This is a genomic window from Vibrio sp. 1978 (assembly GCF_033344345.1).
In genome coordinates this window covers 57,672-115,342 of sequence record NZ_JAWPOP010000010.1, presented here as the reverse complement: position 1 = coordinate 115,342, position 57,671 = coordinate 57,672, and the positions used below count along the sequence as shown (strand labels likewise).

45 protein-coding genes and 1 other annotated feature (2 of these 46 cut by a window edge) are annotated in these 57,671 nt (G+C 45.2%); of the genes, 16 read left to right on the top strand and 29 right to left on the bottom strand.

Annotated elements, in window-relative coordinates:
• The 3 genes from R8N49_RS12055 to nfo all read right to left on the bottom strand — a co-directional run.
• Positions 1-221: the 5' portion of a hemerythrin domain-containing protein gene (locus tag R8N49_RS12055; protein WP_318189989.1), read on the bottom strand. The gene continues 331 nt to the left of window position 1, outside the view; only the first 221 of its 552 coding nucleotides appear in the window; its start codon is at positions 219-221; its stop codon lies off the left edge, out of view.
• A gap of 113 nt (positions 222-334) precedes the next feature.
• On the bottom strand, positions 335-1,015 hold the full coding sequence (gene ung / locus R8N49_RS12050; protein ID WP_318189988.1) for a uracil-DNA glycosylase: 681 nt from the start codon (positions 1,013-1,015) through the stop codon (positions 335-337).
• Between the two features lie 289 nt (positions 1,016-1,304).
• Positions 1,305-2,189, bottom strand: coding sequence for a deoxyribonuclease IV (nfo, locus tag R8N49_RS12045; RefSeq protein ID WP_017821508.1), 885 nt, complete (start codon positions 2,187-2,189; stop codon positions 1,305-1,307).
• Between the two features lie 326 nt (positions 2,190-2,515).
• Between nfo and grcA the strand changes: the two genes are divergently transcribed.
• On the top strand, positions 2,516-2,893 hold the full coding sequence (gene grcA, locus R8N49_RS12040; protein ID WP_005381814.1) for an autonomous glycyl radical cofactor GrcA: 378 nt from the start codon (positions 2,516-2,518) through the stop codon (positions 2,891-2,893).
• 111 nt (positions 2,894-3,004) lie between these two features.
• Here the strand turns inward: grcA and R8N49_RS12035 are convergent, their stop codons facing one another.
• From R8N49_RS12035 to thrL, 5 genes are all read right to left on the bottom strand, one after another.
• Positions 3,005-3,664, bottom strand: coding sequence for an NADPH-dependent FMN reductase (locus tag R8N49_RS12035; RefSeq protein WP_053350217.1), 660 nt, complete (start codon positions 3,662-3,664; stop codon positions 3,005-3,007).
• A gap of 139 nt (positions 3,665-3,803) precedes the next feature.
• On the bottom strand, positions 3,804-5,084 hold the full coding sequence (gene thrC, locus R8N49_RS12030) for a threonine synthase (protein ID WP_005381818.1): 1,281 nt from the start codon (positions 5,082-5,084) through the stop codon (positions 3,804-3,806).
• On the bottom strand, positions 5,081-6,037 hold the full coding sequence (gene thrB / locus R8N49_RS12025) for a homoserine kinase (RefSeq protein ID WP_115385737.1): 957 nt from the start codon (positions 6,035-6,037) through the stop codon (positions 5,081-5,083). Before thrB ends, thrC begins: the two co-directional genes overlap by 4 nt.
• Positions 6,038-6,057: 20 nt before the next feature.
• The gene (thrA, locus tag R8N49_RS12020) at positions 6,058-8,517 is read right to left on the bottom strand and encodes a bifunctional aspartate kinase/homoserine dehydrogenase I (RefSeq protein WP_005381820.1); all 2,460 of its coding nucleotides are present in this window, start codon (positions 8,515-8,517) and stop codon (positions 6,058-6,060) included.
• Positions 8,518-8,570: 53 nt separating this feature from the next.
• Positions 8,571-8,690: a sequence feature (Thr leader region), on the bottom strand.
• Complete coding sequence (gene thrL / locus R8N49_RS12015) at positions 8,626-8,703, bottom strand: thr operon leader peptide (protein WP_074192076.1); 78 nt, start codon at positions 8,701-8,703, stop codon at positions 8,626-8,628. It overlaps the preceding feature by 65 nt.
• A gap of 423 nt (positions 8,704-9,126) precedes the next feature.
• On the opposite strand from thrL, the gene R8N49_RS12010 reads away from it, so the two are divergent.
• Positions 9,127-9,597 (top strand): hypothetical protein, encoded by a 471-nt coding sequence (locus R8N49_RS12010; RefSeq protein WP_005381821.1) that lies wholly within the window; start codon positions 9,127-9,129, stop codon positions 9,595-9,597.
• Here R8N49_RS12010 and R8N49_RS12005 read toward each other — a convergent pair.
• Together R8N49_RS12005 and R8N49_RS12000 are read right to left on the bottom strand one after the other, a co-directional pair.
• Positions 9,594-10,076, bottom strand: coding sequence for a putative 4-hydroxy-4-methyl-2-oxoglutarate aldolase (locus R8N49_RS12005; protein ID WP_005381822.1), 483 nt, complete (start codon positions 10,074-10,076; stop codon positions 9,594-9,596). The two genes, R8N49_RS12010 and R8N49_RS12005, sit on opposite strands and share 4 nt — an antisense overlap.
• Before the next feature lie 64 nt (positions 10,077-10,140).
• Complete coding sequence (locus R8N49_RS12000) at positions 10,141-10,548, bottom strand: DUF3293 domain-containing protein (RefSeq protein ID WP_005381823.1); 408 nt, start codon at positions 10,546-10,548, stop codon at positions 10,141-10,143.
• A 361-nt stretch (positions 10,549-10,909) separates the two neighbouring features.
• Between R8N49_RS12000 and arcA the strand changes: the two genes are divergently transcribed.
• Positions 10,910-11,626 carry a two-component system response regulator ArcA gene (gene arcA / locus R8N49_RS11995; RefSeq protein WP_005381824.1) on the top strand — a complete coding sequence of 239 codons (717 nt, stop codon included), beginning with the start codon at positions 10,910-10,912 and terminating at the stop codon, positions 11,624-11,626.
• An 85-nt stretch (positions 11,627-11,711) separates the two neighbouring features.
• Here arcA and R8N49_RS11990 read toward each other — a convergent pair whose 3' ends face one another.
• From R8N49_RS11990 to R8N49_RS11975, 4 genes are all read right to left on the bottom strand, one after another.
• Positions 11,712-12,161, bottom strand: a complete 450-nt coding sequence (locus R8N49_RS11990) for a hypothetical protein (RefSeq protein WP_054574283.1) — start codon at positions 12,159-12,161, stop codon at positions 11,712-11,714.
• A gap of 1 nt (position 12,162) precedes the next feature.
• The gene (gene arcB / locus R8N49_RS11985) at positions 12,163-14,517 is read right to left on the bottom strand and encodes an aerobic respiration two-component sensor histidine kinase ArcB (RefSeq protein WP_005381826.1); all 2,355 of its coding nucleotides are present in this window, start codon (positions 14,515-14,517) and stop codon (positions 12,163-12,165) included.
• A 237-nt stretch (positions 14,518-14,754) separates the two neighbouring features.
• A complete protein-coding gene (locus tag R8N49_RS11980; protein WP_213869787.1) occupies positions 14,755-16,500 on the bottom strand; it encodes a GGDEF domain-containing protein in 1,746 nt (581 codons plus the stop codon).
• 35 nt (positions 16,501-16,535) lie between these two features.
• Complete coding sequence (locus tag R8N49_RS11975; RefSeq protein ID WP_132936763.1) at positions 16,536-17,495, bottom strand: TIGR01212 family radical SAM protein; 960 nt, start codon at positions 17,493-17,495, stop codon at positions 16,536-16,538.
• Positions 17,496-18,046: 551 nt separating this feature from the next.
• Here R8N49_RS11975 and gltB (R8N49_RS11970) point away from each other — a divergent pair.
• From gltB (R8N49_RS11970) to R8N49_RS11925, 10 genes are all read left to right on the top strand, one after another.
• Positions 18,047-22,597 carry a glutamate synthase large subunit gene (gene gltB, locus R8N49_RS11970; RefSeq protein WP_318189987.1) on the top strand — a complete coding sequence of 1,517 codons (4,551 nt, stop codon included), beginning with the start codon at positions 18,047-18,049 and terminating at the stop codon, positions 22,595-22,597.
• A complete protein-coding gene (locus tag R8N49_RS11965) occupies positions 22,597-24,066 on the top strand; it encodes a glutamate synthase subunit beta (RefSeq protein WP_064376566.1) in 1,470 nt (489 codons plus the stop codon). The genes gltB (R8N49_RS11970) and R8N49_RS11965 overlap by 1 nt, the downstream gene beginning before the upstream one ends.
• Before the next feature lie 448 nt (positions 24,067-24,514).
• On the top strand, positions 24,515-28,978 hold the full coding sequence (gltB, locus tag R8N49_RS11960) for a glutamate synthase large subunit (protein ID WP_258494433.1): 4,464 nt from the start codon (positions 24,515-24,517) through the stop codon (positions 28,976-28,978).
• A 20-nt stretch (positions 28,979-28,998) separates the two neighbouring features.
• Entirely contained in the window at positions 28,999-30,411 is a 1,413-nt protein-coding gene (locus R8N49_RS11955) for an FAD-dependent oxidoreductase (RefSeq protein ID WP_005381833.1), read from the top strand.
• A gap of 90 nt (positions 30,412-30,501) precedes the next feature.
• Positions 30,502-30,930, top strand: coding sequence for a DUF1499 domain-containing protein (locus tag R8N49_RS11950; RefSeq protein ID WP_065274183.1), 429 nt, complete (start codon positions 30,502-30,504; stop codon positions 30,928-30,930).
• Positions 30,931-30,993: 63 nt separating this feature from the next.
• Positions 30,994-31,689 (top strand): 5'-methylthioadenosine/S-adenosylhomocysteine nucleosidase, encoded by a 696-nt coding sequence (gene mtnN, locus R8N49_RS11945; RefSeq protein WP_005381837.1) that lies wholly within the window; start codon positions 30,994-30,996, stop codon positions 31,687-31,689.
• Between the two features lie 11 nt (positions 31,690-31,700).
• On the top strand, positions 31,701-32,654 hold the full coding sequence (locus R8N49_RS11940; protein WP_065274182.1) for a cobalamin biosynthesis family protein: 954 nt from the start codon (positions 31,701-31,703) through the stop codon (positions 32,652-32,654).
• Positions 32,654-33,475 (top strand): vitamin B12 ABC transporter substrate-binding protein BtuF, encoded by an 822-nt coding sequence (btuF, locus tag R8N49_RS11935; RefSeq protein ID WP_065274181.1) that lies wholly within the window; start codon positions 32,654-32,656, stop codon positions 33,473-33,475. Before R8N49_RS11940 ends, btuF begins: the two co-directional genes overlap by 1 nt.
• A gap of 69 nt (positions 33,476-33,544) precedes the next feature.
• Positions 33,545-34,165: a TRIC cation channel family protein gene (locus R8N49_RS11930; RefSeq protein WP_005387377.1), complete on the top strand. Its 621-nt coding sequence runs from the start codon at positions 33,545-33,547 to the stop codon at positions 34,163-34,165.
• Positions 34,166-34,293: 128 nt separating this feature from the next.
• Entirely contained in the window at positions 34,294-35,148 is an 855-nt protein-coding gene (locus R8N49_RS11925) for a LysR family transcriptional regulator (RefSeq protein ID WP_213869785.1), read from the top strand.
• Here the strand turns inward: R8N49_RS11925 and R8N49_RS11920 are convergent.
• Positions 35,090-35,869, bottom strand: a complete 780-nt coding sequence (locus R8N49_RS11920; protein ID WP_017821480.1) for a TSUP family transporter — start codon at positions 35,867-35,869, stop codon at positions 35,090-35,092. The two genes, R8N49_RS11925 and R8N49_RS11920, sit on opposite strands and share 59 nt — an antisense overlap.
• Positions 35,870-36,173: 304 nt before the next feature.
• On the opposite strand from R8N49_RS11920, the gene R8N49_RS11915 reads away from it, so the two are divergent.
• Together R8N49_RS11915 and R8N49_RS11910 are read left to right on the top strand one after the other, a co-directional pair.
• Positions 36,174-37,043, top strand: coding sequence for a hypothetical protein (locus R8N49_RS11915; RefSeq protein WP_065274179.1), 870 nt, complete (start codon positions 36,174-36,176; stop codon positions 37,041-37,043).
• Entirely contained in the window at positions 37,040-37,465 is a 426-nt protein-coding gene (locus R8N49_RS11910; protein WP_017633621.1) for a hypothetical protein, read from the top strand. The genes R8N49_RS11915 and R8N49_RS11910 overlap by 4 nt, the downstream gene beginning before the upstream one ends.
• Before the next feature lie 323 nt (positions 37,466-37,788).
• Here R8N49_RS11910 and carB read toward each other — a convergent pair whose 3' ends face one another.
• From carB to secA, 5 genes are all read right to left on the bottom strand, one after another.
• On the bottom strand, positions 37,789-41,022 hold the full coding sequence (carB, locus tag R8N49_RS11905; protein WP_005381854.1) for a carbamoyl-phosphate synthase large subunit: 3,234 nt from the start codon (positions 41,020-41,022) through the stop codon (positions 37,789-37,791).
• A 16-nt stretch (positions 41,023-41,038) separates the two neighbouring features.
• Positions 41,039-42,178: a glutamine-hydrolyzing carbamoyl-phosphate synthase small subunit gene (gene carA, locus R8N49_RS11900; protein ID WP_017821483.1), complete on the bottom strand. Its 1,140-nt coding sequence runs from the start codon at positions 42,176-42,178 to the stop codon at positions 41,039-41,041.
• 481 nt (positions 42,179-42,659) lie between these two features.
• Positions 42,660-43,469 carry a 4-hydroxy-tetrahydrodipicolinate reductase gene (dapB, locus tag R8N49_RS11895; RefSeq protein WP_065274178.1) on the bottom strand — a complete coding sequence of 270 codons (810 nt, stop codon included), beginning with the start codon at positions 43,467-43,469 and terminating at the stop codon, positions 42,660-42,662.
• Positions 43,470-43,579: 110 nt separating this feature from the next.
• A complete protein-coding gene (gene mutT, locus R8N49_RS11890; RefSeq protein ID WP_005387387.1) occupies positions 43,580-43,978 on the bottom strand; it encodes an 8-oxo-dGTP diphosphatase MutT in 399 nt (132 codons plus the stop codon).
• A 155-nt stretch (positions 43,979-44,133) separates the two neighbouring features.
• Positions 44,134-46,863 carry a preprotein translocase subunit SecA gene (gene secA, locus R8N49_RS11885; RefSeq protein WP_005387389.1) on the bottom strand — a complete coding sequence of 910 codons (2,730 nt, stop codon included), beginning with the start codon at positions 46,861-46,863 and terminating at the stop codon, positions 44,134-44,136.
• A gap of 407 nt (positions 46,864-47,270) precedes the next feature.
• On the opposite strand from secA, the gene R8N49_RS11880 reads away from it, so the two are divergent.
• Positions 47,271-47,729 carry a DUF721 domain-containing protein gene (locus R8N49_RS11880; RefSeq protein WP_262681347.1) on the top strand — a complete coding sequence of 153 codons (459 nt, stop codon included), beginning with the start codon at positions 47,271-47,273 and terminating at the stop codon, positions 47,727-47,729.
• A gap of 113 nt (positions 47,730-47,842) precedes the next feature.
• Here the strand turns inward: R8N49_RS11880 and lpxC are convergent, their stop codons facing one another.
• From lpxC to mraY, 9 genes are all read right to left on the bottom strand, one after another.
• Entirely contained in the window at positions 47,843-48,760 is a 918-nt protein-coding gene (lpxC, locus tag R8N49_RS11875; RefSeq protein WP_025768410.1) for a UDP-3-O-acyl-N-acetylglucosamine deacetylase, read from the bottom strand.
• A gap of 101 nt (positions 48,761-48,861) precedes the next feature.
• Positions 48,862-50,100 (bottom strand): cell division protein FtsZ, encoded by a 1,239-nt coding sequence (gene ftsZ / locus R8N49_RS11870; RefSeq protein WP_017633617.1) that lies wholly within the window; start codon positions 50,098-50,100, stop codon positions 48,862-48,864.
• A 30-nt stretch (positions 50,101-50,130) separates the two neighbouring features.
• Positions 50,131-51,393 (bottom strand): cell division protein FtsA, encoded by a 1,263-nt coding sequence (gene ftsA / locus R8N49_RS11865; protein ID WP_005372946.1) that lies wholly within the window; start codon positions 51,391-51,393, stop codon positions 50,131-50,133.
• Positions 51,386-52,168, bottom strand: coding sequence for a cell division protein FtsQ/DivIB (locus R8N49_RS11860; RefSeq protein WP_025768409.1), 783 nt, complete (start codon positions 52,166-52,168; stop codon positions 51,386-51,388). Before R8N49_RS11860 ends, ftsA begins: the two co-directional genes overlap by 8 nt.
• Positions 52,169-52,360: 192 nt before the next feature.
• On the bottom strand, positions 52,361-53,818 hold the full coding sequence (murC, locus tag R8N49_RS11855) for a UDP-N-acetylmuramate--L-alanine ligase (protein ID WP_161441153.1): 1,458 nt from the start codon (positions 53,816-53,818) through the stop codon (positions 52,361-52,363).
• Positions 53,819-53,841: 23 nt separating this feature from the next.
• A complete protein-coding gene (gene murG / locus R8N49_RS11850; protein WP_031781122.1) occupies positions 53,842-54,909 on the bottom strand; it encodes an undecaprenyldiphospho-muramoylpentapeptide beta-N-acetylglucosaminyltransferase in 1,068 nt (355 codons plus the stop codon).
• A complete protein-coding gene (gene ftsW, locus R8N49_RS11845; RefSeq protein WP_206959301.1) occupies positions 54,896-56,092 on the bottom strand; it encodes a cell division protein FtsW in 1,197 nt (398 codons plus the stop codon). The genes murG and ftsW overlap by 14 nt, the downstream gene beginning before the upstream one ends.
• Before the next feature lie 18 nt (positions 56,093-56,110).
• Positions 56,111-57,424, bottom strand: coding sequence for a UDP-N-acetylmuramoyl-L-alanine--D-glutamate ligase (gene murD / locus R8N49_RS11840; protein ID WP_318189986.1), 1,314 nt, complete (start codon positions 57,422-57,424; stop codon positions 56,111-56,113).
• A 39-nt stretch (positions 57,425-57,463) separates the two neighbouring features.
• On the bottom strand, positions 57,464-57,671 hold the 3' portion of the coding sequence (gene mraY, locus R8N49_RS11835; protein ID WP_005372931.1) for a phospho-N-acetylmuramoyl-pentapeptide-transferase. 875 nt of this gene lie beyond the right edge of the window; only the last 208 of its 1,083 coding nucleotides appear in the window; its start codon lies off the right edge, out of view — the gene reads right to left on this strand; the stop codon is at positions 57,464-57,466.

Genomic DNA, 57,671 nt, shown 5'->3' with positions numbered 1-57,671 from the left:
ATGGTTTGTTGCTTACCATAGTGTTCAAGAAAGTGGTGATAGAGGATATCTTCTTTCGGGTGGTGTACTTTCTCCGAATGATTAGAGAGGTAATCAACAATCTCGCTTACTAACGCATAGTTGATTACACGTTCTTTTTTTATCTCATTAAGCTTATGGCGCAGTATCGCCAACAGACGAACCATATAACCATGTTCGCGTCGAATTCTTTCGATCATCATAGCGTCTCTCCTTAACACCTACTTTTAGTAAGTGTACATGAGAAATTTACTATCAGCCTCGAGCGTGCTCAAAAAAACAGCGATCATACCATCCATGATCGCTGTCTCTTCATTTATACCGTTAATGGCAAATGCCAGTTAATTGGTGCTTTTTCTTGTGATGTAAGCAACTGGTTTGCTTGAGAGAAATGCTTACAACCGAAAAAGCCTCGATGTGCAGAAAGTGGCGATGGGTGTGGGGCAGCTAACACATGGTGCTTATTGCGATCGATAAAACGACCTTTCTTCTGTGCATGTGAACCCCATAGCAAGAACACTACACCTTCTTGATGCTGATTAATGGCTTCAATCACTCGATCAGTAAACGTTTCCCAACCTGTCTTTGAATGTGAATGCGCTTTACCTTGCTCCACCGTTAATACCGTATTGAGTAACAATACGCCTTGTTCAGCCCAGCTTTGCAAAAAACCATGCTGAGGGATTTGGAAACCTTTAATATCTTGCGCCAGCTCTTTATACATATTAACCAGTGACGGTGGCGTTTTAATGCCAGGAAGTACAGAGAAACACAGGCCATGCGCCTGATTTGGGCCGTGGTATGGGTCTTGTCCTAGAATCACGACCTTAACGTCTTTGAACTCGGTAAAACGAAACGCGTTAAAGACATCTTTTGCGGAAGGAAAAATAGCTTTGCCTGCGGCGCGTTCGGCTTCAACAAAATTCAAGGTGTCTACAAAGTAGCTCTGCTTTTTCTCTTCGCCGATCACATCGTGCCAAGTGGGTGACTGATTCATGGAAAGTTCCTGTCCTAAATTTTGCTTCTATTCTAACGAGCGAAACTCAAACAAACAAAAACTTACCACGAACTTGAGACAAGTAATAAAAGACTAATGCTTCTGTGGCGTTCGAAAATGCCCCTGTCCGGTAATGTGACGATTAGGCATCGGTAAGCGAAGCACACGACGAGTGTAAGTATAAGGAGTAAAAGAGAATGGTCGAGACATGTTGGCATCCTTCTTTGCTAATTCAGAGATTGATGTTCAATGACTAAGAAAGAAAGGTGCCAACTTTGTGGTTACGCCATTAACTGTCAATGGCCGCTAAATGGAATTGACGCAACGTGTTGATCTCTTGCTGCCAAATATCTGGATCAATTGTTTCCAAAATCAGAGGGATACCATCAAAACGAGGGTCTTTCGCGATGTACTCAAAGCAATCCCACCCGATCTCTCCTTTACCTAGAGAATGGTGGCGATCTACTTTGCTGGCAAACTCTACTTTTGAATCATTTAGATGCATTGCTCTTAAATAGTGCATACCTACGATACGGTCGAACTCTGCAAAGGTGCGCTCGCAATCTTCTTTTGTACGTAAGTCATAACCAGCCGTAAAGGTATGGCAGGTATCAATACAAACGCCGACACGATCTTTATCTTCCACTTGCTCGATGATTTCAGCTAGGTGCTCAAACTTCCAGCCTAAGTTAGTGCCTTGACCTGCCGTATTCTCGATAACAGCGATCACATTCGGCACCGCTTTATGCGCAAGATTGATCGACTCGGCGATCGTCGCGAGACACTCCTGTTCAGAGACTTTCTTTAGGTGACTGCCCGGATGGAAGTTAAGCAAAGTCAGCCCCAACTGATTACAACGCTCCATTTCATCAATAAATGCCGCGCGGGATTTATTCAGCTTTTCTTCTTCCGGCGCACCCAAGTTAATCAGATAAGAATCATGGGGAAGAATATGCTCTGCTCCGAAACCCAGCATTTTACAGTTCGCTTTAAACGCACTGATGGTTTTTGCTTCTAAAGGCTTCGCCACCCACTGGCGTTGGTTTTTTGTAAATAGTGCGAAGGCATTCGCGCCAATTTCACGAGCTCTCAACGGAGCTTGATCGACCCCACCAGCAGCAGAGACATGTGCACCAATGAGTTTATTCCCAAGCTTGTTTTTCATGTTTGTCATTTAATCACTTTAGACTTTCAGTATTGCTACCTAAATACAGATAGTTGCGTTAACCAGTTTAAACTTTAATCTCAATTTGTAGTAAATTTACAACAAAACCAGTTATTAAATATTTTTTATATTCTCAAATAAATTGTAATTAGTTTGTTTTCAAAGGTTTTATTGATTTAACTCAATAAAATCACCTTAATAAAAATAATGTTTTTGGTTGTTTTTTGACTTAAATCAATATTAAAATAGTGGATATTAGCTATATAATACTCAGCTCAACGAAAATTCGAAAATTAACACCAATAATCACCACGTAAGTGGTCTAGGAGATAGTGATGATCCAAGGTATCCAAATTACAAAAGCGGCAAACGACGACCTACTAAACTCTATCTGGCTATTAGATAGCGAAAAAAATGAAGCTCGCTGTGTTGCTGCAACTGCTGGCTACGAAGCAGACCAAGTTATCGCAATCAGCGACCTAGGTGAATACGAAAGCCGTGAAGTTGCAATCGAAACTGCTCCTCGTATCGAAGGCGGCCAACACCTAAACGTGAACGTGCTTAAACGCGAAACACTAGAAGATGCAGTTGCACACCCAGAGAAATACCCACAACTAACTATTCGTGTTTCTGGTTACGCAGTACGTTTTAACTCGCTAACTCCAGAGCAACAACGTGATGTAATCGCTCGTACTTTTACTGAGACTCTATAATCTCTCAGTAAACTAGCTCGCTAGAATTTAAAAAGCTTGGTCTGCAATGACCAAGCTTTTTTTGTTTCAGAATCCTTCTAAACCCTTTCTATAATGGAAAGCAACTCGCCTCTAAGGTGCATTTCTTTGCGAAGGATCTTTCTGAAACGCTTGCGCTAAAGAGGTTGGATCACGCCTATCTCTTTGCAGTGACGCCCCTTCAGCCCACCAAATCAATTGATGCATAGTGCGATTCATATAGTTATCCCACTGCGTCTGCTCCGACTCATCCTCAGCAACGCCCTGTTCATCAAACACTTCTTGCGCTTTCGGAATGTGGATCATCGCAGAGACAGGTAGACATCCAAGTTCAGATAAGAAGGTACGCATAGAAACGGCAGCTCTAACACCACCCCATTGTCCGGCAGAATAGGTCACGATAGCACTCGGCTTGTAAGAAAACAGCGAACTGCCGAAATGGTTAAGCGTGTTCGCCAGAGCAGGACTCATCGAATGGTTATATTCCGGGCTAACCATCACATACCCATCCGCATGTTTGATTTTGTCTGCCAGCTCACTTAGGTTCTGCGGAACTTTAGAGCGGTGATAAGCAAACTCGGGCTTAAACACATCACCAAAGTCGTAATTCAAAGGGTCGATGATTTCGACCGTATGTTGCGAATGTTGACTCGCGATGAGTTTTTCACACGCTTTACTGACTCGCATTCCTAAACGGGCTGGTCGTGGTGGCGTGCTGTCTCTCACTGAGCCAAGAAAAATCAAAAAATGCATGCTTCTCTTTCCATCTCATTTAGTTAAGTTCGTTTCTCAATCATAAAGAGAGTCAAAACTTACCGACAATAAAAAAGGTGAATGATTACTCATTCACCTCTCGTTATTTCTGTTTTTGATACTTACTATACTTTGAAGCTTACTGCACGCGGCGCAGTACTTGTTTCAATGCGTCAAAGTCTGCGTCGAGCTCTTCCGATAGCAGCTCCATCGCAGCGTGCTTCGCTAGTGGCGCAGGAAGCTCGATATCGGATTCTAGAATATCATCCACGACTTCTTTGAACTTCGCAGGGTGAGCAGTACATAGGAACAGACCGGTTTCACCGTCTTGCAATTGTTCTTCAAGCACTCGGTAAGCAATCGCACCATGCGGTTCGCATAGGTAGCCTAGAGCATGTAAATCTTTCACTGACTGTGCGCTTTGCTCATCAGATACTGCGCCTTTACCTAACGTCTCCAAGCCCCACTCTTTCACGCGGCACAGCTCTTCAATACGAGGCCAGTTGTTTGGTTGGCTCACGTCCATCGCGTTCGATGTTGTTGCGACTGTTGGTTTTGGCTCCCACTTACCTGTTTCTAGGTAGCGAGGAACAGTGTCATTGGCATTAGTTGCCGCGATAAAGCGTTTGATAGGCAAGCCCAGCGCTTTTGCCAGTAGACCAGCAGTTAGGTTACCAAAGTTACCACTTGGTACTGATACCACTAGGTTTTCACGCTCTTGCTTGCTCATTTGCGCAGCTGCTTCAAAGTAGTAACAGATTTGCGCCATCAAACGGCTGATGTTGATTGAGTTTGCAGAGTTCAGACCGATCTCTTCACGCAGTGCTGAATCATCAAAAGCTTGCTTAACCAGTGCCTGACACGCATCGAAGTCGCCATCGATCGCGACAGTGTGAATGTTTTTACCAAGCGTACAGAATAACTTCTCTTGCAGTGGGCTGATTTTTCCTTTCGGGTAAAGAATCACAACATTGATGTCTTCCATACCGTAGAAAGCATGCGCAACGGCTGCGCCAGTATCGCCAGACGTTGCCGTCAGAATGGTGATCTTGCCGCCGTCCGAAACCGCAGCAAGAGATTGCGCCATAAAGCGACCACCAAAGTCTTTAAACGCAAGCGTTGGACCATGGAACAGTTCCAGTGCATAAACACCGTCTTTTACTTGGTTGATAGGCGCAGGGAATTGAAACGCAGCATCAACAAGGGCATTCACTTGCTCCTCTGTAAGTTCATCTCCAATTAACGCCGATAGAATCTTAGTGCTACGAGAGACAAAGTCTTCTGCAAGCAGCGCATCGATATCTTCAAATTTTGGTAATTCCGATGGAAAAAATAGACCTTGGTTACGGCCTAACCCTTGGCGAACGGCTTGGCCAAAGGAAACTTGTTCATCATTTTCTTTTATATTGTAAAGCTTCATAGCTCACTTCCTGTTACTTTCGAACCCTGCTTATCTAGACGACAAACGTGGACGAATCCTTCTTCGTTTTGTACGTAGTTTTGTTCTAACCAGCGAGCAACTCGCTCAGCGACATCTTTCTCTTTGCAAATACTGAACAGTGTCGGACCACTGCCAGAAATACCGGTTGCCAATGCACCCGCAGACGCTGCGTATTGACGTGCATTCGCAAAACCTGGAAGCAGTTTCTCACGATACGGTTCTGCGATCACGTCTTTGATCATTTTTGCAGCAAGTTCTGGCTGACCAGAATGACACGCATGAATAAAGCCCGCAAGGTGGCGACCATGAGCAATGATATCTTGTCGGCGGTATTGAGATGGTAGGATCTCACGCGCTTCCGCCGTTGATACCTTGATACCCGGATACGCCATCACCCAGTACCAATCATCAAAGCAAGGTACTTCTTGACTGATGATACCCAACTCTTCAAGCATCAGTTGCACACCACCAAGGTAACATGGCGCAACGTTGTCGTAGTGAATACCACCAGAGATCTTGCCTTCCATCTCTCCCATCAGCGCTAGTAATTCTGTCTCGTTAAGTGGCTGTCCATGGAATCGGTTCAATGCATCTAATGCAGCAACGATAGAACATGCACTTGAGCCTAAACCAGAGCCAATTGGCATGTTCTTTTCTAGCGTCATCTCAAGTGGTTTTAGCTCAACGCTTTTTTTGTCTAACTCACGAGCAAACACAAGCCAACAGTCGTAGACGATGTTCTCTTTTGGTTCAGTTGGCAATTTCTCAACAAAATCACCCGCCGTTTTAAGGCTGAACGGGTCAGCCCCAGATTTCACCAATACACGGTCACCCAATAGTGTGCCATCCACTGGAGACACGGCAGCCCCCAGCACATCAAAGCCAACGCTTACATTACCAATTGATGCTGGGGCATAAACCACTACATCCATATCACTTGAACTCATTATTGTTATACCCCTAGTTTCCAACCTAAAGTACGCATCACGTCAGAAAATACACCCGCAGCCGTTACTTCGGTGCCTGCACCATAGCCACGTAACACTAGTGGGATTGGCTGATAGTAACGGCTGTAAAATGCCAGTGCGTTTTCACCGTCCTTGATTTTATACATTGGATCGTTTTCATCCACCGCAGCGATGCTTACTGTGCACTTGCCCTCATTAATCTCACCAACGTAGCGCAGTACTTTGCCTTCTTCCGCTGCCTTTGCAGATAATTCTTTAAAGTAGGCGTCTGCTTCAGGTAAACGCGCCATAAATTCATCAACGCTACCAGAATCATCAAAACCTGGTGGCAGTGCTTGATCAACCACAACGTCTTCTAGTTCTAGAGACATGCCTGCTTCACGAGCTAGGATCAGAAGCTTACGCGCGACATCCATACCAGAAAGGTCATCACGAGGATCCGGTTCAGTAAAACCATTTTCTTTTGCGATATTAGTTGCTTCACTTAGGCTCATACCTTCATCTAACTTACCGAAGATGTATGACAGAGAGCCAGAAAGAATACCGCTGAAGCGCTCTAGCTCATCACCCGCTGAGATTAGGTTTTGCAGGTTTTCGATTACCGGTAGACCCGCCCCCACAGTTGTTTCGTACATCAGCTTGCGACGAGAGCTGCGCGCAACATCGCGAAGCTGATGGTAGTAAGCCATGCTTGCTGTATTTGCTTTTTTATTTGGTGTAACGACATGGAAACCAGCAGCTAGGAAATCAGCGTATTGATTCGCAATATCTTCACTTGATGTACAGTCAACCAATACTGGGTTGATGATGTGGTTACGTTGAACCAAAGAAATCAAACGCGCTAGGCTGAACTCTTCTGTCGCTGCCGACATACGATCACGCCAATGATCGAGTGGCAGACCTTCACTATCAAGCAGAAGACCTTTGCTGTTTGCCAAGCCACACACGCGAATAACGATGCCTTTTTCCGCAAGCTTCGCCTGTTGACGCTCGATCTGATCCACCAGCTCACCACCAACGCCACCAATACCAACCACGAATACGTCTAAGAAGTGCTTAGAGTTGAATAGGTTTTCGTGACACGCTTTGATCGCTTCAGAGATTTTATCTTCAGGAATCACGGCTGAGATAGCACGCTCAGATGAGCCCTGTGCGATGGCTACAATGTTTACGTTCACTTCAGCAAGAGATGAGAAGAAGCGAGATGCAACACCGCGCGATGTACGCATGCCGTCACCAACCAACGTTATGATTGAAACATTATCAATAAACTCGACCGGCTCTAATAAGCTATCTTTCAGTTCCAACTCAAACGCATCGGCCAGTACTTGTTGCGCTTTTGCTTTATCTTCTGCCTCAATACAGAAGCTAATGCTGTACTCAGAAGAAGACTGAGTAATAAGAACAATAGACACACCAGCGGAAGACATTGCGCCAAATACGCGGCTTGCCATGCCAACCATACCCTTCATACCTGGGCCGGAGACGTTAACCATAGTTAGGTCGTTTAGCGTCGTGATACCTTTGATCGCCAGATTGTCTTCACCAGTGTCTTGCCCAATCAAAGTTCCTGCACCTTGTGGGTTAAAGCTGTTTTTGATCAGACATGGGATGTGGAACTGTGCGATTGGGGCGATGGTTTTCGGGTGCAGAACGGAAGCACCGAAGTAAGAAAGCTCCATCGCTTCTTGATAGCTAAGAGATTTAAGTAGGCGAGCATCTTCGACTAAGCGAGGGTCACAGTTGTACACACCATCTACGTCTGTCCAGATCTCACAGCAATCTGCGCGCAGACACGCCGCAAGAACCGCCGCCGAATAATCAGAGCCATTGCGACCAAGTGTTACCAATTCACCTTTCTCGTTACCTGCGGTAAAGCCAGGCATGATATTCACATGGCCCAGAGGAAGAGGGTTTTGGCGGAAGTTTTGCGTTGAAACATCTACATCGACCATGGCTTCAAGGTGATCACCTTTTGCGTATAGGTATTCAACTGGGTCGATAAGATGTGCAGGCTGGCCTTTGGCTTCTAACACCGCTTTCATCAATTGAATCGAAACGCGTTCGCCTTTGCTAATAATACGTGCATTAACATTGTTTGGGCACATGCCAAGAAGATTGATGCCATGAACGAATTGGCGTAATTGAGAGAGAGAAGTTTTCACTTGGTTATCGAAAGCTGAACCATCGATATTGGGTAGTACTGCTTGGACTTGAGTGAAGAGCGTTTTAAACGACTCCTCCAACTCTTTGATTTGTAGTTCTGCTTCACCATTGCGCAATGCGCCTTCAATGACCGCAACCAATTTGTTTGTTGTTTTACCAGGAGCGGAAAGAACAACCGCCACTTCTTCTTGTTGAGCGTTATTGGCAATAATGTCTGCCGCTCTCAAAAAGCGATCTGCATCAGCTAGTGATGATCCGCCAAACTTCAATACTCGCATCCCTTCCTCCGGTATATCTTCTTAAATTTGTCTAAATTCTGGATAAAAAAGCATAAAAAAAGGCCTGTATCTTGTTGGATACAGGCCTTTTTTGTGAATTTCTTTCGCTCAGCAGCCTGCCCCAACATGTGTCGTGTCGGTAATAATAATGGTCGTGGTCATTACTACTAGGCTGTTAGATGGCATAAATAAATATTCAACGTTAATTGTGTTTGCTTAACTCTACGTTTACCGAGTTTCTGATACATAGTCAACAAAAAATTGTTTGTTTTTCCATCTTTCAGAGAATTCTGCTAAGCAATGTCATTGATATTTATAGTTAATTACACATTATTGATCATTTAAAAATCTACAGTTAGTTTTTGTAAAGGACTTAACCATCATCACCAGTTCGGTTTTTTATCTAATAACTAGTCTGATCTTTGCCATAAAACGTACGATCAAATAATTCGAGAGGGTTGTGACACATAACAACAACTTAACTGTGACTTATGTTCATAGGATCGAATTATTTAGAAAATAGGTGAGCTAGCTTTCATATTCTATGCTTTAATAGTGAGAAGCTTTGGGCGCATACTAATAAAAAAGTTGACACAAGGAGTGGTGAACATGAAAAGAGGGCTTTTTCTGTTGCTGTTTTTTGTGCCTGGTGTTTGTCTAGCAAACGAGCTTCCGCCGCTTCCAGGTAAAACATCCCCTTCTCCTCATAAACTATTCATTTCCAGCGACAGTTATCAGTCTGACAGTTTTGATGTTTGGAATATCGATACGGGTTACGCTTACGAACTTTTTGATTCGGTAGACGTTTATGTCGGTGCGCGAGTCAATAACTCTCCTACCAAAAATCAAAGTGGTTTTTTGAGTGGGATCAGCTATCACTTTAATGATCGTGTCACGCTGAAAAGTACAGTTCGCTCTTACAAGAACGAAACAGCGGAAGGTATTCGCCAAGACGACAGTAGCCTCGCGGCTGAAGTATCAAGTCGCGTAAAAATTACCGATAAACTGGATCTTCACGCGACTCTTGATTACCAAGATTGGCAACAAGGCTTTGAGGTTGGTTTAGGCTTTCGTTTTTAGAAGTCCAGCTTTTGCTTAGAAATCAACACACCGTTCCAGTCCGCGTAAACGTAGTGCTTAGGTTGAACGATTTGGTTTTGCATCGTTAAGGTTACGTTTACCTCTCCTATCCCGCGTTTCTCTGTTTTAAACGGGTTGGTGCCAAGAGCTTGAACGCCAATGTCCATTTGAGATATTTGTGCTACGTCGCGTATTGCACCATAGACAATGATACCTTCCCACCCATTTTCTATTCCGAGTATCGCTAATTGATCGCCGAGTAATGCTCTCTGACACGATCCATGTCCGTCAACAATCAATACTTTACCCGTTCCATCTTCGCCCAGTACTTCACGCACTTTCGAGTTATCGTGATAGCAGCGCACCGTAACGATTTCACCGTAAAAAGCGCTACGTTGACCAAAGTTCTGCAATGGTAAAGTAAGCAAGCTCACTTGGTCTTCAAATTGGTCACAAATATCGGGTGTAATGTCTCTCATATTTCCTCCGTGAATTTTCTCACCCAAGCGGTGCTTCAGTGAGCAGTATCCTTTTCTATACCTTCTATACGAGCCGAGGTTTAATGGAGCCTAACGTATGAAAAACTTTCGGCTGCGAGCACGCAATAAGATAAAGTTGGTCATTAATGACGTAATAAATCGCGTTTTGTTGAAAGTCACTCGCCAATTCAACGGCTACCTCTGGCGACAACTCGACGGCAAAGCTTTCCTCATACCATGTAAAAGCGCTATCACCTACCGTGACAGGCGCGTAATTAACGTGCTGTAGCTGTTTTTCTAACGCGTGATTGTTTATGCTGTTCTCTTCTTTGGACCTCAAGTTACTGTATGGGTTCCAAGCGGTTATCACAGCATAGTTTGAAACACGCCACTCGGCTTCGAATCTGAAAAAAGATTCTGAATAAGCATTCCATAACGATGCGTCTATGTTCTTATTACTTTTTTCTATCATAAGTCTTAAACGATTAATAACAGTTACATTTCATCAATTGATATAAATCAACAAACTGAATGGAATTAACATTTGAGCATTGTTAGCATGCTGTTAACAATATAAAATCCGCTCAATATCTTAGGGTGTTTACGTTTCAGGCCCCACTGAAAGCAGGAAATGAAAGGTAAACAAGCCCTTTAGAATAAACGTCGCCATTGGATACTGGTGAGTTGGCAAAACTCCATGGAGGGCGGATAACTGAAAGAAGTGTTTTTTTGATCAACTTGATTTATTATCAAAATCACATTACCTGTATGTTATATTTTTGCCTAGAATTTATTCTATTAGCACAATTTTGTCACAAATTTAGGTACCGCCAATGCAAACCCCGCAGATTCTTATCGTTGAAGATGAGCAAGTAACTCGTAACACTCTTAAGAGTATTTTTGAAGCAGAGGGATACGCTGTTTTTGAAGCCAGTGACGGTGAAGAGATGCACCAAGTGTTGTCTGATAACTCAGTCAACTTGGTTATTATGGACATTAATCTTCCAGGCAAGAATGGCCTTCTACTAGCGCGTGAATTACGCGAGCAAGCGAACATTGCTTTAATGTTCCTGACAGGCCGTGACAATGAAGTAGACAAGATCCTAGGTCTTGAGATTGGTGCAGATGACTACATCACTAAACCATTCAACCCACGTGAACTAACTATTCGTGCACGTAACCTACTTAGTCGCTCAATGAGCTCTAACGCGGTGCAAGAAGAGAAGCGCTCGGTAGAAAAGTATGAATTCAACGGTTGGGTACTAGACATCAACAGCCGCTCTCTAGTAAGCCCTGCTGGTGATAGCTACAAGCTACCTCGCTCTGAGTTCCGCGCATTACTGCACTTCTGTGAGAACCCGGGTAAGATTCAAACTCGTGCAGATCTTCTTAAGAAGATGACTGGTCGTGAACTTAAGCCACACGACCGTACTGTAGACGTAACGATTCGTCGTATCCGTAAGCACTTTGAGTCTGTTTCAGGTACGCCAGAAATCATCGCCACTATCCACGGCGAAGGTTACCGCTTCTGTGGCGATCTAGAAGACTAGATTTAACCGCTAATATGCAAAGGGCTTGCTCATTGAGCAAGCCCTTTTTGTTTTAGGTCTAACGACTAATGCAACATCATTGCGGTTAATAAACCTTGTTAATCTTCACGTACTTTTCGACTAACCAACGCTGTTTACCCGCATCGTCTAGAAGCACTGCGATATCAACCGATTTTTCTGTGTTCACATCAATGTGAGACGAGAACGCCACCTCCCATCGGCTTTCACTGTGCGTTCGAGTATCTAAAGACGCACTGTCCACCAACCACTCTTTTTGCCCCTGTTTAATAATAAGAGCTTCTGCCGTTAGATTTGCAGGAAGTAACTGATCTCCTTCGAGGTAAAGTGCACCTTGAATACTTTGCTCTTCCACGTCCCCAATATTCGGCATGAGGTTCACCCATAAATTACTTTTGAGCTCAACATTAACCTCATTAATCGTAATCTGACTGTTTTGTTGCCAATTCACATTTGGAACGGAACTACAGCCTGCCATCAATGCCATGACTAATGCCAATGGTGCGATTCTTTTCATGTTATTTCCTTTGTTCCAACCAACTTTTGAGGACTTGAATATCGTTTTGGTATTCATTTTTGATCTCTTCAACCCAGTCTGAAATGTTTTCCCACCATGCTGGCATATCGGGCGATTGCGCTTTTTGCGCCACACTTTGGATACGTTTCAGGCCAATTGAACCTGCAGCACCTTTGATTTTATGCGCTTCAGAAACAATCCCATCTTGATCTTTCGCTGTCATGTTCGAATCTAAGACATCGATATAGTCTGGCATCATATCTTCAAACATTTTTATGCTGTCGTAGACAGGTTTTGCACCAACAATGTCGACGTAAGACTCTAACATATCCATATCGAGCAAATGTGTCTCAATCACAGGAGAAGGCACTGGCTCTTCCACTGTTTCGGGACCGCTCACCACTTCCTTAGGTTGTTCTAACTGGTGAGCGAAGAATTTATCAATCACTGACTGAATAGCATTCACTGCCAGCGGCTTACTGATCGCATCATCCATGCCGTTATCTAAGTATTCACGACGATCTTTCATTACATTAGCAGTTAAGGCGACCAATGGAGGAAGATTGTTATAATGCTTGCGGTAATAATTGGCGACATCAAAGCCCGTCATATCAGGCAGTTGGATATCCAACAACGCTAAGTCGTATTTTTCTGGCACAAAGTTCACTAACGCTTCTTGGCCCGTCATTGCCACGGTGACAGAGTGCCCTAGGCTCTCTAGTAACGATTTAGCCACAGTTACGTTAAGCTCGATGTCTTCGACCATAAATATGTTGAGGCGCACATTGTCGCGTTTCGCATCAATGACTGGCTCAGCTAGTTCAACAATCGGAACGTGGATCGATACAGTAAAAGTGCTACCAAAGCCTTCCTCACTGGTAACCGTAATGTCACCATCCATCATATTGATCAGTTGCTTAGATACCGCCAAACCAATACCTGTACCGACCGCATGCAGGTTGTCCTTGCCTGATTTCACTTGGTAGTACATCGCAAAGATCTTATCTAGCTCTTCGTCTGGGATACCAATACCTGTGTCTTCCACTTCCATAATAATGGTCGCAAAATCGTCTTCGACATCCGCGCTCACTGTCATCACAACGCCACCTTCCTTGGTGAACTTCATTGCGTTGCTGACCAAGTTCCAAATCACCTGACGTAGACGGGTTGCATCCACTTCAATTGCTTTTGGCAAGTCGCTTAAACGTTCTAAGTCAAAGCGTAACCCTTTTTGTTCCGCCATCAGAGCTGAGATACTCTCAATCTCTGCGACGAAGTCTTCGAAGTTAAGTGGCGCAGGTAATAGTTCTAACTTACGGCGATCAAATTTATCCATATCGATAATATCGTTGAAGATGTTACCTAGCGTAATCGCACTCACATTGATGGTCTGCATGTGTTTACGCTGCTCTTCTGTCAACGGACTATCTAGAAGCATACGACTTAAGCCTACAATGCCATTCAGCGGCGTTCGCAGCTCATGACTGATGGTTGAGATGAAGGTAGTTTTGTCGCGGCTTGCTTTCTCTAACGACTCTTCATGGCGCTTACGTTCAGTGATATCACGACCGAACCCAACGAGACCAAGGTGGCGGCCATCTTTGCTGTAAAATGGCACTTTACGCAGCTCAAAGTAATGCTTGCGACCATCTGGGTATTCGAGCCATTGCTCGTAAGTAATTGCTTGATTATCGGCAAAAACCTTTTGGTCAGTATCAACGATATGCTCGGCGATTTCTTTGCTATACACATCCCAAGGGCTTAATCCGACTAACTGGTGCTCTTTCTTGCCCGTTAGCTCTTCCATCGCGCGGTTACAGCCAGAGAAAACACCATCCGCATTGCGGTAGTAAATTAAGTCTGGTGAGGCATCAATAAATGAACGCAGTAATGCGGTACGTTCTGCCAACTCTAATTGAGTACGTTCGCGTTGGAACACCTCATTTTCGAGGTCTTGCATCGCCTCTTCACGTGCTTCTTCCGCTTTAATACGCTCTTCAATTTCTTGGTTAAGCTTTTCAATGTTTTGTTGAAGTTGGTAATTCAGCTCTTGATCTCGCGAACGCATGTCCTTCAGTTTGGACACCAGCTTAGTTAAACGCTGGCGAGACTCTTCTAGTTGATCGACAACCACAGAGAGGAAGTAAACCGCCCAAGGGGTGATCAATAGACCAAAAAACACCGAACGGACAATGTCGATATCATCTACTCGCCCTTTGAGAGCTAAAGTAATCCCTACCTGCACCACAACAGCTAATGCCACCAGCGCAAGGGCTAGCAAAATAGAGAAGCGAACAATCCCCAGTTTGACTAGCAAGTCGACATAATACTGGGCGAGGTTTTTCATGGGTTTCATTAACTACTCCATGGTGGTGGCTAGATAGCGCCATTCGATGATGAAAAACAGGTAAATGCACTCGACCTAACGCAATTTAGGTCTGTTTGATTAGTGAAAAACACACGGTGCGATCTGCGCTTGTGACACGAGATAGAAAGATAAACCAACGAGCGCACAGGCTTCTGTAAGTTTAACGTGTTTAATACGGTGATTTAAACAATCAGCTATCAACTTAGAGCAAGCGGTCACAAAGCGTTAGCAAGAACTGGGGTGAATACAGGTGCGATTACGTCCATCAGCTTTAGCTTGGTATAACGCACTGTCAGCCATAGCGATGCCCATTTCGGGTTCATCACCATGCTGAGGAATGTAAGAGACCAGACCGATACTGACGGTAAGGCGTTCAGATGCTTCTGAACTGTCGTGTTCCATATCAAGCTGTAGAATTTTCTCATGAATACGCTGTGCTACGTTGCGCGCACCTTCCGTGGTGGTATTCGGCAAGATAAAACCAAACTCCTCGCCACCATAACGCGCAACACAATCCGAAGAACGATTGATGACTTGTGTAAACACGGTAGCGACACTGACTAACGCTTCATCACCTTGTTGGTGACCGTAACAGTCGTTGTAATCTTTGAAAAAGTCGATGTCACATAACATGATGGTGAGCGGCAGCTTTTCTCGAGCGTGGTGGTACCACAATACCTGCAGTTGTTCGTCGAAACGGCGTCGGTTCGATACTTGAGTTAAGCTATCCATAAAGCTCAATTTTTCTAACTCTAGGTTGGCTTTTTCCAACTTTTGTTCTGCAAGATAACGCTCAGAAATATCACGCGCCATGATCAGCACACCATTCGTTCCTGATGCTTTATCTTTAAAAGGCGATTTCACCACATCAAACCAAGTACTTTTACCATCACTACTCACGACTTTATCTATGTATCGAACTGGCTCTAACTGGCGTAATGCTTCTAAGTCACTATCTGCTAAGCGCGCGTACATCTCTTTAGGAATCACGTCTTGGAGGCGCTTACCTATCAAATCAGAAATTTTTGAAATGCCTAACGCCTTAACAAAAGGCTGATTACACGCTTGATAGACCATGTTCTCATTGAAAATACCAATGGAGTCCGGACTGGCATCCAGAATCGTTTGTAAGATAGTATCTCTTTGCGCTAGCGCCACCTCAGTATCTTTGCGACGCTCCATTTCATCTCGCAGATTCTGTTGCATCTTGTGCCATTCAGTCACGTCATGACTAATAGACAGCGTACCGATAAGCTCACCACTCGGCGAAACAAGAGAGTTTTGATTGACTTCCAATAAGCAACTTCGACCTTGTGGATCCGTTGTCCATTTACGTTCGCTTTTTCTGGTCATCTCACCCAAGGCCTTGGATGCGCAAGCTTCTTCCCTTCGCCCTTGCCAGAATTGATCAAATGCTCGATTGGTCGTTAATAGATTGCCTTGGTGGTCTTGGGTACAAATCAGCTCTGAAAGTGAGTCTAATGCCGAACGTGCGATGATTAATTGGGCAAGTTCTTGTTGCTGCTCTTGGTGAGTGGCTTGATATGGCTGAGCATAAAGAATCCAAACTCGATGATTGCGCAATAAACTCTTTCTGCCTGACAGCTCCACTTTAATAGATTCACTATCAGATAGTCGCCAGTCAAAAGCCTGCTGACGAAAATGACGACTAGAGAAGCGATCGAGAAACTGCTCAAGCTCATGAATATCGAATAAAGCAGGATACAAATACCCCGTTCCCAAAGAGCGAATGCCTAACAACTGCATCGCAGCCTGGTTAGATAGCAAGAGCTGAGCATGGCTAGTGTCCACCACTATGACTGGATAGGGAGAATCCGTTACTAGTTGCTTAAGTGATGTCTGAAAGTGCAAATAGATCAGTGCTAACGCGCACACGCCTGCGATTAACAACAAGACGACATAGCCATAACCGCCTTGACCACCCCAAAGCCAATTGAGTAACTGATCCATCGTTTAAACCTTCAAAGAACACTGGTTAAAATATATCAGTTATTTATTGAGCGATCTGCTATTAATTCCGGTTTAGTATAGATAAAGGTATTCCCCGTAAGACTCCCTTGAGCACCATGAGCACTGAGATCTCGACCAATTTCCGTCATCGCTAGCCAACGGTTTTCACACCACAGAGGCGATAATAACGTGGGCCTCCTGGCTGCTGATGAAACGCGATGATAAATCACATCTGGTGGTGTCATACGAATCATTTCACTGGCGATCGCAACATATTCTTCTAATTCAGGGGCTTCTAGCTTTCCAGCACGCCAAGCTTTCGCCATGGTGCTACCTTCGACAATATGCAAGCCATGTAACTTGATGCCATCCGTTCCCACGGCCAACACTTTTTGCAGCGTTTCAATATTTTCGGCGCGGTTTTCTTTGGGTAAACCCACAATTAAGTGAGTACAAACCTTGATTCCGAGTGTTCGCGCACGCTTAGTGATTTCGGCATAACACTCAAAGTCATGACCACGATTGATACGTTTTAGGGTGTCATTGTTGGCGGTTTGAAGGCCTAGTTCTAGCCAAATTTCATAACCTTGCTGTACATAGCCCGACAGTAAATCCAATACCGCATCAGGGACGCAATCAGGACGCGTCCCCACACAAAGACCAACCATGTCTGCAGCCTTTAGCGCTTCCTCATACATGTTTTTGAGAACTTGTACTTCGGCATAGGTACTGGTGTAGGCCTGAAAATAAGCGAGATACTTCTTCGCTCTGTGAATTTCACCTGCGCGATCTTTTAACTGTTCGTGAATGCTTTTTATCTGGACTTCTTCATCTGCAAACGAAGCCACATTGCAAAATGTACATCCTCCCCGCCCAATCGTGCCATCGCGGTTAGGGCAACTAAATCCACCGTGCAATGTTAACTTATGAACCTTTTCACCGTATCGACGCTGAAGATCTTGGCCGATTGTATTGACCAACTCATGTAACTGCATAAATTCTCACCAACAATAAATCGTAATCAATCTCACTACGATCTGTGTAAATAAATTACATCCCTGCAAGAAAAAACACACAATATTAATCAATTCAAACACCCACCATGCGGGTCAAAATCAATAAACTTGCATAATTAAAGACAAAAATCGTTCATGTTGCGTAAATGTTAAACTAAAAATGCATAATTAAACGAAAAAATTGGGTCACAACGCCGACTTTTTCATTGCATTCTGAAGTGACAAAATTGTAGGATACTTACACAACCCCGTTATTTTTGTGACTTTTATTACAAAGCACACTGCGGGATTTGTCGGTGTTATCCCACTCCTACCTATATAAATCACTAGATAGTGATAATAAATAAAGGGATACCACCAAGGATTGTTTTTCTCGCAAAACTTTTCCTGCGAGATACGGAAAGGAATCAAGACCGGTCAACCTAGATCGGTGGCGATAATAAATATAAAGGACAAGACGTAATCAATAGTCTAGGTAGTATTTGCTGCCCGGTACTTTTGCGTCGACATTGAACTGGAAGGATGTATCTATGGTAGATAGAGAGCAAAATCCACAGGGTCTGTACACTCCGGAACTGGAGCATGACGCTTGCGGTATCGGTTTTGTTGCTCACCTTAAAAACCGTAAATCTCATGAAGTAGTGACTCAAGCATTGGATATGCTGGCTCGCATGGAACACCGTGGTGGTCAAGGTTGTGACCCATGCAGCGGTGACGGTGCGGGTATCTTGCTACAAAAACCTCATGAATTCCTATTAGAAGAAGCCGTTAAGCTAGGCATTAAACTGCCTTCGTTTGAAAAGTATGGTGTTGGTGTCGTTCTTTTCCCGAAAGACGAATACAAACGCGAACAATGCCGTGACATTCTAGAACGCAACGCACAGCGTCTAGACCTTGAAGTTATCGGCTACCGCGTATTACCAACCGACAACTCCATGATTGGTGCCGACCCTCTAAGCACAGAGCCTCAATTTGAGCACGTGTTTATCTCCGGCGGCCCTGGCATCACGCCTGAAGAGCTAGAACGCAAACTGTACGTACTTCGTAATTACACCGTACGCGTTTGCCTAGAAAGCGTTTCGAACATTGGTGACGACTTCTACATTAACTCCATGTCTTACAAGACATTAGTGTACAAAGGTCAGTTAACGACTGAGCAAGTACCTCAGTACTTCCTCGATCTGCAAAACCCGACCATGGTGACTGCACTGGCACTGGTACACTCTCGTTTCTCTACCAATACCTTCCCGAAATGGCGTCTTGCACAGCCTTTCCGTTACATTGCCCACAACGGTGAAATCAATACAGTTCGCGGTAACTTGAACTGGATGAAAGCCCGTGAAGCAATCCTAGAATCAGACCTGTTTACTCAGGCTGAAATCGACATGCTTCTTCCAATCTGTCAGGAAGGCAGCTCGGATTCATCTAACTTCGATATGGCACTTGAGCTCCTAGTTCTTTCTGGTCGCAGCCTGCCACACGCATTGATGATGATGATCCCGGAAGCATGGCAAGAAAACAAAAACATGGATCCTAAACGTCGCGCGTTCTATCAGTACCACGCGAACATCATGGAACCATGGGATGGTCCTGCTTCAGTATGTTTTACTGATGGTGTTCAAGTTGGTGCGACACTAGACCGTAACGGTTTGCGCCCTTCTCGCTACACAGTGACCAAAGATAACTTCCTAGTGATGGCATCTGAATCTGGTGTTGTGGATATTGAACCAGAGAACGTAGAGTTCCGTGGTCGTCTACAACCGGGTCGTATCTTCGTTGCAGACCTAGAGCAAGGTCGCATCATCTCCGATGAAGAAGTGAAAGACACCATCGCAACGGCACAGCCTTACGAGAAATGGGTAGAAGAAAACCTACTGAGCTTGAAGAAGCTGCCAGATGCGAGCAACCAGTTCAGCCAACCTAAGCCAGAACACCTTCTACACCGCCAACAAGCGTTTGGCGTAAGCACTGAAGAAGTGAACGAAATCATCGTTCCAATGGCGAATGACGCGAAAGAGCCATTATCAGCAATGGGTGCCGACTGGCCTCTTGCGGTTCTATCTCATCAGTCTCAGCATCTTTCAAACTACTTCAAGCAGCTGTTTGCACAGGTAACTAACCCGCCGATCGACCCGATCCGTGAGCGTATGGTTATGTCGCTGAACACTTACTTGGGTAAAGACCAAAACCTTCTGACTGAAACACCACTTCACTGTCAGAAAGTAGAATTGGAATCGCCTGTTCTAGCCAACTCTGAGCTTGAGAAATTACGTGCGATCGATAACGAGCACCTACAAGCGAAGACGCTGGATATCGTATTCCAAGCTAGTGAAGATCAAGGCAAACTTGAGCGTGCATTAAAACGTATCTGCCAATACGCAGAAGACGCGGTTATCGATGGTTACTCAATCATCCTACTCACTGACCGCGCAGTTAATTCAAACCACGCTGCGATCCCAGCAATGCTGGCAGTTGGCGCAGTGCACCACCACTTGATCCGTAAAGGTCTACGTGCGAAGTGTGACATCGTGGTTGAAACCGGTGACGCGCGTGAAACGCACCACTTTGCAACACTACTTGGTTACGGTGCGAATGCGGTTAACCCATACCTAGTGATTGAAACCATCATTGAACTTCAACGTACGAAGAAGTTGTATCCAGAAGCGAACCCTCGTGATCTGTTCAACAACTACCGTAAAGCGATCAATGGCGGTCTTCTGAAGATCTTCTCGAAGATGGGTATCTCAACGCTACAGTCGTACCATGGTGCGCAAATCTTCGAAGCATTGGGTATCCACAAATCCGTGGTCGACAAATACTTCACAGGGACGGTTTCTCGTATCCAAGGTCTAACCCTTGATGATATCGCCAAAGAAGTACTTATCCGTCACCGCATCGGTTACCCACAACGCGAAATCCCAATTCAAATGCTGGATGTTGGTGGTGTTTACCAATGGAAACAGCGTGGTGAGAAGCACCTATTCAACCCAGAAACCATTTCTCTACTGCAAGAGTCTACGCGCAACAAGAACTACGATCAGTTCAAGCAGTACGCGACAGCCGTAGATAAACAAGGTGACAACGCAGTAACTCTGCGTAGCCAGCTAGAATTCATTAAGAACCCAGCAGGTTCTATCTCTATCGACGAAGTCGAACCAATTGAAAGCATCGTGAAACGCTTCGCGACGGGCGCTATGTCATTCGGTTCTATTTCTTACGAAGCACACTCCACACTAGCTGTTGCGATGAACCGTCTTGGCGCGAAATCGAACTCTGGTGAAGGTGGTGAAGACCCAATGCGTTTCGAGCGCAAAGAGAACGGCGATTGGGAACGCTCTGCAATCAAGCAGGTGGCTTCAGGTCGTTTCGGCGTAACCTCTTACTACCTAACTAACGCTGAAGAGCTGCAAATCAAAATGGCTCAAGGTGCGAAGCCAGGTGAAGGTGGTCAGCTACCAGGCGATAAAGTAGATGACTGGATCGGTGCAACGCGTCACTCGACTCCGGGCGTTGGCCTTATCTCTCCACCACCACACCACGATATCTACTCAATCGAAGATTTGGCTCAGCTTATCTACGACTTGAAGAACGCGAACCGCGCAGGCCGTGTAAACGTGAAGCTGGTATCAGAAGCAGGCGTAGGTACGATCGCTTCTGGTGTAGCGAAAGCGAAAGCGGACGTTGTACTAATCGCAGGTTTCGACGGCGGTACAGGTGCATCACCAATGTCTTCAATCCGCCATACAGGTCTTCCTTGGGAACTTGGCTTGGCAGAAACGCACCAAACGCTACTGAAGAACGGTCTACGTAACCGTATCGTGGTTCAAGCGGATGGTCAGATGAAGACACCTCGCGACCTTGCAGTGGCAACACTACTTGGTGCAGAAGAATGGGGCGTAGCAACCGCAGCATTAGTGGTTGAAGGTTGTATCATGATGCGTAAGTGTCACAAGAACACTTGTCCTGTTGGTATCGCGACTCAGAACAAGACGCTTCGCGAGCGCTTTGATGGCCGCGTAGAAGACGTCGTAACCTTCTTCCAATACATGGCACAAGGTCTACGTGAAATCATGGCTGAACTTGGCTTCCGCACTATCGATGAAATGGTCGGTCAAGGTCAGAAACTGAAGATCCGCCAAGACATTTCTCACTGGAAATACAAGAACCTAGATCTGTCTCCTGTTCTCCACGTTGAGCAACCACGTGAAGCTGATGGTGTATTCAACCAAGCTCAACAGAACCACAACCTAGAAGAAGTGCTAGACCGTAAGCTGATTCAAGCAGCGATTCCTGCACTAGAGAAAGGCGAAGCGGTGAATGCCGAGTTCCCTATCGTCAACACGGACCGCTCTGCAGGTACCATGTTGTCGAACGAAATCTCGAAAGTGTACAAAGATGCAGGTCTACCTCAGCCAATGAACGTGAAGTTCAAAGGTTCTGCAGGTCAGTCATTCGGCGCATTCCTAGCTAAGGGCGTGAAGTTCGAAGTGGAAGGCGACGCGAACGACTACTGGGGTAAAGGCTTATCCGGCGGTACTTTAGTACTTTATCCAGATGCGAAATCAAGCATTGTCGCGGAAGACAACATCGTGGTTGGTAACGTGTGCTTCTACGGTGCAACTTCGGGTGAGTCTTTCATTCGTGGTATGGCTGGTGAACGTTTCTGTGTTCGTAACTCAGGCGCGAAAGTAGTAGTAGAAGGCGTCGGTGACCACGGTTGTGAATACATGACTGGCGGTGCAGCCATCATCCTTGGGTCAACAGGTCGTAACTTTGCCGCAGGTATGAGTGGTGGCGTGGCTTACGTATGGGATAAATCAGGTGACTTTGAGTCAAAACTGAACCCAGAGTTAGTAGACCTAGATCCAATCGAGCAAGAAGACAGAGATCTATTACTCGACATGCTAACTAAGCATGTTCAATTCACAGGAAGTGAAGTCGCTCAGTCTTTCCTAGACAACTTTGAAGCAAGCCTAGCCTCTATGGTTAAGGTAATGCCGCGTGACTACAAAGCGGTTCTTCAAAAGCGTAAAGCTGAAGCACAGTCTCAAGGAAACGAAACTCAAGTGGAGGCCGTATAATGGGTAAGCCTACTGGATTTTTAGAGCATGGTCGTGAACTACCACAGAAGATCGACCCAGCTGAACGCATCAAGAACAACAAAGAGTTCGTTCTGAACGAGGAGTTTGGTGACAAGATCAATACTCAGGCTTCTCGTTGTATGGATTGTGGTGTGCCGTTTTGTCATAACGGCTGCCCTATCGGTAACATCATCCCAGAGTTTAACGATGCGGTTTATCGTGATAGCTGGGAAGAAGCTTGGAACATTCTAAGCTCAACCAATAACTTCCCAGAGTTCACTGGTCGTGTTTGCCCTGCTCCATGTGAAAGTGCTTGTGTTCTTGGTATCAACCAAGACCCAATCACTATCTGTAATATCGAAAAAACTATCGTAGAAACGGCGTATCGTGAAGGGTACGCCAAACCAAAAACACCACGTTCTCGCACTGGTAAAACGGTGGCGATCATTGGTTCTGGACCTGCTGGTCTTGCGGCTGCTGAGCAGCTAAACAGCGCAGGCCATACCGTGACAGTATTCGAGCGAGACGAGAAAGTGGGCGGTCTGCTACGTTTTGGTATCCCAGACTTTAAACTGAGCATGGAAGTCATTGATCGCAAGATCAATCTAATGGCAGAAGCTGGCATTGAGTTTAAAGTAAACCAACACGTCGGTGTTGATGTAAATGCTCAGCAACTGCGTCAAGAATTCGATGTGGTTCTACTGACGGGAGGCTCAACAGTTCCACGTGATTTGCCAGTTCCGGGTCGTGAGCTCAAAGGCGTTCACTTCGCAATGGAATTCCTAGGTCAAAACAACCGCCGTGCAAATAACATGGACCTGAAAACGGAAGAGATTCACGCAAAAGGTAAACATGTGGTTGTCATCGGTGGTGGTGATACCGGTTCAGACTGTGTAGGTACGTCAAACCGTCACGGCGCAGCAAGCGTAACTCAAGTGGAAATCATGCCGATTCCACCAGAGAAGCGCCCAGCCAATATGCCTTGGCCTCAATACCCAATGATCCTACGTACTTCGACCTCTCATGAAGAAGGTGTCGATCGTCACTGGAACATCCTGACCAAAGAGTTCATCGGAAATGACAAAGGTGAAGTCACAGGCCTTCGTCTTGCTGATATCGTTTGGCAAGATGCAAAACCAGGCGAGCGCCCAAGCTTCAAAGAAGTAGAAGGCAGCGAGCGTGTGATTCCATGTGATATGGCATTTCTAGCGATGGGATTCCTACACCCTGAACCAACAGGCGTACTTGCTCAACTGGATATCGCGCTAGATGATCGTGGTAACGTAGCAACTCAAGGTTTTGCTACAAACCAAGAAGGTGTATTTGCTGCTGGTGATATGCGAACAGGCCAATCTTTGGTGGTTCGTTGTATCAACGAAGGCCGTGAATGTGCCCGTGCTATCGATGATTACTTAATGGGTGGCACAAACCTAGAAGCAAAAGCAGATTCACTGATGCTTTCTGCTTAACGAAGCAGTCATGCTTCTCTCTTTCAATTGCCTAATAGCCATCAGCAATATCGATGGCTATCGGTGAAGAAAGAAAACAATTCCTTCCAATCTTTCTATTTTGACCAGCATTTTATGCTGGTCTTTTTTATCTCCCACAGAATCAAATGTTACTTTTTTGTAACAATCAATTTTCTATCTATTTGAAATTATTAAACTATTTTAGCTTATTAAATGGTAAATCGCATATTCACGTGATGATCCACTAATAACTTGACCTTTTTTACAATAAGCTATAGCTTGTGAAGTTGATGAAAATAAAACACTCAAAAAATGTTAAATATTTCACAACTTTTACTGAATAATTATACATAAAGCTATAAAGATGACGCATAGTTAGTCATCGATATCAACGTAAGCAGTGTTGATATATCTGTCGGGATGACGGATAAGCAAAGGGAGAATTGCAATGGCTCTTTATGATCCAAGTCTTGAGAAAGACAACTGTGGATTTGGCTTGATCGCGCATATGGAAGGCGAACAAAGCCACAAGCTGGTACGTACAGCAATTTCTGCACTTGACCGCATGACTCACCGTGGTGGTATCGCCGCCGATGGTAAAACTGGTGATGGTTGTGGTCTTCTATTACAAAAGCCCGATTCCTATTTACGTCTTATTGCCGAAGAAAATGGTTTCAACCTTGGCAAGCAATACGCCGTAGGGATGATTTTCTTCAACCAAGATCCAGTCAAAGCTCAACTCGCTAAAGACATCGTCAACAAAGAACTGGCGCAAGAGACGCTAACTGTGGCTGGTTGGCGTGAAGTACCAACTAATTCAGAAGTACTCGGTCCAATTGCGGCCAACTCGCTTCCAAATATTCAGCAAGTCTTTATCTCTGCACCGGCAGGTTGGCGCGAGCGTGACATTGAACGTCGTCTCTACATCGCACGCCGTCGCATCGAGAAACAAATCACCGAAGATCCGGATTTCTACATCTGTAGCTTGTCGACTCAAGTTTTGGTGTACAAAGGCCTATGCATGCCTGCGGACTTACCGCGCTTTTATCTTGATCTTGCCGATCTACGTATGGAATCTGCTATCTGTCTGTTCCACCAGCGTTTTTCTACCAACACTCAACCGCGTTGGCCATTAGCTCAACCGTTCCGCTACCTTGCTCATAATGGTGAGATCAATACCATTGAAGGTAACCGACAATGGGCACGCGCTCGTGCTTACAAGTTCTCGTCACCACTGCTGCCTGACCTACAAACTGCAGCACCGTTTGTGAACGAGACAGGCTCAGACTCGTCTAGCCTAGATAATATGCTAGATCTCTTTTTAGCTGGCGGCATGGATATCTTCCGTGCCATGCGTATGCTTGTGCCGCCAGCATGGCAAAACCACCCTGACATGGATCCGGATTTGCGTGCGTTTTACGATTTCAACTCCAAACACATGGAACCATGGGATGGCCCAGCAGGTATCGTACTGTCCGATGGTCGTTATGCTGCTTGTAACCTAGACCGAAACGGTCTACGTCCTGCGCGTTATGTAATTACCAAAGACAAGTTGATCACTCTGGCGTCTGAGGTAGGGATTTGGAATTACGCCCCAGATGAAGTTGCCAAAAAAGGTCGTGTAGGTCCGGGGGAATTGCTCGTCATCGACACTCGTAAAGGTAAGCTTTGGCAATCTAGCGAGATCGATAATGACCTGAAATGTCGTCACCCTTATCGCGAATGGATGGAGAACAACGTTCGCAAACTAACACCGTTCTCTCAGCTGCCTGAAGATCAAGTAGGTGAGCGCAGCTTTGATGAAGACTTGCTTAAGACTTATCAAAAGCAGTTTGCTATGAGCAATGAAGAAGTCGATCAAGTATTGCGTGTCCTCGGTGATATGGGGCAAGAAGCCGTCGGTTCGATGGGTGATGACACCCCGATGGCGGTTCTTTCTTCGAAAGAGCGCTTGGTGACTGATTACTTCCGTCAGAAGTTCGCGCAGGTCACCAACCCACCAATCGATCCACTGCGTGAGAAACACGTCATGTCGCTGGCGACCAGCATCGGCCAGGAGATGAACGTCTTCTGTGAAACCGATGGCCACGCGCATCGTGTAACCTTTGATTCTCCAGTACTGCTCTATTCAGACATGCAGCAACTACTAGAGCTGAGTGACGATCATTACCGTAATACCATTCTCGATATCAACTACGATCCACAACAGAAAGATCTCAAACAAGCCATTGATGATCTGTGTGAGCAAGCAGAACAAGTGGTGCGTGAAGGCACGGTTCTAGTCGTGCTTTCAGATCGCGCTTTAGTCAAAGGCAAGCTGCCAATTCCTGCAGCAATGGCAGTCGGCGCCGTTCAAACTCGTCTGATTGACGCGAACTTACGTTGCGATGCCAACATTGTTGTCGAAACCGCAACAGCCCGTGATCCACACCAATTTGCCGTCTTACTTGGTTTTGGTGCCACTGCGGTTTACCCATACCTTGCTTATGAAGCGTTAGGTAAACTGATTGATGATAAAGCACTAGAGAAAGACTACCGCGATGTGATGCAAAACTACCAATACGGCATCAACAAAGGCCTGTACAAGATCATGTCGAAAATGGGGATCTCAACCATCGCCTCTTACCGCTGCTCACAACTGTTTGAAGCAGTTGGCTTGAGCCAAAATGTGGTCGATCTGTGTTTTAAAGGCGTCACAACTCGAATTGAAGGCGCGAATTTTGACGACTTCCAGCAAGATCTTACAAACTTATCTCGTAAAGCATGGGCGAAACGCAAATCGATTGATCATGGCGGCTTGTTAAAGTACGTCCATGGAGGTGAGTATCATGCTTACAACCCGGATGTTGTCGGCACGCTGCAACAGGCCGTTAAATCTGGCGAAAGTAACGACTATCAGAGCTTTGCTAAGCAGGTAAACCAACGCCCTGTTGCCATGCTGCGTGACTTAATGTCGCTGAAAAAATCAGACTCACCGCTGCCACTTGAGCAAATAGAACCACGCACTGAACTGTTCAAACGCTTTGACTCAGCGGCAATGTCCATTGGCGCACTTAGCCCAGAAGCGCATGAAGCACTTGCAACGGCGATGAACCGTCTTGGTGGTTACTCTAACTCGGGTGAAGGCGGTGAAGATCCTCGCCGTTTCGGTACTGAGCGTAACTCACGTATCAAACAGATTGCTTCTGGACGATTTGGTGTAACGCCGCATTACCTGACTAATGCGGATGTACTGCAAATCAAGGTGGCACAAGGTGCGAAACCGGGTGAAGGTGGACAGCTACCAGGACACAAAGTCACCGCAGAAATCGCAAAACTGCGTTATTCGGTACAAGGCGTGACTCTGATCTCCCCTCCTCCGCATCACGATATCTATTCGATTGAAGATTTGGCCCAGCTGATCTTCGACCTTAAACAAGTCAACCCGAATGCGCTGGTTTCGGTAAAACTCGTCTCCGAGCCAGGTGTCGGCACCATCGCAACGGGTGTAGCCAAGGCTTACGCTGATCTTATTACCATTTCGGGTTACGACGGTGGTACCGCAGCAAGCCCATTAACTTCGGTAAAATACGCTGGTAGCCCTTGGGAGTTGGGGTTGGCAGAGACACAACAAGCTCTGGTTGCTAATGGTCTGCGTCATAAGATCCGCCTACAGGTAGACGGTGGTCTAAAGACTGGTTTAGACGTAGTTAAAGCCGCAATTTTAGGTGCAGAAAGCTTCGGTTTTGGTACTGCGCCAATGGTCGCTATGGGTTGTAAGTTCCTACGAATTTGTCACCTCAACAACTGTGCAACTGGGGTTGCGACTCAAGACGAGACACTGCGTAAAGAATACTTCAAAGGTCTACCAGAAATGGTGATGAATTACTTCATCGGCCTGGCAGACGAAGTGCGCGGATTACTCGCCGAACTTGGCGTTGAAAAGCTGACGGACTTGATTGGTCGTACCGATTTACTTGAGGCAGTAGAGGGATTTACAGCGAAACAGACCAAGCTGGATCTATCCAATATTCTAGAAGCTCCAGTATCACCTGAGGGCCATCCGCTATTTTGGACAGAGCCAAACAAACCGTTTGATAAAGCTGAGCTCAACCAAAAGATCGTTGATGATGCCATGCATGCGGTCGAAAACAGTCAATCGGCAAGTTTCTTCTACAATGTCATCAACACTGATCGTTCTGTTGGTGCACGCTTATCTGGCGAAATAGCAAAACGCTATGGCAACCAAGGGTTGGCGGCTTCCCCTATCAAAATCTATCTTGACGGCACCGCAGGCCAGTCCTTTGGTGTTTGGAACGCAGGTGGTGTAGAGCTTTACCTCACGGGCGATGCGAACGACTACGTGGGCAAAGGCATGGCGGGCGGTAAAGTGGTTATCAAACCTCACCTTGGCACTGCATTTAAGTGTAATGAAGCAACCATCATTGGTAACACCTGTCTGTACGGCGCGACCGGCGGTAAACTATTTGCAGCCGGTAAAGCAGGTGAGCGTTTCGGCGTACGAAACTCAGGTACGATAGCCGTCATTGAAGGTGCTGGCGATAACGCTTGTGAGTACATGACTGGCGGTATTGTTGCCATTCTTGGTGCGACAGGTGTGAACTTTGGCGCGGGTATGACTGGAGGCTTTGCCTATGTTCTGGATGAGAACCAAAGCTTTGAAGGTCGAGTTAATACTGAGTCTGTCGAAGCCATCTCATTGTCCGATCTTTACATCCACCAAGAACATTTGCGTGGCCTAATTGCGGAACACCTTGAAGAAACAGGGTCGAGTCATGCTGAAAATATTTTGGCGAACTTTGATGAATGGATTCCAAAGTTCTATTTGGTGAAACCACAAGCGGCAGATCTTCGCACGCTACTTGGTCACCAGAGCCGCAGTGCCGCAGAGCTGCGTGTTCAAGCACAGTAATCATGGAGGATGTTTGAATCATGAGCCAGAACGTTTATCAATTTATCGATGTGCAGCGTGTAGATCCTGCGAAAAAGCCTATCAAAGTTCGTAAGATCGAGTTCGTTGAAATCTATGAACCGTTCACTAAACAACAGGCGACTGCACAAGCGGATCGCTGCTTAGATTGTGGCAACCCATATTGTGAATGGAAATGCCCAGTCCACAACTACATCCCTCAATGGTTAAAACTTGCCAATGAAGGTCGTATTCTTGAAGCGGTTGAACTATCGCATCAAACCAATAGCCTACCGGAAGTATGTGGGCGCGTTTGTCCTCAAGACCGCCTATGTGAAGGTTCATGCACGCTTAATGATGACTTTGGTGCCGTCACCATCGGTAACATAGAAAAGTACATTACCGACAAAGCGTTTGAAATGGGCTGGAAGCCAGATATGTCCAAGGTGGAGTGGACCGATAAAAAGGTTGCAATCATTGGAGCTGGCCCAGCTGGCTTGGCTGCCGCGGATATCCTAGTGCGCAATGGCGTTAAGCCAGTCGTGTTTGACCGCTACCCTGAAATTGGAGGCCTTCTGACCTTCGGTATTCCTTCCTTCAAGCTTGAAAAAGGCGTGATGGAAAACCGCCGCCGTGTGTTCACTGAAATGGGCGTCGAGTTCCGCATGAACATGGAAGTAGGCAAAGATGTCCAAATGCAAGAGCTGCTTGATGAATACGATGCTGTTTTCTTGGGCGTTGGCACCTATAAATACATGCGTGCAGGTCTAGATAATGAAGATGCGCCGGGTGTGTATGACGCGCTGCCATTTTTAGTTTCGAACACCTACAAAGTCATGGATCTTGAGAGTAACCAACCCTTTATCGATATGGCAGGAAAGAAAGTCGTCGTACTGGGTGGTGGTGATACAGCAATGGACTGCGTTCGTACCTCAATTCGCCAAGGTGCCTCCAACGTAGTTTGTGCTTATCGTCGTGATGAGGCCAACATGCCAGGCTCTCGTCGCGAGGTAAAAAACGCAAAGGAAGAAGGCGTGAAGTTCATGTTCAACCTTCAGCCTTTGGGAGTGGAAGTGGATGCGTCAGGCAAAGTCTCGGGGGTCAAAGTGGTGAAAACCGCACTTGGTGAACCTGATGAAGCAGGTCGCCGACGTCCAGAGCCCGTTGAAGGCAGCGAGCACGTTCTACCAGCAGACGTTGTTATCATGGCGTTTGGTTTCCAGCCGCACAAAATGGACTGGTTAGCACCGTTTGATGTCGATTTGGATCAATGGGGTCGTATCAAAGCCCCAGCGAAGCAAGAGTTCCAGTTCCAGACCAGCAATGAAAAGATCTTCGCCGGTGGTGATGCGGTACGAGGTTCTGATCTTGTCGTAACCGCAATTGATGAAGGACGAAAAGCGGCAGAAGGCATTCTCGATTACCTCGAAGTTTAATCTCAGTTAACCTCACAAAAAGGGTCCTATTATTGGATCCTTTTTCTTTTGTATCCATATAATTAGAAGCAAATTATAAGAGTAAATACAATGAAAAAAGCCGCTCTCCTTTCCATTACTTTGCTCGGCTTAACCGCTTGTAGCCAAGGAGTCACAACCATGACGGATCGTTCTCAATCACCTTGTGGTGACAAACCAAACTGCGTCTCCACCCAAGACTCGCGAGAAAAATACAACCTAACGCCATTCATCTTAGTTGATTCAGTGAACATCGACGCTATTGAGCAAGTTGCGCTTGAACTGCCAGGCGCGAAAACCGCGGTGAAAGAAAGCAACTACCTTCGTATCGAGTGCACATCTAAAATCATGCGCTTCGTGGATGACCTCGAACTAAAAATAGCAGGAGACCAACTGATTGTGCGCTCGGAATCTCGTGTGGGCTACTCTGACTTTGGCGTAAACAGAAAGCGCGCCGATCAATTACGAGAAAAGCTCACTCAAGCTAAGCTCATCAAATAGAAAACTGCCAACGGGGAGTGCTATACTCTCGGCCAACTAAAATATTTACCTAAAGAGAGTGTTATGAAAGTTGGTATCATCGGTGCGATGGAACAAGAAGTGACCATCCTGAAGCAAGCAATTACAAACTGCAAAACTGTAAATAAAGCAGGTTGTACGTTTTTCTCTGGTCAAATTAACGATGTTGAAGTCGTCGTACTACAATCGGGCATCGGTAAAGTTGCAGCGGCAGTGGGCACGACAATCCTTCTTGATGAATACCAACCAGACGTTGTGATTAACACAGGGTCTGCTGGCGGTTTCGATTCAAGCTTAAACCTTGGCGATGTAGTTATCTCTACAGAAGTTCGTCATCACGATGCAGACGTAACCGCTTTTGGTTATGAAATTGGCCAAATGGCCGGTCAACCAGCTGCATTCAAAGCGGATGACAAGCTAATGGACTTAGCAGAAAAAGCCCTAGCACAAATGGAAAACACTCATGCGGTTCGCGGCCTAATTTGTACTGGCGATGCGTTTGTTTGTACTGCTGAGCGTCAAGAGTTTATTCGTAAACACTTCCCGTCAGTTATCGCTGTAGAAATGGAAGCATCTGCTATCGCTCAAACTTGTCACCAATTCAACACACCGTTTGTTGTTGTGCGTGCAATCTCTGATGTCGCTGATAAAGAATCACCAATGAGCTTTGATGAGTTCCTGCCTCTAGCAGCAAAAAGCTCTTCCGAAATGGTATTCAAAATGCTGGAACTCATTAAGTAAACGACTCATTCATGGAAGAAGTTTTTCAGTCATTTTATGCCAACGGTGCGCTCCTCATTATGTGGGGTGCACTGATCTTGCACCTTTTAGTGCCACTACCCCATTCAGCGCACCCCATCACTTTATGGCGAAAGCTAGCAGAACAGCTAGCCAACAAAGTGAACAATAATCACAATTACTCACAGAGTGTAATCTCAGGCAGTCTTGCATTAGGCTTGATGCTGTTTCCTTGCTTGATATTACTGATTGCAATAAAGCCATTTGTTTGGCAAATCCCTTTATATGAACTGGTTCTATTGATCATTGCGCTAGACTGGCGTAACAGCGAAACGTTAACGAAACAGCTCGTAACTAGTATGTCTTCGGAAGACAAAGCTCAGTGTCGAGCATTACTAAGACCATATCTTAATCGCGATACTGGTAGCCTCTCGATCGTTGGCATAGGTAAAGCTGGCTCAGAAACCCTGATTATGGGATACAGCCGCAACGTGATCGGCGTGCTATTTTGGTACGCACTAACAGGTGGTATTGGTGCGTTAATGTATCGACTCACAACAGAATTAGCGCGAGTGTGGTCCCCTAGCCGACGCCAATATTTGCCCTTTGGTAAACCTGTGATTCAACTGGTTGCTACTCTGGATATTATTCCACTTCGTCTCTTTGCCATACTTTTAGCTGCCGGAAAGAATACAAGTAATGTGCTCTCTGGAATACAACAGCAAGCGAAGTCTTGGCCCTTACCAGGACCTAGCTGGGTGTTATGTACTATCGGACACAAACTACAACTGTCTTTATGCGGCCCTGCTATCTATCAAGGTGTGCGTGCAGAGCGCGCAAAAATCGGTGGGCGCATTGCGCCATCGGCTATTCACCTTTCACAAATACATACGCTGCTCGTTTGGCGCGTCCTGGCTTGGATCGCAATCCAAAGTTTGCTTTTAGGAATAATTTATCAAGGATTATGATGAATAAATTATGCTTCGCATTAACGCTGTTTGTTTCGACAGCGACCTTCGCTCAACCCGCTCAACGCATTATAAGTTTAGCTCCACATGCCACCGAAATTGCCTTTGCAGCAGGGCTAGGAGAGCAGCTTGTTGCTGTCAGCGAAATGAGCGATTATCCAGAACAGGCAAAGCAGCTAGAAAGAGTCTCAAATTATCAAGGAATTAAATTAGAGCGTATTATTGCTCTTCAGCCGGACTTAGTGATTGCTTGGCCAGCCGGAAACCCCGCTAAAGAGTTGGAGAAAATTAAACAGTTCGGTATTCCTATCTATTACTCCACTACAGGTTCATTAGAAGATATCGCCAACAATATTGAGCAACTCAGCCAATACAGCGAAACTCCACAAGTAGGAAAAAAGGCCGCTGAAGATTTTAGAACGCAGCTGAGTACACTAAAAGAACAGTACAACACGAACGAGAAAGTTAGTTACTTTTATCAGTTGAGTGAAAAGCCTATCATCACTGTCGCCGGAAAGAACTGGCCAAGTGAAGTCTTTACTTTTTGCGGTGGTGAGAACATTTTCGCCGCATCTAGCGCGCCTTATCCTCAAGTTAGCATCGAGCAAGTCATTACTCGCCAGCCAGAGGTTATTTTTACTTCTCGTCACGCAATGAGTAACGATAGTATGTGGGCTGAGTGGAGTAATGAGCTTCTTGCTCTTAAAAACAAACACATCTGGTCCCTAAACTCTGATTGGATTAACCGTCCCACACCACGCACATTGAACGCGATCAAGGAAGTGTGTGAGCACTTTAAAAGCGTTCGTCAAAAACGCTAACGATTTCGTGGCAAATACCGTACAATTTCCGCCCATTTTTTCTCACACTATTTAAAGGTACTAAGTAACATGGACTCCATGCTGCTTTATATGATCGATTTGTTCGGTACCGCTGTTTTCGCTATCTCTGGCGTATTACTGGCGGGCCGTTTAAAAATGGATCCATTCGGCGTTATCGTGCTCGGCAGTGTGACTGCTATAGGTGGCGGAACAATCCGAGACATGGCGCTTGGTGCCACTCCCGTATTTTGGATAACAGATACGACTTACTTATGGGTGATATTTGTTACGTGTCTACTAACCATGCTTGTTATTCGAAGACCCAAGCGACTCTCATGGTGGGTATTACCCGTTTGTGATGCCATCGGTCTCGCTGTATTTGTGGGAATAGGAGTAGAAAAGGCACTCGCCTACAATGCATCCGGGATGGTCGCGGTGATAATGGGGGTTATTACTGGCTGTGGCGGTGGCATTATACGAGACGTGCTGGCTCGCGAAGTTCCTATGGTATTAAGAAGTGAAGTCTATGCTACGGCATGTATTATTGGCGGCATCTTCCATACGATGGCGGTAAACATGGGTTATGACCACTCAACGGCTTTACTCGCTGGTGTAATCTCAACGCTCATTATACGCCTCGGTGCGATTCGTTGGCATCTATCCCTGCCAACTTTCGCCATTAACCGTTAAACACCAACAACATCACTCATTATGGAGTCGACCAAGTGTCGGCTCCTCTCATTTATGCTCATTTGATTCGCCAATTCTTGGGCAATTCGCTAAATTATCTCAACCATTCCTAACTTTCATTAATCATTATGTTGCTTGAAGGTATTGAAACGTTACTTGTCCTCAGTAAAGAAAAAACCATGAGCCGCACAGGCAGTCAACTCTATATTAGTCAATCTGCCGTGAGTAAACGTATTTCAAATCTAGAGAAGAAGTTAGGAAAAAAATTGATAGAGCCAAATGGTCGGCACATAAAGCTGACCTCCGATGGCCTTGCCCTCATAAACACAATAGAACCAACGTTCAATGAGTTAAGAGGTCAGATCTATGATCAACAACAAATAGAAGATACTTCTTTAATCAAAATGGACTGCTCTGAAACCTTAGTGGCGGGATACCTCAGCATGATCATGGCAGAACACTTTGCCCATGATCAGTACATACGAATATCGACCAATCATACGCCACGCATTATTGAGAATGTGAAATCAGGCAAAGCAACATTGGGATTTTGCGCTGGCTATCTACCACCTCATCATGGATTAATGAGCCTTCACCTCGCCGATGAACCTTTCTCAATTGTCAGTCGACATTCACTTTCACAACTACCTAAAGCTATTTTGACCAATGACCTAACTAACCCTGCCAACACATATCAACAAGCTATTTTATCCAAACACGGAATCGAACCTTTGATGGAAATGGATTCGTATACTGCGGCAGCACAACTGGCTTTGGGAGGTATGGCTCCCGCTTTAATCCCTAAATCTATCCTAACGACACTTAATATCACATCTAAGTTCTGCTATGACTTTGAAGAGCTAGATCAGTTAGTTCGACCAATACATATCTGCTTACGTCACAGCACATATCGTAGCGAACGAGTTAAAGCACTGACAGAATCCATTGCTGATGTTGTTGCCAAAGAAGTTTCGTTGCCATAAGCATCGACATCACTATAACTAGAGGACGAATCCATTTTTGCCCTTTACTTACCACGACCTTCGCCCCTAACTGAGCACCAAGAAAACCGCCAACAGCCATAGTTAAGCCAAGCTTCCACACTGGCAACCCAGCTAAGATAAAAAAGAGTAGTGCCGCAATGTTTGACGTGAAATTGAGGATTTTGGTTCTAGCTGTGGCTTCGACCAAAGAAAAGTGACCTAGTGCAACAAAACAAACAGTAAAAATAGATCCAGTCCCAGGGCCAAAAAAGCCATCATAGAAGCCAATCCCGCCACCAATGCATAGCGCAAACATCGCTTCAGATAACTTTGGTTCTCCATCGATTTTTCTCGTACTTGGCGCGAGTAAAAAATAGAGGGAAATGGCTATCAAAAGAACAGGGATCAAACTGGTGAGTACGCTAGCATCAATAAACTGCACAGCCTCGGCACCGATCGCTGCACCAATAAAAGTACAGAGTATCGCGAAACGCATTTCCTTTAGGCTGACAATACCGTTACGCACGAAATACCAGCTAGCAGAGAAACTGCCAAACGAACTTTGTAACTTATTGGTTGCTAGAGCTTGAGTCGGACTCAACCCCGCAGCCAAAAGCGCAGGGAGCGTAATGAGCCCTCCCCCACCAGCCATCGCATCAATAAAGCCTGCGGCAGTCGCAACCAAAAATAAGGCCAACAAAATCTCAACCGTGATTTCCACTACACTTCCTTTTTGAAGAGGTATCAAAGAGGAAGAAACGGTAGCACTTATTCACAAAACTACCAATGGAAAGTCAAGACACCAATCTATTCCTAATTTTCATAGAATTAATGCTTAAACTTGACTCCAAACTTTTATATAAAATTTAGTTGTCAGAAAGAATTGAATCACTGTCACAAATCTATTCCTGATAATGAGATCAAACGCTTACCTTTAAATATAAAACTAGACGAATATGAAAGATCTGTTCAGCATGTAGAGTTTACATTGTCAGCTCTCAAGGCCCGATATCTGAGGAAAATACATGACTAGCAACTACCCTTTATCACGACATCAATCCTCAAAAAATAGTGGTAGTATAAGCACCTACCCACTTTATAAATCAAATCATCAACATCGAAATCAAGAAACCATTATCTTATCTATCGAGAGCTTCGATATCGTTGTCAAGAACAATGTAAAAGATAAAGCGAAATTAGAACGTTGGGAAAAGATAAAGGGAATGTTTGAAAATACAGCAAACTATTATGCTACAGGACAGGACTTAGTTTTTATAACCAACTTATCAAACTATTTGTACGGAAATAATAGCTCTGTTATCGTTAAAAATTATTCTGGATCTCCACATATCATACTCACAGGCTCCCCTGCTATGCACTCAAAGCTTTCTGGATTAGGAAAATTTCTTCCCACTCCAACTGTGGCAAAGTTCGCTGTTGGACCAGAAGGGGCATTACAATCCATTAGAAGTGGGGGCATAATAACAATTATCTTAATATCCACATACAGAGTGATTGACTTTTTCCTCAATGACCGTCAAACCTTAGCCAAACTATTTGGTACTTTAGCTAGTGATATAATCACTATCGGGTTATCGTCAGCTGCAGCAGCTATATTTGTAAACTTTGCCGCAGCAGTGGGTGGCAGTGTTGTAACTTTAAGTGCTGGCCCATTATTAGGGGCTATTTTGATAAGCTCGGCTGTAGGTCTTTTATTGAATAGAGAAAATGATAAACGAGGTTTAACACAGAAGTTAATAGCCTCTATAGATATTTACTTAAAGCAAAGAGATATAGAAGCAAAGAGAAGAGCAAAAGAAGAATATAATGAGATTCAACGTAAAACTCAAAGTATGATTTTCTCGCAAGAAATACAGCGAGGTTTGTTACGATGAAAAAAGGGAGTTACGACCGAACGCAAGTGTTTTTTTATTTAATAATTTTATTAGCATCAGCAATATCACTGTTAATATATGGTTTTGATGGATTGTCAGACTTTTATCTTAACATCTATAATAATGAAAGTTATTCATCTTTTGATCAGGCTGATATTTTGATTATAGGCTCTAGTTTGATCTTATTTGAATGCTCTAGAATGTCCGTAAAAACATTAAAATCAAATAATTTCCTAACTAAAAGTGAGTTTAAAAGCTCTAGTAAGATATTCCTAACTATATCGGTAACTAGTTTTTTTCTTCTTTATCCCTCGCTACTAGCAGCAGATGTTTTTGCAAAAAGTAACGGATACTCTCTTGATACTGAAGAATCAACTTATAACTTAGTCTTAGAAAAAAGAACCTATCGAAGCACTCCATAGTTAGTATGTTTTTAAGCTCGACAGTGCTTATTTTAACTTTTTCTAATTACCTATCTGCTTAAAGAGTTATGGTCGGCTTAATACCTCAGTCCTACAGCATTAATTTTGTTGTAGCAAATGGTAGTACTATTTCTTCATCTTTGGGTACATTGCTTGCCATCATTAGCTTAATGATCTTCAAAAGCGAAGCATACCAATCGTTCCTAGCACACTTTAATGCTCTTCATTTTAGAAAAACCTCGATATAAAAAAGCCCGCTCAAATGAGCGGGCAATGAGGTTGTCATGTAAGCCCTGATTAATGAGCTTACTGATTTTTATCTGTTACGCGTCTAGACTCGCTTTCACTTTAGCGTGTAACTCTTGAACCGAAGTTACTGACGCTTTTGCGTCTGCAGTATGAGACATACATGTAGCGAACGCTGCATTCAGTGTCGTTGTGTAGTTCACTTTTTCTGCCAGTGCACCACGGCGTAGAACTTTCGAATCTTCAATCGCTTGACGACCAGCAGCCGTGTTTACGATGTAGGTGTATTCGTTGTTCTTGATGCGGTCAAGAATGTGTGGACGACCTTCGTGTACTTTGTTTACCAATCGTGGGTTAATACCCGCTTCGCCCAGAATTACAGCTGTACCGTGTGTCGCATCCAACTGGTAACCCAGTTTCACTAACTTAGAAGCTAGGTCAACAACACGCTCTTTATCACCTTCACGTACAGACAGTAGCGCACGACCACCTTCAGGATAAACCGCACCACAACCTAGCTCTGCTTTCGCGTAAGCTTCTGCGAACGTTGCACCCACACCCATTACTTCACCTGTTGAGCGCATTTCAGGGCCCAATAGAGGGTCAACACCAGGGAATTTGTTGAACGGCAGAACCACTTCTTTCACTGAGTAGTAAGGAGGGATAATCTCTTTAGTAAAGCCTTGTGACTCTAGAGATTGACCCGCCATTACACGTGCAGCGATTTTCGCTAGAGGAGCGCCTGTCGCTTTCGATACGAATGGTACCGTACGAGCAGCACGAGGGTTCACTTCAATTAGATAAACGTCGTTATCTTTCACAGCAAACTGCGTGTTCATCAAACCGCGCACACCGAGTTCGAATGCTAACTTCTCAACTTGCTCACGCATCTTGTCTTGAATTTCCTGACTTAGCGTGTATGCAGGCAGTGAACATGCAGAGTCACCAGAGTGAACACCCGCTTGTTCGATGTGCTCCATGATACCGCCGATAACGACGCGTTCACCGTCACAGATAGCATCAATATCAACTTCGGTTGCATCATCCAAGAAACGGTCTAGCAGAACTGGAGACTCGTTCGATACGCTTACTGCTTCGTTGAAGTAGCGACGCAGGTCTTGCTCGTCGTATACGATTTCCATCGCACGACCACCGAGTACATAAGATGGACGAACAACTAATGGGAAGCCAATTTCTTTCGATTTCTCAACCGCTTGCTCCATCGTTGTTACTGTCGCGTTTTCTGGCTGAAGTAGACCTAAACGGTCAACAGCGGCTTGGAAGCGTTCACGATCTTCCGCACGGTCGATAGCATCTGGGCTAGTACCAATGATTGGCACACCAGCCGCTTCTAGAGCACGAGCCAGTTTAAGTGGCGTTTGACCACCGTACTGAACAATCACACCTTTTGGTTTTTCAACGCGAGCGATAGACAGTACATCTTCCAGAGTTACTGGCTCGAAGTACAGACGATCAGACGTATCGTAGTCAGTAGATACCGTTTCTGGGTTACAGTTAACCATAATGGTTTCGTAACCGTCTTCACGCAGCGCAAGTGATGCATGAACACAACAGTAATCGAATTCGATACCTTGGCCGATACGGTTTGGACCGCCACCAAGAACCATGATCTTATCTTTGTCTGTTGGGTTTGCTTCACATTCTTCATCGTAAGATGAGTACATGTAAGCCGTGTCAGAAGAAAACTCTGCGGCACATGTATCCACACGTTTGTAAACCGGATGAATATCAAACTGCTCACGAGCACGGCGAATTTCACTTTCAGCGACACCAAGCAATTTAGACAAGCGAGCATCAGAGAAGCCTTTGCGTTTCATCTGACGAAGCACTTCTTTGGTCAAACCTGCGTAGCCGCCCGCCTTGACTTGTTCTTCGAGTTTTACAATTTCTTCGATTTGAACCAGGAACCAGCGGTCGATTTGAGTCAAGTTGAACACACCGTCGACTGACATACCCGCTCGGAATGCATCGGCGATGTACCAGATACGCTCTGCACCTGCTTCTTTAAGTTCGTGACGAATCTTAGTCAGTGCATCTGGCGCTTCCAGATCGACCATCTCATCAAAACCAGTTGCGCCAACTTCTAGGCCACGCAGTGCTTTGTGAAGAGATTCTTGTTGGTTACGACCAATCGCCATTACCTCACCAACCGATTTCATCTGAGTTGTCAGACGATCGTTTGCACCAGCAAATTTCTCGAAGTTAAAGCGAGGGATCTTAGTTACGACGTAGTCGATAGTTGGTTCAAATGACGCAGGTGTTGCACCACCTGTGATGTCGTTTTGTAGTTCGTCTAGCGTAAAGCCAACAGCCAGTTTCGCGGCAATTTTCGCGATTGGGAAGCCTGTTGCTTTTGATGCTAGCGCAGAAGAGCGAGATACACGCGGGTTCATCTCGATGATGACCATACGACCATCTTTCGGGTTGATACCAAACTGTACGTTTGAACCACCTGTTTCAACACCAATCTCACGTAGAACGGCTAGCGATGCATTACGCATAAGCTGGTATTCTTTGTCAGTCAGTGTTTGTGCTGGAGCAACCGTGATTGAGTCACCCGTATGGATGCCCATTGGGTCAAAGTTCTCGATTGAACATACGATGATACAGTTGTCCGCTTTGTCACGAACGACTTCCATTTCGTACTCTTTCCAACCGATGAGTGACTCATCGATAAGAAGTTCGTTGGTCGGAGATAAGTCCAGACCGCGACGACAGATTTCTTCGAACTCTTCTTTGTTGTACGCGATACCACCACCAGTGCCACCCATGGTGAACGATGGACGAATGATACAAGGGAAGCCAACCATATCTAAAACTTTGTAAGCTTCTTCCATGCTCTTCGCTGTATCTGCGCGAGGACACTCAAGGCCGATAGACTTCATCGCTTTATCAAAACGAGAACGGTCTTCCGCTTTGTCGATTGCATCAGCCGTTGCACCAATCATCTCTACGCCAAACTCTGCGAGAACGCCGTGCTTCTCTAAATCTAACGCACAGTTAAGTGCTGTCTGACCACCCATGGTTGGCAGTACCGCGTCTGGGCGTTCTTTCTCGATGATCTTGCGAACAACTTCCCACTGGATTGGCTCGATGTATGTCGCATCTGCCATTTCAGGGTCAGTCATGATGGTCGCAGGGTTAGAGTTAACTAGGATAACTCGGTAGCCTTCTTCACGAAGAGCTTTACACGCTTGTGCGCCAGAGTAGTCAAACTCACATGCCTGACCGATAACAATCGGACCAGCACCAAGAATTAGAATACTTTGAATGTCAGTACGTTTTGGCATTATCTACTACTCCGAATTAAGCGCTGTGTTTTTTGATTAGTTCGATAAAGTGGTCAAATAGAGGTGCCGCGTCATGTGGACCAGGGCTCGCTTCTGGGTGACCTTGGAAGCTAAATGCTGGCTTGTCTGTGCGGTGGATACCTTGCAAAGAGCCATCAAATAGCGATACGTGAGTAGCACGTAAGTTTTCCGGTAATGTTGCTTCATCTGCCGCAAAGCCGTGGTTTTGCGAAGTGATCATCACAACGTTACGCTCTAAATCTTTTACTGGGTGGTTTGCACCGTGGTGACCAAACTTCATTTTCACCGTTTGCGCACCTGATGCTAGCGCCAGAATTTGGTGACCTAGACAAATACCAAAAATTGGCAGGCCTTTTTCTAGGAACACTTTGGTTGCTTCAATCGCGTAAGTACATGGTTCTGGGTCACCAGGGCCGTTCGATAAGAATACGCCATCTGGATTTAGTGCCAGAACTTCTTCCGCTGACGTTTCTGCAGGTACAACCGTTAAGCGGCAGCCGCGGTCAACCAACATTCGTAAGATGTTGCGTTTTGCGCCGAAGTCGTAAGCGACAACGTGGTATGGCAGCTCGCTGTCATCTTTCGCCTCTGGAAGTCCACCTTCAAGCGTCCACGAACCTTGCTTCCATTGATACGCTTCTTTTGTTGTAACTTCTTTCGCAAGGTCCATTCCTTTTAAGCCTGGGAATTCTTTTGCTTTCGCTAGTGCCAAAGCTTCGTCTAGGTTATTGCCCGCAACAATACAGCCGTTTTGAGCACCTTTTTCACGCAGGATACGAGTGAGCTTACGAGTATCGATATCAGCGATGCCAACGATATTTTGAGACTTAAGATAATCAGAGAGGGATTGTTCGTTACGGAAGTTAGAAGCGATTAGAGGAAGATCGCGAATCACAAGGCCTTGTGCATGAATGGAAGAGGATTCTTCATCTTCGGAAGTGGTTCCGGTATTGCCAATGTGAGGATAAGTGAGAGTGACGATTTGCTGAGAATAGGAAGGATCAGTGAGGATTTCTTGATACCCCGTCATCGAGGTATTAAAAACGACTTCACCAACGGAAAGACCATCTGCCCCTATGGACACTCCGCGGAACACTGTCCCATCTTCTAGGACCAACAGTGCTAATTTACCCAAGACAACCTCCAGAATAAAAATGCAAAAAAAATAAATCAAACTGCAAACATGCCTTCCTTTACCTATAAAATCTACATAAATAGGTATTTCAGACAAATTGGCGGTATTCTAAAGTTGGAGTCGAAACCTGTCAACCTACAATCAAAAATAAATGATTAATTTCTAGCGAGTAAGGTCATTTTGAATCAGTAAGGCCCAAAAAGATAACTTTTACATGCTATTACATAGAGAGGCATAGAGGTTTAATGAATTTTACAAATTTAAACTTTTTAGAGATCACAAAAAAGTATGAGTTTTTCACGCAAACGTTCACTCAACAAAAAAGACATTAGTTTTTAGACATCAAAACCCAAAACACCCACAAAACAACCAAAACAACAACAAAAGTAAGCACCAAAATACTTTCTGTTAGAATCATTTCATTTACAAACAATTCTATAGATATAAAAAAGCCGGCTACCGCCGGCGAATAATTATGTATTTAGAGATCATTCAATCCCAAAACATCTGTCATGGTATAAAAGCCCGCTGGTTTGGCACTCAACCAAACAGCGGCCTTGACGGCGCCATTAGCAAACGTCATACGATCGGTCGCTTTGTGCGTTATCTCCACTCGTTCCCCGATATCAGCAAACATGGCTGTGTGCTCACCGACAATATCGCCAGCGCGAATTGTAGCAAAGCCGATCTCATCTTTAGTACGTTCACCTGTGATACCTTCTCTCGCATAGACAGCTACATCATTCAGCTTGTTGCCCATCGCACCAGCAATGGCTTCGCCCATCCCGATAGCAGTACCAGAAGGAGCATCAACTTTATGACGATGATGTGCTTCGACAATCTCAACATCACAGTAGTCGCCCATCACTTTGGCTGCTTTCTCAAGAAGCTTAAATACTAGGTTCACACCAACAGAGTAGTTAGGAGCCATGACAACAGGCACTTGCTTAGCGGCTTCGTCAATCAGCTCACGCTCTGCATCACTGAAACCAGTCGTCCCAATCACAATACTCTTTCCATGCTTCTTACACAGTTCAAGATTCGCCAACGTACTTACTGGGGCAGTAAAATCGATGATTACATCAAAATTATCGACGTCTTTAGCAAGATCATCCGTTAAGAACACATCGAATTTGCCTTCACCACAAAGTTCACCGATATCGACACCGACAAGTGAGGACTCAGGTCGTTCTGATCCCGCGCTCACTGTCGCCTCTGGATTAAGGTGTGAAGCTTTAACCAAATTACGGCCCATTCGGCCTGCTGCTCCTGCGATTGCAATACGAACCATTGCGCTTTCTCTCCTTCTCTGGATAACGAGGTTTGCTCTCGTTCTCTCGTTTCGCTTAATCTGTTTAAACTAACAACATACCGTGGTTACCACAAGCAAGTTCATCAGGCTTAAGCAAACTCTTTTACGACACGCTCCAAGATAGGCACGTTCGCTTCAGGAAAGGCATAGTTACCCAATTCTCTTATCTCAACCCAGCGACCTTCTTGACCTTCTCGGCCGTAAGGCTCATTACTGAACTTAGATACCGTAATAAAATCAAACTTAAGTGATTTGTCTGGATAGTCATATTCCAAATGCTCGAAAAGGGCTTGCTCAGTAACTTCAATTCCTACTTCTTCTTCAAGTTCTCTTGCTAGAGCATGTTCAATACTTTCTCCTGACTCGACTTTCCCGCCGGGAAACTCCCAAAACCCGCCTTTATGCTTGTCGTCTGGACGCTTTGTAATAAAAATTTTTGATTTGTCTTGGTTAAAAATAATAGCCGCGACTATGTGAATTCTTTTCATAGGGGTTCCTAACTCTCAAGCCGTTACACTTCAACGGTCTTTGCATCTCTAAAACTATCCGATGCTATCAAAACTTATGAAATTCGACAGCCACAGAATTTGCTTAAAAAAAGAGCCGCCTAGGCGACTCTTTAAAAAATTATCTGACTAATACGTTAGTCGATTTTGCCGTGACACTGTTTATACTTCTTACCACTACCACAAGGGCAAGGCTCATTGCGACCTACTTTACGTTCATCACGTACCATTGGCTGACTTGAACCTTCTTCAGATTCTTCACCTTCAGAAAGAGGATTTTGTGCTGCTGCGTGTTGCGCTTGAGCACGACGAGCGGCCTCTTCAGCTTGCGCACGACGTTGCTCTTCCATACGTTCAACTTCTTCTTGTTGCTGAACTCGAACGCGAGATAGAACAGTAATCACATCGGTTTTCAGCGCTTCTAGTAGACCTTCAAACAGTTCAAACGATTCACGCTTGTATTCCTGTTTCGGGTTCTTCTGCGCATAGCCGCGTAAGTGAATACCCTGACGCAAGTGATCCATTGCTGCCAAGTGCTCTTTCCAAAGCGTATCCAACGTTTGAAGCATAACCGATTTCTCGAAGTTACGAAGTACTTGCGCACCCACCACTTCCTCTTTCTCTTTGTACACTTCAACGGCTAGATTGATGATCTTCTCGCGTAGCGCCTCTTCGTAAAGCTTATCGTCTTCTTCAAGCCATTGCTTCACTGGCGCATCAAGATCGAAGTCTGCTTTCAAGCGCTCTTGCAGACCTTCAACGTCCCACATATCTTCTAGTGATTGTGGCGGGATGTACTCATCAATAACCGCTGTTAGCACATCTTCACGGTTTTGCTCGATCATACCGCTGATGTCTTCAACGTTCATCAATTCGTCGCGCAGCTCGTAGACAACCTTACGCTGATCGTTCGCCACATCATCGTATTCTAGTAGCTGCTTACGGATATCAAAGTTACGGCCTTCCACTTTGCGCTGTGCTTTTTCAATTGAGCGAGAAAGCATTTTCGATTCAATAGCTTCACCTTCTTCCATACCACTTTGAATAAGGCTCGCCATACGATCAGAAGTGAAAATACGTAACAAAGAGTCTTCCATAGATAGGTAGAAGCGCGATGAACCCGCATCACCTTGACGACCAGAACGACCACGTAGCTGGTTATCAATACGGCGAGATTCGTGGCGCTCAGTACCAATGATGTGTAGACCACCAGCATCTAGTACTTGATCATGTACCACTTTCCACTCTGCTTTAATCGCATCGATTTGTTCTTGAGTTGGGTTCTCCAAAGCTTCCACTTTTGATTGCCAACTACCGCCAAGCACAATATCCGTACCACGACCGGCCATGTTGGTCGCGATAGTTACCGCACCCGGCATACCCGCTTCAGCAACAATTTCCGCTTCCTTCTCATGGAATTTCGCATTCAATACGTTGTGTTTGATCTTCGCTTTCTTCAAGGCGTTGGAGAGTAGTTCTGATTTTTCAATCGATACGGTACCAACCAATGTTGGCTGACCTTTCGCAACGCGCTCTTTGATATCTTCAATGATTGCAGCAAACTTCTCAGCTTCGGTACGGTACACCACATCCGGCATATCGTTACGAATCATTGGTTTGTTGGTTGGGATAACCACCGTTTCCAAGCCATAAATAGATTGGAACTCAAACGCTTCAGTATCCGCAGTACCTGTCATACCAGACAGTTTTTCGTATAAGCGGAAGTAGTTCTGGAAGGTAATCGAAGCCAAAGTTTGGTTTTCGTTTTGAATCTTAACGCCTTCTTTCGCTTCTACTGCTTGGTGAAGACCTTCAGACCAACGACGACCTGGCATTGTACGACCAGTATGTTCATCAACAATTACTACTTCACCTTCGTCAGTAACGATGTAATCAACGTTGCGCTCAAACAACACATGAGCACGCAAAGCGGCATTCACGTGATGTAACATGCTGATGTTAGTCGGAGAGTAAAGTGTGTCACCCTCTTCCATAAGACCATTTTTCACCAACAGTTCTTCAACGTACTCTTGGCCCGTTTCTGTGAGGTATACTTGCTTTGATTTCTCATCAACAGTGTAGTGACCATCACCACGATATTCTTCAGAGTCTTCTTTGTCTTGCTTTTTAAGATGCGGGATCAAAAGGTTGATTCGGGTGTATAGCTCAGAGCTATCTTCAGCAGGACCAGAAATGATTAAAGGGGTACGAGCTTCATCAATTAGGATTGAGTCCACCTCATCGACAACTGCAAAGAAGCGTTCACGTTGTACGCGATCTTCGCTACGGAAAGCCATATTGTCACGAAGGTAGTCAAAACCAAATTCATTGTTCGTTCCGTACAAGATGTCAGCTTGGTACGCTTCTTTTTTCTCTTGAGGAGGCATGTTTGGCACGTTTACGCCAACAGTCATACCTAAAAATTCAAATAGAGGGCGGTTTGTCTCTGCATCACGTTTAGCTAGATAATCGTTCACTGTTACAATGTGAACGCCTTTACCAGCCAGGGCATTTAGGTAAGCAGGAAGCGTTGCCGTCAGCGTTTTACCTTCACCCGTACGCATTTCAGCGATTTGACCCGCATTCAGAACCATACCACCGATAAGCTGGACGTCGAAGTGGCGCATACCGTAGACACGCTTAGATGCTTCACGAACCGTAGCAAAAGCTTCTGGAAGTAGTTTATCAAGAGTTTCACCTTTCTCTAGGCGCTCACGGAATTCAACCGTCTTTGCTTTTAACTCTTCATCACTTAGAGCCTCGAATGTTGGCTCATAGTTATTAATTTCTTTTACAATTTTTCTAAGGCGGCGCAGTGTTCGGTCGTTGCGACTGCCAATCACTTTTGTCAGTAGCTTAGTTATCATTTTTCGTGAATCTCTCTTTATTCAGACCGTTCCCGATCTACTCATAATGCCTTCAGTCTCTGCCAGTTTGGAACTAAGAATACTGAGATAAATCATTTATCAAAGATATTGAGTTCAAACATCCATATTTCAAGGCTAAGTTTTGAAACAATGTGGCTTAGTGTAAGGATTTTTAATCGATACAACCATAAATAGACGTATTTGTTTGAAGCACTCTGAAGTTTTTACTTAAAGTGGTGACTGATTAGCCGATATTGCATACCGCAATATGTGTAATCCATCCAGAGCAAACTTTGCTTTTTACCTTGCTACATTGTAAAACTGAAGCTAAAGACGTTAATGTAAACTATACCTTGATAGAAAGCTGCTCTAGAATAGCTATATCTCAACAAAATTAGATTTTACCTATGCGTGATCACCGTCCAACCTCGACTGAAGATGTTATTGCTGAGTCACAGTTCAAGCAGATTCAAGAACATGCTGGAGAAATCTTACAGCTTAACCAAGCTTTGCAAGAGGTCTTACCCATGGGGACGGCCGCTCATTGCCGAGTAGCGAATGTTCGTAACGGCCATCTATTGATCGATGTCTCTAGTGCCGCAATCAAAATGAAGATCGATTACGATCGCCTCATGATCCTAAATAAACTTCGTACTCAAGGCTTTGCCAAGCTGATGAGCGTTGAAGTGAGGATCAATCCTTCACTATATAGAAACCGCTTTCAACAAGACGACAGACCTAAGCGTCCACCACTAACAGAATCTGCAGCAAAGTCATTAATGACGATTGCCGACATGGCGCCACCTAAAATTCAAGAGCGTTTAAAACGATTAGCCGATATGGCAGAAAAGGAAGATCGTAAGTGAACGTTATTTCAATATGCTGAAAGCTTGAATGTTATTGATAAGTCAAAGATTAAAGCCAAATAGCAAAAAACCAGGCATAAGCCTGGTTTTTTATTAATTCTAATGCCAAGTATTTACGCAAGCACCATATTTGGTTCTGCGAATGCTACTGGTGAGCCGACTTCTTCTTCAAATGTAGTCCACTCCCACGCTTCCTGATCTGCAAGAACAGCACGTAACAGTTGGTTATTTAAACCGTGGCCAGATTTAAAGGCACGGAATTCACCAATGATTGGGTGGCCACACATGTAAAGGTCACCAATCGCATCCAACACTTTGTGAGTCACAAACTCATTTTCAAAGCGTAGACCTTCTTCATTAAGAATACGGTAATCATCCAAAACGATAGCATTGTCAAAACTACCACCCAAAACTAGGTTTTGAGATTGTAGATATTCGATATCACGCATAAAGCCAAACGTACGTGCTCGAGAAATCTCACGAACAAAGCCTTTTGACGAGAAATCAAACAGCAAACGTTGCTCGTCTGATTCAATCGCTGGGTGATTAAACTCAATTTCGAAGTCCATACGGAAGCCGTTAAATGGTACAAATTCTGCCCATTTATCACCATCTTCAAAACGAACTGGCTTTTTGATACGGATGAAGCGTTTTGGCGCATTTTGCGTTTCGATACCTGCTTGTTGTAGCAAGTATACAAATGGGCTTGCACTACCATCCATGATCGGAATTTCAGGTGCGTCTACTTCGACAATAATGTTATCGATGCCCATACCAGCAAGTGCCGCATTCAAGTGCTCAACAGTTGAAATACGCACACCTTCATCGTTTACCAATGCAGTACAAAGCATGGTGTCACGAACCGAAGCTGGATCAGCTGGAAAATCTACAGGTGGATTTACATCTGTACGACGGTAAATGATACCTGTATTTGCAGCAGCCGGGCGCAGAGTAAGTGTGACTTTACGACCAGAGTGGAGACCCACACCAGTTGTTTTCACTATTTCTTTCAGAGTACGTTGTCTGATCATCTGCTTGCCTCTCAAAAATTTGCTACAAAACACAGCCGTCTGTAACGTCGACCATGAATGCTACCATAATTTTGAGCCATGTCAAATTTATGGGTTAAAGATTAATCAGCCTGACGACGCAAAAATGCCGGTATATCTAAATAACCACTTTCCTTTTCTTGCTTTGGAGCCGCAGAACTTTGGCTCGACGAAGCTGGAGAAGAAGGAGCGGTGTTTGTCGGCTGAGGAGTTACCTGTGGCTTCTCTTGCACTTGATTATTCTGCAAAGTCTGTGCCGGTTTTTCTTCAGCTTGCGTTGCCGCTGCTTGTTGCTGTGGTTGAGCTTGCGGCGTCGGTGCCACTTTAGCTTTACCACCCGCAACTAGCGTGATATCTGGCTTTTTCTCATTACCAATACCTGTCGCTACAACTGTTACGCGGATTTCGTCAGTCATATCAGGGTCTAGAGAAGTACCGATAACAACAGTCGCATTGTCAGAAGCGAATGCCTTCACTGTATTACCAACCGTCTCAAACTCGTCAAGACGCATATCCAGACCAGCAGTAATATTGACAAGAACACCACGAGCGCCCGCTAGATCGATGTCTTCCAGAAGTGGGCTAGAAATTGCCATTTCAGCCGCTTCTTCAGCACGGTCTTCACCTTTGGCGATGCCGCTACCCATCATTGCGTGACCCATTTCAGACATTACAGTTCTTACGTCCGCAAAGTCGACGTTGATCATGCCAGGGCGAGTAATTAGCTCAGCAATACCTTGAACGGCATTCTTAAGAACATCGTTAGCGCTTGCAAAAGCTTCTAGTAGTGTTACACCACGACCAAGTACTTTAAGTAGCTTTTCGTTTGGAATCGTGATCAAAGAGTCAACATGCTTAGATAGCTCATCGATACCTTGCTCAGCAAATGCCAAACGCTTTTTACCTTCAAAACTAAACGGTTTAGTTACTACCGCTACTGTTAGAATGCCAAGCTCTTTAGCCACTTCAGCAATAACAGGCGCTGCACCAGTACCGGTACCGCCACCCATACCAGCTGCGATAAACACCATATCGGCGCCAGTCAGGGAATCTTTAATTCGATCTCTGTCTTCGAGAGCTGCGTCACGGCCAACCTGTGGATTAGCACCTGCACCCAGACCTTTAGTGATATCACCACCGATCTGAATAACATTGCCAACGCTTGTCTTACGAAGTGCTTGCGCATCAGTGTTGACGCTGATGAATTCCACACCTTCGATGGATTCACGCACCATGTGTTCAACGGCGTTACCACCGCCGCCACCAACCCCAACGACCTTGATTACTGCATCGTCAGACATTTCCATCATCGGTTCAAACATGTGTTGTCTCCGTTTATCCTGCAACTCAGGTTAAAACTCTTTTTGTATCCAGTTACGCAATTTATCGAAAAAGCCAGTTACAGATGAGCGTTTAGGTTCATTATAATCGCTATCGTCGCTAGACTGCATGTCTCTTGCGTAATGAAGTAATCCAACTGCCGTAGAATGGTACGGCTCTTTTACATAGTCAGTTAATCCGCTGACTTCGAGCGGTTTGCCGACCCTTACTTGATTGCGGAATACGCGTTCCGCACATTCTACCACTCCGTCCATTTGCGCAGCACCGCCGGTGAGTACAACTCCCGCAGCCAGATGGTGCTTGATACCCTCTTCGCGCAATTTTGCTTGTACAGAGTCGATAGTTTGGTTAACCAGTCCCATAAGCTCAGAGTAGCGTGGCTCAATCACTTCTGACAACGTTTGACGTTGCAGGCTACGTGATGGTCGTCCACCTACGCTTGGTACATTAACCGTGTCATCCTTACTGACCAGTTCACTCAAAGCACAGCCATATTTGACTTTTATTTCTTCAGCATCGCTCACTGGCGTGCCAAAAGCAAAAGCAATATCACTGGTTACAGCATTTCCTGCGTACGAAAATACTTCTGTGTGACGTAACGCACCGCCAGTCCAGATGGCCACATCCATCGTGCCGGCGCCAATATCAACCACACAAACTCCAAGCTCTCTTTCATCCTCGGTGATTACTGCATTACTAGCAGCAAGCCCAGAAAATACGAGTTGTTCTACTTTAAGGCCGCAGCGTTCTACCGCCTTAATAATGTTGCGTGCCATGTCATTATGGCATGAGATAAGGTGGACACTCACTTCCATTCTTACCCCAGATAAACCAAGCGGATTTTTGATTCCTTCTTGGTAATCAATGGTGAACTCTTGCGGGATCACATGAAGAATTCGCTGTTCATCACCGATTTTAATCGATTTTGCGGTATGGATAGCGCGATCCATGTCTTCTTGAGACACCTCTTCATCAGAAATCGTGCCCATACCTTTTTCAATTCGGCTTGCGATATGCTTACCAGACAACGAAATGAAGACTCGGCTGATCTGGCACTCTGCCATTAATTCAGCTTGATCAATTGCACGTTGTACTGATTTTACAACCGACTCCAAATCATTCACGCCACCTTTATCCATGCCGCGTGAGGGGCTACTACCTGCGCCAATAATATTAATTTGACCGTCTGGTAAAACCTCACCCACTAGAGCCGATACGGTTGCAGTGCCTATATCAAGACCAACAATAATGTTGTCATCAGCGGCCTTAGTCATCTGTACTCTCTTCTAACTCTTGTTCAGGGAACCAACCAACTGCGGCTCCTGTATCGTACCTAAGATCGATATAACTGATTCTTTGCGTGTCACTGCCAAGCTTGTTATAGAGCTTAAAAAAGCGCTCTATACGCTCAAGAAGAGACTCTTTACCGAGCTCTAATCGAATACCGTTATCAAGGATGATTTGCCAAGCTCGTCGCTCGTTTAATACCAGAGACGATATCGCTAAACCCAATTGCTGAAACTTAGGACTCAAATCACGGTAAGTCTGTAAGACTTCCGGCCCGCTATCTTTGGGTCCGTACAGCTTCACTTTTTCTTCTTGCAACAGAGCAACATCTCCATCAAAAACGAACCCGTTTTTATCTAACAGTTCGTTGCCATTCCAAATGGCTTCTGGTTGATGCTCCGTCAAAAAAACTTTTACTGTATCCGGCCACTGCTTTCGGATTGCGGCATGCGCTACCCATGGCAGAGCTTCGACACTTTGCTGTAATACATCAATATCCTGGGACATAAATGTACCGATGTGATCAATTCGACTAAATGCAGCCTGCACATCGTCAGCTTGGACATACTCCAGTTTCCCCTGAAGTACTATTTTGGAGAGAGGTAACCTTTGGTCATCCCACATCCAACTGATCGCCGCGTACAAAACAGAACTAATTAAAGTCACAACCACAACGAAAAATAACGCACCCAAGATTTTTTCTTGGCGACCAGGGTTGTTACCCGTATTTGGTCGCTCGTCATTCAGTGCAATATTCAACAACGTCTTCGTTTCCTGACTTTTGTCGTGTACTTTTTACCCATATAATTACGCAGAGGTAAAAGTCTTGACTTTAACCTTGGGATTATACTGAGCTCTTGTAAACTATCAAACACTGATAGCAATAAATCACAATGATATTGACGCAAAATCGAGATCTGAGTCTTTATCTGTCCTTCGCGTCAACAATATGTGTCAGCCAAGCATCTTGTTTATATTCAATTTAAGACTTGCCAGCTGTTTCGCCACTTTACCAATATCACCCGCACCTTGCGTTAAGATTAGGTCGCCGTCTTGTATAACGTTAGCTAAAACTGAAGGTAATTGCTCGATTTCTGGAACAAAAATCGGATCTACCTTGCCTCGGCTGCGAATTGTGCGACATAAAGCGCGCCCATCAGCCCCTGCAATCGGCTTTTCACCCGCAGCGTAAACATCCAGCATGATCAATACATCAACTTGCTCTAGCACATTCGCGAAATCATCGTATAAATCACGAGTACGGCTATAACGGTGCGGTTGGAAAATCATCACCAAACGCTTGTCTTGCCAACCACTGCGTGCTGCATTAATGGTTACATCCACTTCTGTTGGATGATGGCCGTAATCATCAACAAGCATTGCATGACCGTTGCCAGTATCAAACTCGCCAAGGTGATCGAAACGTCTTCCCGTACCTTGCGTACCAGCCATTGCCTTTAGGATCGCATCGTCTTCAATGTCATCTTCAGTAGCAACCGCAATCGCAGCAGACGCATTCAATGCATTGTGACGACCTGGAATATTCAGCGTGATATCTAAGTTAGCTCGCCCTTTACGTACTACCGTAAATTTGCCTTGCTGCCCCTCTTGACGATAATCTTCAATACGTACGTCGGCATCTTCAGAAAAACCGTAAGTTATCACTTGACGACTAATACGTGGGATTAACTCTCGAACCACAGGATCGTCAATGCAAACAATTGCTTGGCCGTAAAACGGTAGATTATGAAGGAAATCGATGAAGGTTTGCTTTAAGGTTTCAAAGTCACCACCATAGGTATCCATATGATCGGCTTCGATATTGGTAACAATGCTCACCATTGGTTGCAAGTGCAGGAATGACGCGTCACTTTCATCTGCCTCTGCAATTAGAATACGACTCGAGCCTAGACGCGCATTTGTACCTGCGCTTTTCACCAAACCGCCATTCACAAACGTTGGATCAAGACCGGCTTCAGAATAGATTTGAGTAACAAGAGCGGTCGTCGTGGTTTTACCGTGTGTACCCGCAACGGCAATACCGTGACGGAATCGCATCAATTCAGCCAACATCTCTGCGCGGCGTACAATAGGGATGCGTAATTCACGTGCCGCCATCACTTCTGGGTTTTCTTCGTTGATCGCCGTTGACACAACAACCACACTGGCTTTTTCTACATTACTGGCTTGATGACCAATAAATACCGTCGCACCTTTTGATACCAAACGCTCTGTCACAGCGTTCTCTGATAGATCAGAACCTGTGATTTGGTAGCCTTCGTTCAACAGCACTTCTGCAATGCCGCTCATGCCCGCACCACCAATACCGATGAAGTGGATGGATTTCACGCGGCGCATCTCTGGCACCATTGCGCGAATCTGAGCTAAGTCTTGTGTATGTTGGATTGTCATCAATTCTATTCTCAATAATTCGGTTAACGCTTTTCGGTCAAAGCGACAATGGCTTGTGCGACAACTCGGTCAGCATTCAATTTTGCAGCGCCACGCGCTTGCTCAGCCATTGTAAGTAAAGCTTGGCGATCCAATTGTTGGATCTGCAGAGTCAGAGACTCAACGGTTAAATCTGGTTGTTCAATCATTTTCGCCGCGCCGCAATCCACCAAGTGGTCTGCATTAAGTGCTTGCTGGCGGTCTTTGTGCATGAATGGAACAAAAATAGCGCCTACACCTGCCGCCGAGACTTCAGATACGGTTAACGCTCCAGAGCGACAAACTAAAAGGTCAGCCCATGCGTAAGCTTCTGCAACGTCATCAATGAATTCCATTACTTCTGCATTTACCACACCATTAGCTTGGTATGCTGCATTCACTTCTTCGGCGGCACCTTTACCCGCTTGATGACGAATACAGTAATCTTCGCCCAATTTCGACATCACTTCTGGCAGAGTTTGGTTAAGAATACGTGCGCCTTGGCTGCCACCCATCACCAAAATGCGAATTGGACCTTGGCGCTCTTGCATGCGCTCAGTTGGCGCTGCTAATTGAGTCACGTCTTCACGAACTGGGTTCCCAACCACTTCGGCATTTGGAAAAGCGCCTGGGAAAGCCTGAAAAACCTTCTTAGCGATTTTCGATAACCATTGGTTCGTTAAACCTGCTACTGCATTTTGTTCATGCAGAACAACAGGAATGCCACTCATCCAAGCGGCAATACCGCCCGGGCCGCTAACATAACCGCCCATACCAAGCACTGCGTCTGGCTGCCAGCGTTTCATGTGAGCACGAGCCTGCATAATGGCATTGATAATTTGAAATGGTGCTGCAAGAAGACGTTTAACGCCTTGACCTCGTAACCCTTTCACTTTGATAAAGTCGATTTCAATGCCATGTTTTGGCACCAAATCCGCTTCCATTCGATCCGCCGTACCTAACCAACGGATCTCCCAACCTTGCTCTTGAAGCTGTTTTGCTACCGCCAAACCTGGGAATACGTGACCGCCAGTACCACCAGCCATCACCATCAAACGTTTATTTTGTTTCATTAGCTTGTTGTTCTGATTGTTGTTGCTCGCGTTTCAAGCGGCATTCGTAATCGATACGCAGTAATATGGACACTGCGACGGACATAATTATTAGACTAGAACCACCATAACTGATGAGTGGAAGTGTTAAACCTTTTGTTGGAACAATACCGGCGGCAGCTCCAACATTAACCAAGGTTTGAAACGCAAACCAAATACCAATTCCGAAAGCCAGATAACCTCCGAACATTTCGCCTTCTTCAAATGCACGCTTGCCGATGTAAACCGCTTTTAGCACCAAGCTAAAAATCAGCATTAAGACCAGCACTACGCCTACGAAACCAAGCTCTTCAGCAAGTACGGCAAACACAAAGTCGGTATGCGCTTCCGGTAGATATTCCAGTTTTTGAATTGAATTACCGAGACCTTGACCGAACCATTCACCACGACCAAACGCCATCAAAGACTGAGTCAACTGATAGCCACTGCCAAATGGGTCTTCCCACGGGTCAAGGAAGGAGGTTACTCGTCGCATACGGTATGGCTCGACGAGAATCAAACCTACCACAGCGCCGATACCTGCCACCATCAAGGCGAGAAACTGGGTTAGTTTTGCACCTGCGATAAAAAGCATGCCAAACAGCGTGACCAGCATCACGACGACCGTCCCCAAGTCTGGCTGACCAAGTAGTAATACTGCGAAGAAGGCAAACACCATGATAGGCTTCATAAAGCCACCAAAGAACGTTTGTCGTACTTCGTCTTGCTTTCGAACTAAGTAACCAGACATGAAGATAAACAGCGATAGCTTCGCGACTTCCGCTGGCTGAAGGTTAAACAGCCCAAGGGGAATCCAACGAGACGCACCATTAACCGACTTACCCGCCAAGAGCACGATGATCAACAGTGCGAAAGAAGTCCAAAGTAAGTAATGGCTCTTCTTAAACCACTCTTGCAAAGGCACTTGCAAAATAACAGCGGAGGTCCCTAACGCCAGCACGAGAAACGTCGCATGACGAAACATAAAGTGGAACGGCTGTTCCGTTAATCGAGAGCTGATTGGAAATGATGCAGAGGTTACCATGACCAAACCAGTCAACATCAAACCCAGTGCAATCCACACTAACTGACGATCAAACATCGCCTCTGGGGCTGGATGCTTGAGCCAATTGCCAATACTGCGTTTAACGTTACCTAAACCCACGAAGTGTGTAACCTTTAATTATGCATATTTCTGAGCAAGAGCAGCGAAAGCATCACCTCTTGCCATAAAGTTGTCGAATTGATCAAAGCTAGCACATGCAGGAGACAGCATCACCATATCACCTGGTTTTAACTGCGAAGATACTTGTTGAATCACATCTTCCATAGTGTCGAAACGTATTGCAGATTCATGCAGTGGCATAAATTCATCGCCATCAGCGCCAAAGCAACACAGTTGCAAGTTAAGCGTCGCGAAGATCGGTTTTAATGGCGAGAAGTCAGCACCTTTGCCAACACCACCAACGAGTAAGTAGAGCTTGCCTGTCGATTCCAAACCAGATAGCGCAGCCATAGTGCTGGCAATATTAGTTGCTTTAGAGTCATTCACCCATTTGACGCCTTGATTATCCGCAACCACCTGGCATCGGTGTGTCAGTCCCGTGTAATTTTTAAGTGCATTCAATACTTTGTGATAGTTTACGTCCGCAGCTTTTAATAGCGCTAAAGCAACCAGAGCGTTAGATAAGTTGTGCTTACCAACCAACTTAAGCTCATCACTTGCGACAACTCGTTGACCGTGATCGAGCAGCCAAGTACGGTTGCCATCCACCTCGAGACCAAAGTCCTGATTGTCGCTGCCAAATGTCACCAATGGCATCTCTGCGTCTGGGAAGGTTTCTTGATCATCACGGTTCACGACTGCAAGAGCAGCATGGTTAAAAATACGCAACTTAGCTTGTCGATAGTCAGACATGCCTTGATAACGATCCATATGATCTTCAGAAAGATTCAGAAACGCAGCGGCTTTGAGCTTTAAGCTTGACGTCGTTTCTAACTGGAAGCTCGAGAGTTCGAGTACATATAGGTCTGCGTCTTGTTCTAACAAATCCAGTGCAGGCACACCGATGTTACCACCAACGCCAACATCCAAACCTGCAGCCTTAGCCATCACACCTGTGAGGTCGGTTACTGTGCTCTTACCGTTTGAGCCCGTAATCGCAATCACCGGTTTCTGCACCGCCCAAGCGAATAACTCGATATCACCTACTACTGCCGTACCTTTTGCTAATACGGCTTGGATCTCTGGTGTCGCTAGCGCAATACCAGGGTTGGTCACGATAAGATCCGCGTCAGAAAGCCAGTCTGTATTCCAACCACCACTATGCAGTTGAACACTTTCCGGCAAGCGCTCTGCACCTGGAGGGTTTACACGAGTATCAATGACTTTGACCACAAGTTGTGGCTGATTTTTTCTTAGGTGTTTAACGACAGAGAGCCCGGTAATACCGAGCCCTACGACGACAACACTATGTATGTTTTGCCAACGTTCCATATTTGATCACACTGTAAATCTTATTCTTGGAAAGTGCGATTAACGCACTTTCAATGTCGCAAGACCAATCAGAACAAGAACCATAGAAATAATCCAGAAGCGCACGATTACGCGAGGTTCTGGCCAACCTTTCAATTCGTAGTGGTGGTGAATTGGTGCCATACGGAAAATGCGCTGACCACGTAATTTGTAAGAACCTACCTGTAGGATGACTGATAGCGTTTCCATCACAAATACGCCACCCATG

Bases quoted from the DNA above. Each gene is read 5' to 3' on its own strand.
- R8N49_RS11880 (WP_262681347.1), top strand. From the start codon at position 47,271: ATGCGTGATCACCGTCCAACCTCGACTGAAGATGTTATTGCTGAGTCA.
- R8N49_RS11965 (WP_064376566.1), top strand. From the start codon at position 22,597: ATGGGTAAGCCTACTGGATTTTTAGAGCATGGTCGTGAACTACCACAG.
- thrB (WP_115385737.1), bottom strand. From the start codon at position 6,037: ATGGATGTAGTGGTTTATGCCCCAGCATCAATTGGTAATGTAAGCGTT.
- grcA (WP_005381814.1), top strand. From the start codon at position 2,516: ATGATCCAAGGTATCCAAATTACAAAAGCGGCAAACGACGACCTACTA.
- R8N49_RS11915 (WP_065274179.1), top strand. From the start codon at position 36,174: ATGACTAGCAACTACCCTTTATCACGACATCAATCCTCAAAAAATAGT.
- ftsZ (WP_017633617.1), bottom strand. From the start codon at position 50,100: ATGTTTGAACCGATGATGGAAATGTCTGACGATGCAGTAATCAAGGTC.
- arcB (WP_005381826.1), bottom strand. From the start codon at position 14,517: ATGAAACCCATGAAAAACCTCGCCCAGTATTATGTCGACTTGCTAGTC.
- thrA (WP_005381820.1), bottom strand. From the start codon at position 8,517: ATGCGAGTATTGAAGTTTGGCGGATCATCACTAGCTGATGCAGATCGC.
- mtnN (WP_005381837.1), top strand. From the start codon at position 30,994: ATGAAAGTTGGTATCATCGGTGCGATGGAACAAGAAGTGACCATCCTG.
- R8N49_RS11910 (WP_017633621.1), top strand. From the start codon at position 37,040: ATGAAAAAAGGGAGTTACGACCGAACGCAAGTGTTTTTTTATTTAATA.
- R8N49_RS11925 (WP_213869785.1), top strand. From the start codon at position 34,294: ATGTTGCTTGAAGGTATTGAAACGTTACTTGTCCTCAGTAAAGAAAAA.
- murD (WP_318189986.1), bottom strand. From the start codon at position 57,424: ATGGAACGTTGGCAAAACATACATAGTGTTGTCGTCGTAGGGCTCGGT.
- R8N49_RS11955 (WP_005381833.1), top strand. From the start codon at position 28,999: ATGAGCCAGAACGTTTATCAATTTATCGATGTGCAGCGTGTAGATCCT.
- gltB (WP_318189987.1), top strand. From the start codon at position 18,047: ATGGTAGATAGAGAGCAAAATCCACAGGGTCTGTACACTCCGGAACTG.
- thrC (WP_005381818.1), bottom strand. From the start codon at position 5,084: ATGAAGCTTTACAATATAAAAGAAAATGATGAACAAGTTTCCTTTGGC.
- lpxC (WP_025768410.1), bottom strand. From the start codon at position 48,760: ATGATCAGACAACGTACTCTGAAAGAAATAGTGAAAACAACTGGTGTG.
- arcA (WP_005381824.1), top strand. From the start codon at position 10,910: ATGCAAACCCCGCAGATTCTTATCGTTGAAGATGAGCAAGTAACTCGT.
- carB (WP_005381854.1), bottom strand. From the start codon at position 41,022: ATGCCAAAACGTACTGACATTCAAAGTATTCTAATTCTTGGTGCTGGT.
- murC (WP_161441153.1), bottom strand. From the start codon at position 53,818: ATGACAATCCAACATACACAAGACTTAGCTCAGATTCGCGCAATGGTG.
- R8N49_RS12035 (WP_053350217.1), bottom strand. From the start codon at position 3,664: ATGCATTTTTTGATTTTTCTTGGCTCAGTGAGAGACAGCACGCCACCA.
- btuF (WP_065274181.1), top strand. From the start codon at position 32,654: ATGAATAAATTATGCTTCGCATTAACGCTGTTTGTTTCGACAGCGACC.
- thrL (WP_074192076.1), bottom strand. From the start codon at position 8,703: ATGCCATCTAACAGCCTAGTAGTAATGACCACGACCATTATTATTACC.
- R8N49_RS12005 (WP_005381822.1), bottom strand. From the start codon at position 10,076: ATGAGAGACATTACACCCGATATTTGTGACCAATTTGAAGACCAAGTG.
- ung (WP_318189988.1), bottom strand. From the start codon at position 1,015: ATGAATCAGTCACCCACTTGGCACGATGTGATCGGCGAAGAGAAAAAG.
- R8N49_RS12010 (WP_005381821.1), top strand. From the start codon at position 9,127: ATGAAAAGAGGGCTTTTTCTGTTGCTGTTTTTTGTGCCTGGTGTTTGT.
- R8N49_RS11975 (WP_132936763.1), bottom strand. From the start codon at position 17,495: ATGCAGTTACATGAGTTGGTCAATACAATCGGCCAAGATCTTCAGCGT.
- gltB (WP_258494433.1), top strand. From the start codon at position 24,515: ATGGCTCTTTATGATCCAAGTCTTGAGAAAGACAACTGTGGATTTGGC.
- R8N49_RS11930 (WP_005387377.1), top strand. From the start codon at position 33,545: ATGGACTCCATGCTGCTTTATATGATCGATTTGTTCGGTACCGCTGTT.
- nfo (WP_017821508.1), bottom strand. From the start codon at position 2,189: ATGACAAACATGAAAAACAAGCTTGGGAATAAACTCATTGGTGCACAT.
- R8N49_RS11940 (WP_065274182.1), top strand. From the start codon at position 31,701: ATGGAAGAAGTTTTTCAGTCATTTTATGCCAACGGTGCGCTCCTCATT.
- mutT (WP_005387387.1), bottom strand. From the start codon at position 43,978: ATGAAAAGAATTCACATAGTCGCGGCTATTATTTTTAACCAAGACAAA.
- ftsA (WP_005372946.1), bottom strand. From the start codon at position 51,393: ATGACTAAGGCCGCTGATGACAACATTATTGTTGGTCTTGATATAGGC.
- R8N49_RS11990 (WP_054574283.1), bottom strand. From the start codon at position 12,161: ATGAAAAGAATCGCACCATTGGCATTAGTCATGGCATTGATGGCAGGC.
- R8N49_RS12000 (WP_005381823.1), bottom strand. From the start codon at position 10,548: ATGATAGAAAAAAGTAATAAGAACATAGACGCATCGTTATGGAATGCT.
- dapB (WP_065274178.1), bottom strand. From the start codon at position 43,469: ATGGTTCGTATTGCAATCGCAGGAGCAGCAGGCCGAATGGGCCGTAAT.
- R8N49_RS11950 (WP_065274183.1), top strand. From the start codon at position 30,502: ATGAAAAAAGCCGCTCTCCTTTCCATTACTTTGCTCGGCTTAACCGCT.
- murG (WP_031781122.1), bottom strand. From the start codon at position 54,909: ATGAAACAAAATAAACGTTTGATGGTGATGGCTGGTGGTACTGGCGGT.
- R8N49_RS11980 (WP_213869787.1), bottom strand. From the start codon at position 16,500: ATGGATCAGTTACTCAATTGGCTTTGGGGTGGTCAAGGCGGTTATGGC.
- secA (WP_005387389.1), bottom strand. From the start codon at position 46,863: ATGATAACTAAGCTACTGACAAAAGTGATTGGCAGTCGCAACGACCGA.